The organism is Phascolarctobacterium succinatutens, from assembly GCF_958453765.1.
Classification (GTDB): Bacteria; Bacillota; Negativicutes; order Acidaminococcales; family Acidaminococcaceae; genus Phascolarctobacterium_A; species Phascolarctobacterium_A succinatutens_B.
This window is the reverse complement of record NZ_CAUDZA010000002.1, coordinates 1-57,671: the sequence shown is the minus strand read 5'-3', so window position 1 is coordinate 57,671 and position 57,671 is coordinate 1. Positions and strand designations below refer to the sequence as shown.

The following is a 57,671-nucleotide window of genomic DNA, read 5'->3' as shown; positions in this document are numbered from 1 at the left end:
ACGCTTAATATTTTCAATAATGGAGAGATACTCCGTTGTATTCATCAGCACACCTCTCGCCTCACTTTCATTTAACCATTATTTTTGTTTCACATAATATTATTATATCACAAAGCACTATAAAATTTAAAATTTAAGTATAAGCGCAAGCAAAAAAAGAAACCGCTTAACAAGAAAAACTCCCAACACTTAAATAAACAAAAAATCGACCTCCCAAAACCAACATTTCAGCTTTAGGAAGTCGATTTATTTTTTTTAATTATTTTACGCAGGAGCAGGCAACAAAATGCTGCGGCTCAACCTCGCGCAATACCGGATTGCCTTTATCGCAAACGCCGGCAACAGGGCAGTCGCAGCGCTTCATGAAACGGCAGGCATCCGGCAGGTTGATAGGAGCAGTAATTTCGCCCTTGATAACCTGACGCTTGGGCTTATCCTTGCCCACGATAGGCAGAGGAATTGCCGAAAGCAGTGCCTTGGTGTAAGGATGCAGCGGATTCTTGAACAGCAGATTAGCAGGTGCTTTTTCTACCATAGTGCCCATATACATAACCGCAATATCATCCGAGAAATATTTTACTACGGACAGGTCATGGGTAATGAAGATATAGGTCAGTCCCAAATCCTTTTGCAGCTGTTTGAGCAGGTTCAGAATCTGCGCCTGAATGGAAACGTCCAGCGCGGAAACAGGCTCGTCGCAAACAATAATTTTTGGGTTCATCGCCAAAGCGCGGGCAATGCCGATACGCTGACGACGGCCGCCGTCCAGCTCATGCGGATAGACATTGGCATAGCGCTCTGCCAAGCCAACGGTACGCATCAGCTCCAGAGTGCGTTCTTCAATCGCTTCCCTGCCTTTAATCAGCTTATGCTCGATAATCGGCTCGCTGATAAGCTGCATAACGGTTTCACGCGGGTCCAGAGAGGAAAACGGATCCTGGAACACCATCTGCATCTTTTGGCGCAGCGGGCGCATTTCCTTACGGCTCAGCTTGGTGATATCGTTGCCCTGGAAGATGATTTTGCCGCTAGTGGGCTCAATCAGCTTCAGAATACAGCGTCCGGTGGTGGATTTACCGCAGCCGGATTCGCCTACGATACCCAGAGTTTTGCCTTCCTCCAGAGTAAAGCTTACACCGTCGACAGCATGCAGCTGACCTGCAGCGGTATTAAAATATTTGGACAGATTGTCAATAACTAACAGCGGAGCATTACTCATTTTTGGTTCCTCCTTAAAGCAAATCCGGGTCTGGAATAAGCGTGGCAGGCTACAAAATGAGTTTTGCTGCCATCTACGGAATGCAGCTCAGGCACGGAGGCAGAGCATGCTTCGGTAGCATAGGGACAACGCGGAGCGAAGGTGCATCCGGGCGGCAAATCCGCCGGGTCGGGCATCAGGCCTTTGATAGGCTCCAGCATTTCGCCCTGCTCCTTCAGGTTCGGCAGGCTGTTGAACAGGCCCTCGGTGTAGGGATGGCGCATATTGTTGAATACATCGTCAACAGTGCCCTTCTCTACAATACGGCCGGCATACATAACTGCCATATCGTCGCAGACCTCGGCAACGATACCCAGGCTGTGGGTAATCATCAGCATGGACATATCGCGGTTGTTGATGAGGTCCTTCATCAGCTCCAGTACCTGCGCCTGAATGGTTACGTCCAGTGCAGTGGTAGGTTCATCGGCAATCAGCAGCTTCGGGCTGCAGGCCAGCGCGATAGCGATAACTACACGCTGCTTCATACCGCCGGAGAACTGATGCGGATAGTCGTTGGCTCTTGCTTCGGCAATACCAACGAGCTTCAGCATATCCTTGGCCTTTTCCAGAGATTGCTCCGGAGTAAGGTTCTGGTGCAGCTCCAGACTTTCGGCAATCTGCTCGCCTACGGTCATAACAGGGTTCAGCGCAGTCATCGGGTCCTGGAAAATCATTGCCACGTCGTTACCGCGCATTTCCTCCAGCTCACGCTCGCTCATTTCGAGTACGTTTTTGCCTTCAAGCTTAATCGTACCGCTTTTGATAACTCCCGGAGGATCCGGAACAAGGTTCATGATAGACAGTGCGGTAGTGGTTTTGCCCGCACCGGTTTCGCCTACCAAGCCCAGAGTACGTTTTTTGCCGATAGCGATATCAATGCCGTTTACTGCATGCACATCGCTGTCTTCTGTTTCATAATGGACCACAAGGTCCTTGATATCTAATACTAAATCCATAATGCAGCCCCCTTATTTCTTCAGCTTAGGATCCAGCGCATCGCGCAGGCCATCGCCCAACAGGTTCAAGGCTAATACGGTAAACATAATAGCTAAACCGGGAATAACACAAATGTAGCTGGCATCACGAATATGGCCTCTGCCGCCGGAAAGCAGCGCGCCCCATTCGGGAGCAGGCGCCGGTACGCCGATACCCAAGAAGCTCAGGGAGGAAGCGGAAATAATAGTAGTACCGATCAGCAGAGTAGTCTGTACGATAATCGGAGACAGGCAGTTCGGCAGAATATGTCTGAGAATAATCTTCCAGGTGGGCAGGCCCATCGCATAGGAGGATTCAACATATTCCAAATCACGCACCGTCATAACGGAAGCACGCACGATACGCGCATAGTTGGTTGCGCAGGAAATTGCCAGAGCAATAATCAGGTTGATGGTGCTGGTGCCCAGCAGAGATACGATTACTACTGCCTTCAGAATGTTAGGAATGGAGTAGAAAATATCAATACCGCGCATGATGATATCATCGGCCTTGCCGCCGTAGAAGCCGGCAATAGAGCCTAAAATGGTACCAACAATCAGACCGAAGCCTACGGAACCGATACCAATAGCCATGGAATAGCGTGCGCCGTACATAACACGTGCAAACAGGTCACGGCCGTATTCATCGGTGCCGAACCAGTGCTCCCCGCTGGGAGGCTGCAGCTTAATAGCCAGGTTCTGACCGATAACGTCGGTTTCATAGTTGAATACCAAGGGACTTACCAGAGCGATGACGCACAGCAGTGCCAGAAAGGCCATGCCGATTACAGCGCCCTTATTTTTCAGCAGACGATGCCAGGTTTCCTGGAACATGGTGCGTCTTTTAGTTCTTTTCTTTGCAGCCATCTTCCTCACCCCTTCTTGCTGTACTGCGCCTTGATACGCGGATCAAAGAATGCGTATACCAGATCGACAACCAGATTAATCAGGCACATCAAAATAGAACACAGAATAATAGAACCTGTTACCATCGGAATGTCACGTCTGGTAATAGATTCATATACCAGACGGCCGATGCCGGGCCAGCTGAATACGGTTTCAGCCAGTACGGAGCCAGTGATAACCAAAGACATTTGCAGACCGATAGCAGTGATAATAGGAATCAGTGCGTTTTTCAGACCATGCTTGTAGATTACACGATGCTCGCTGCAGCCTTTGGCACGCGCGGTGGTCATATAATCCTGACGCATAACGTCCAGCATGGAGGAACGGGTAATACGGGTAATCAAAGCTGCCAGACCGAAGCCTACGGTTACAGCAGGCAGAACCAGGCTCTTCCAGCCAAAGTTGCCGCCGGTCGGGAATAATCTCAGATGCAGAGCAAAGATAATAATCAGCATCAGGCCCAGCCAGAAGTTAGGCATGGAGGTACCGAACAGAGCGAAAATCATGCCTGCGGTATCCTTCCAGGTGTTCTGGTGGATAGCGGTGTAGATACCCAGAGGAATGGATACCAAAGTAGCAATAATAACAGCAGCACCGCCCAGATACAGGGTGTTCGGCAGATATTGGAAGAAGGTATGGAATACGTCCTTGTTGGTTACATAGGATTTGCCCATATCACCTATAAGCATACCTCTCATATAGTTAAAATATTGCAGCAGGAAAGGCTGGTCCAGACCAAGATCATGGCGGATCTGCTCAATCATTTCCTTCGAAGCGCCGTCGCCGGCAATCATCATTGCGGGGTCGCCCTCAGTAAGACTCATTGCCCAGTAAATCAGAAAAGAGGTTACTAAAATTACAGGAATCAAACTGAGGAGTCTGTTGACAACATATTTAAGCATTCAACAAAGCTCCTTTCCGTAGAACTCAAATAAAAGGTGCTATGATAAAACAAGAGAGGACTACGCCTCCCTTGTTTTACGCCTTTGTAAATTTTTCAGCAAAATTATTTAGCGATATAAGCATGACGCCAATCGTGGTTGCCGCCGCCGTAGAAATATTGACCTTTCAGGTCTTTATTGTAGGCAACTACCAGGTTAGCAATGTACAGAGGAACCTGCGGGCATTCGTCAACCAGGTATTTTTGCAGCTCAACGCCAGCTTCCATGCGTTTGTTCTGATCCTTCAGGGTTGCAACATCATCAATCAGCTTGTCAGCCTTCGGATCGGAGAAGTGATGATAGTTGGAACCGGAACCGGTGTAGAACAGGTCGCGATATACGAAGTCAACCTTGGAGTCTTCGTTCCAACGCCACAGGAACAGACTTTGTTTGCCGTCCTTGCAGGCAGCCTTCAGAGCAGCTTGCTCCATCGGAACCAGATCTACGGTAATACCGATTTGTGCCAGGTTAGCTTGGATAACAGTTGCAATCTGCTCGTAGGGAGCGCCGGTTGCATAGGTCAGAGTGGTTTTGATAGGACCGGTTACGCCGGATTCCTTCATCAGCTGTTTAGCACGCTCCAGATTGTAGTCATAGCCGGGCATTTCATCATAGAAGCCCCACAGACCACGGTTCAGAATGGTTTTTTGCAGAGTGCCTTTGCCATTCAGAGCAGCGTCCAGAACAGATTTCTTGTCGATTGCGCAAGCTACAGCCTGACGCAGTTTTTGGTTATCCCACGGTTTCTTTTCAACATTGAATGCAAAGTAGAACAGACGGGTACCGGGTTGTTCGTAAACAGTGATATTCTTGTCATCCTTCAAGAATTTCAGATCGCTGATAGGCGGATTTACGCATACATCGATTTCGCCGGCCTGCAGAGCCATTACGCGAGCAGAAGCCTCAATCATCGGACGGAATTCGATGATATCGGATATGCCGGGAGCAAAGTTTTCGGTTGCAGGCAGGTTGTTGCCCCAATAATCCTTAACCTTGGTCAGACGGCAGTATTCGCCTTGAACCCATTTGTCATATTTGTAAGGGCCGGTGCCGATAAGCCACGGCTCTTTTACACCATCATCATAAGCTTTTTTGGATTGGATGGACAGAGGAACGGAGGACAGAGATTGAATGAACTCGTTGTTATAGGAGCTGATTTCGATTTCAATCTGATATTTGTCTTTAACGGTAGATTTTACATAGCCTGCCAGAGCGGATTTGATAACGTTTTTCATTGCCATATCCAGGGTGAATTTAACGTCATCTGCAGTCATCGGAGTCTTTTTACCGTCGTTGAAGTATACGTCCTTACGCAGGTTCATGATGATATGGGTATCATCTACGAACTTCCAGTCGGTAGCCAGACCAGGGCCGAAACGCTCCTTGCCTTGAGAGCCGTTATTGAAGAATACCAGAGTCTGGTGAGTGTTCTTCAGAATAACGTTGTTGGCAGCGTCCTGTTGTTTTTGCAGGTTAAGGTTGTTGATATCGGCATCGGTACCAATAACCAGCTTCTCCTTGTGTGCAGTACTGCCGTTGTCAGCTTTTTTGTCATCGCCGCCGCAGCCTGCAACAGCCATAGCAAGAATCATCAAAGCTGCCATGATGAGCACTAATAATTTTTTCATAATGCACCTTCCTTTCAAAATTGCATTTTATGATTACTTCCATTGTACACTATGAAAGAACTTTATGCAAGACACAATTTTGTCAATAGTTCTACACTTTTAGTTCATCGTTTAAATTTCTCTGCCCTAAAATGCTTTTACAATAATAAATGCACAGCCAAACTGTGACTGCGCATTATAAAGCACTGTTCTTATATGAAGGACTGCTCTTACATCATCTTCAAAAACTTGTCATACATAGCCAAAAAGCCCTGCATAAAGCTCTTGGCCTTCGCCAAGTCCTCTGCATCCGGATGGCTGGCTGCAGCAGCCCAACGGGCTTCGCTCTCGGGACTGGGGCTGTGCGGGCTGCCTGCCGGCATCTTGCGCATCATGGCAATCAGTGCTGGGTCAATCGCACCGCGGATAGATAAAGTACCCAGTACCTTGCAGTCCTTGTTCATCAGTACACCTGCATTTACCAGGGAGCTTACAGCGTGGTCGCTCGCCGGGTCTGCGCCCAAGGTTTGGAACAGCACTACCTTTTTGCCGTGCAAATTCTCCAGATATTTTTTCATCTTCGCATTCGGTGCGCCCTTGTCAACCCAGTAGCCTGCTACAACAACAGCGAAGTCATCCGCAGCCGGAGCAGCGTCAACCTGCGCCAGCACGCAGCGTTCGCCTGCAGCCTCGGCCAAAGCCTTGGCAACCTTTTCCGTATTACCGGTTTTGCTGTCATAAACGATTAAAATGTCCTGCATAGTAGTACACTCCTTTTATTTCATATTCTTCATAATGCCCATCATCTTCTGGCCAGCCTGCTCCATCAGTCCCGGTTTGCCGTAAAGTGCGCACTCCGCAGCTGTCAGCAGCACTCTGTCCATCTGACGATAGTAATATTTTCCCTTCGCCGTAAAGAAATACTTGCCGTCCATAGCATAAAGCAGGTCCAAAAGCTCCCACTGCTCCAGCAGCGGCGCAAGCAGGCTTTCCCAATCCGCATCACTGTAGCGCTTCAGCAAAGCAAAATCAAACCTGCCGGAATCACACTGTCCGGACAGCTTTTCGAGGAGCAGATAGTTTTCGTTATGCTTGCCCATGCCCATGACAGCGTACTGTCCGGCAGTAGCCTTTTTTACATAGTCGCTTCGGTCCATAGTCTTCATGTAATTGTACATTCCCATGTGACCGCCGCAGGCCGCACCGCAGGTAATGATGTTCGCACCGCTCTTCACCAACGTATTGTAACCGCTGCGTTCATCCTCGCGCATTGCCCAATGGCAGCAGCTCAGCGCCTTGGCTCCCTGCTCCGCAAGCAGCGCATCAGCAGCAACGAACATTTCCGCCAGCATTCTGTCGTTATATTCGTATTTAATATTGCCCTTGGCAATCGCCTGACCTAAGGGAGATTTCGGCATAATCTGCAGCTTGTACAAATCCATACCGCTCACGCCGCAGGCCAGCGCCGTTCTGATATCGTCCAGCAGCATTGCCTGCGTTTGGCCGTTCAGGCCGTAAATCAGGTCGATAATAACCTTGACGCCTTTGGCTGCCACATCTTCGAGCTTGGCCGTTACCTCTTCCTTCGCATTAAGCCTGCCTAAGGAGCGGCGCAAATGCGTATCAAAGGCCTGCACGCCGAAGCTGAAGCGGTTCACGCCGCCGGCAATGCAGGCAGCGAGCTTATCCGCCGATAAATCATAGATACTGCTTTCAAAGGTTACCTCGCAGTCATCCGCCAGACTGGCAGCACTGTGAATTTTGTTCAGCAGCGCGCTTATCTGCGCCGGATTGAGCACGGACGGCGTGCCGCCGCCAAAGAAAACAGCTTCCGGTCTTTGCTTGGCAAAAACGCCCTGCTGCTGCAGAAAATCCAGCTCCGCCAAAAGCGCCTGTACATATTCCTCAACCTGCTCCGCCTCAAAGGGATTGCGGTAAAAGCTGCAGTAGGAGCAGCGCAGATTGCAGAACGGAATATGCAGATACAGCGCCGTCGGCTGCTGCGGCTGCAAAGCAAACTCCTGCAGCATCGTCCCGGCCATCATCCCCGGCAACGGTTTGGTCTTGCGCGGAACATAGGTCAGATCTTTGAAGCTTGCTTCAACAGCAGTTACCCCCGGCTGGCCTGCAAGAGCCTTATAATCATCGCGCTCATAAAACGCCTGAATATTTTTTGCGTAATCAATCATCAGCCTACTCCTTTACTGCATCAGGATACATTTTTGCTGCCATGCAGCGTACTGCCTTAGGATATTCCAACCCTGGATTGAGCAGGAACAAATCGTCCGGCAGGAAAAATACCTGCTTATTTTTTACCGCATCGATGGAATTCCACGCCGGGTTGCTCATAATCTCCAGCTTAGGATTTCCCTCACTATCTCTGGGCACACCCATAGAGGTGATAAAAATTACCTGCGGATTTTTCTCCAGCAAATCCTCTAAGCTGTAGGGAGCCTTGTCAGGCTGAGTTCCCATCGGTCCGCTGACAGGCTTGGTTTCGCCCTGTACTACGTTGCGTAATTTAAGCATTTTAGCACAGCAGCCGGCAATACTGGTTTCCCTTTCCATGGTGATGCCCATGCTGGTGGTGTGCAGAATCGCTACGCTGCGCTCGCTTTTAGGCAGCTTGCTTACTGTAGCATTGATATCCTTATCGAGATTTGCCACAACCTTCTGCGCCTTATCATCCTTACGCATTATTTTGCCAATGGTGAGCATGCTGTGCTTAACATCCTCATAGGATTTCAGATTCAGCACAACAACTGGAATATTGTTGGATTCCAATGTATGCAGATAACGCTCGTGCATGCCCTTGTACGCAATTACCAGATCAGGCTTCAGCTCAATAATTTTTTCTACATTAATATTAAAAATAAAGCCTACCTCGTCAGCATCCTTGGCAAAAGCTGGCACCTTGCCTACCTGTGTTTTGGCACGGCCGACAACCTTGCCGTCTACAGCCTGCACCAGCTCTAAAAATGACGGTGACAGAACAACGATTCTTTCGGGAACCTTTTTCAAGGTAACAATGCGCTGGTTATCATCAGTGATTTTTATTGCGGAGCCTGAACCGGAATTTCCGGTTAGCGGTGTGCAACCGCTTATACATAAGCATACCATAAGAACCGTTAAAATGAAACTGAAAATTTTTCGCATAATACTTCCTCGTTAGGCAAACAAAGCAGGCCATCGGGCCTGCTTTATTTGTTCTTTTACTTTACCGCTATGTTTAGAATTTATATTCCATACCAACTCTGTACAAGCGACCGAGATTGCCGTCAGAATACGGGCCAAAGTTCTGGTGATTGCTGATGTTGTCAATGCCCAGATAAATCTTGGTATCCTTGTTGAGATGTCTGGAAGCCATGATGTTAGCAATAGTGAAGTCCTTGGTTTCGTAAACAAAGTTGCCCATGGTGCTCTTATCGCCATTATTGAAGTAGTAGCCGATGTTAGATACAAGGTCAAAGCTCAGGTCCCAAGCATAAATATTTTCCGGCTGATAGGAAACGCCAAAGGTTACCTGATGCTTAGCTCTGTCTTTCAGACGAGTTCCTGCTGTTTTGTCTTTAGCATCCAAGAAGGTATAACCGGCGTTAAGATAAATATCCTTACCGATTCTATGAGAACCGTACAGCTCTACGCCCTGTAAAGTTGCTTCAGGGATATTTTCATAAGCCATAATCATGTCACCTGTAACGCCAGGATAAATATCAGGATGCTGCTCAGTATATTCTCCGGTCCAGCGGGTACTAATCAAATCTTTAACTTCATTTCTGAATAAGCCCAGATGGACGGTAGATCTGTCACCCCAATCCTTTTCAACAGATAATTCGTAGCTTAAGGATTTTTCAGGCTTCAAGTCAGGGTTACCAACATAGAATTGACCTTTGGAACCCCGATTTGCGGCATACATTTCCCAGAAAATGTACAAATCGTTTACAGTCGGAGTTTTATAGCCCTGACCAACTACAGCCTTAATACGTACATCATCGGCAGCATTATAGGTTGCAGCCAGGTTGCTGGTCAGCTTGTTGCTGAACTGATCACTGTGGTCAAAACGAACGGAAGGAATAATCAGCCATTTATCATTCGGTCTGAATTCGTCTTGAACATATGCTGCCATATAATTAATATCAGCCTTATCAAAAGCATCACGAGCACTAGAACCACTCAAAGATGTATTTGGTTTCTTTAAGCGTGTACCCTCACTCTCATCCTTACGATATTCAAAACCGGCAGTCAGCTTATTCTTATCACTAAGGTTAAATGTATCCTTGCCTTCAATAACGCTCAGAGTACGCTTAACCGTATCATGCTTAGGATCCTGCAGCTTCCAAGCTCCCGGTTTGCCCATCATCGTCATACGGGTATTATTCTGATTCGTGTAATGCTTATCAAATACTGATTTATAAGCTCGGAACATCCAGTCCTGCTTATCATCTGAACCCTGATAAGTAATAGCATAGTCAGTACGTTTATTATTATTCCAAATCGTCTGCACCTTATCCTGCCAAGTACTAGACGTCATAACAGTTCTGCTAGTAGTAGTTTTTTGATTCTCTTCCTTAATTTTGCTGAAATCTACGCTTAATTTATTGCCATTATCAAACTTATAGTCAACACTTAAAGAAATCGGCTGCTGCTTACCATAAAAATTCATGGAATCGCCGCTGCCCTTAGGATCCAAATACGGTCTGTTTTTATTCAGGCCAGCGTTGATTTTATAGGAATAGTTGCCTTCAGCGCCTTGCAGATACAGGTTTCCTTTATAGCCTGCGCCCTTGCCGTCCTCATACCAGCCATATTCATAATTAATGTCAGCAGTTGTCTTATCCGGAGTTTTGGTAATAACGTTAATTACACCACCCATAGCATCACTGCCATACATTGCACCCGCAGGTCCGCGGATGATTTCTACTCTTTCAACATCCTCCATACGAATACGGTCTACGTCCCAGGCATTGGCAGAGTTGTAAGCTGCCTCGCCGCCTAAACGCTTGCCGTCAACCATAATCAATACGTGACGGGATTCACTGCCGCGGATGCTGACATTGCTGCGTCCCTGGAAATCATTAAATACATTAACGCCCAAAGCGCCCTTTAAAGCATCATGCAAGGTTTTAGCCTGTGTCTGCTCCAGCTTTTTGCTGTCAACAATCTCTACGGTCGAAGGGGTTTCCTTAACTGTCATTGCCGTTCTGGTTGCGGTAACAACCATGGTGTCCAAGGAAAATTCCTGTAAATTCTCTTCAGCAGCGAATGCTGTCCCCCCCCATAGTACACCGCCAGTTAACAGGGTTGTCAGGACTAACTTAGATAGTTCTTTTTTCTGCATACTCATACCACTCCTTAAAATATATACCAATCACAGCTATAACAGATTAAATTTCGGCAAAGTCTGCCATAGCCAAAACCAGTCATTTACACATATGTCTATTCAGACATATGTGTTTTTTGTGCCTCTATCCGTTTTCGGAATCAATACTGTTTACAAGTATATCATTTAAAGATTGCGGTGTCAAGAAAAGTATGAAAACTGTTGCGATTTATTTTTACGTAAAAAATATTAAACCCAACAAAAATTTTTACATGATACGAACCAGAATATTTTATATTCCATTTATCCGTTGCAGATAACAAAAAAGACTCCCAATTTCTTGGAAGTCTTGAATTGCAGTTGGTGGCGGCGCACGGATTTGAACCGCGGACACTGCGGGTATGAACCGCATGCTCTAGCCAACTGAGCTACGCCGCCATTTGGAGCTGATGACCAGGATTGAACTGGTGACCTTATCCTTACCAAGGATACGCTCTGCCGACTGAGCTACATCAGCAATATTTAGTTGGTTGCGGGGGGCGGACTTGAACCACCGACCTTCGGGTTATGAGCCCGACGAGCTACCAACTGCTCCACCCCGCGATATTAAGTTGGTGGATGGGGTTGGATTCGAACCAACGAAGCGAAACGCGGCAGATTTACAGTCTGCTCCCTTTAACCACTCGGGAACCCATCCATAGGCAACATAGATATTATATTACAGCGAGATACTTTTGTCAAGCAAAAACTAAAAAATTATTTGAGCTTCTGACGCAGCGCCTCAAACATAACTATACCGGCAGCCATAGCCACGTTCAGCGATTCCGCACGTCCTTGCATAGGGATAAAGACGCGCTTGTCTGCTGCCGCCAGCAAAGCAGGACTCACGCCGTTGGCCTCGTTGCCCATAACAAAAGCCAAACGTCCCTGCAAATCAGCCTTGTACAAATTATCCGCGCCGTCCAGGCAGGTAACCAGCAGCTCATAGCCTGCCTTACGTGCTGCCTGCACCAACAGCTCCTCGCTCAAACCGCTCAGCACCGGCAGGTGGAACAGCGAGCCCATGGAAGCACGAACTGTTTTCGGCGCATAAATATCAGCGCAGCCCTGCAAAAGCAGCAAGCCACCTACACCGGCCGCATCCGCAGTACGCAGCATGGTGCCGATATTTCCCGGATCTGTTACACGGTCCAGAACAAGCAGCATTTTGCCGGATGCCAGAAAATCATCCAGACGCTTGCTGCGCATTTCACATACGGCAATAATTCCCTGCGGCGTTTCGGTATCGGCAATTTTTTTCAGCACCTTGTCGCTCACGCAGACGAGCTTAATCTGCTTGGCCGCAGCCTCTTCCAGCACGGCGCGGGTGCGGTCATCCTCAATCGCAGTATAAAAAATGCTCTGCACGGCGCCGTAACGCACTGCCTCTTCCACAGTACGCAGGCCTTCTGCCAAGAACAGGCCCTGCTGCTGACGATATTTCTTCTGCTTCAGCTCCGCTGCAGCCTTCACCATTGGGTTTTGCAATCCGGTAAGTTCCATCTTGTTTCTCCTCTATACGCAGCTAAATTACTTTTGCTACTATTATACTAATATATCTAAGCCAACGTCAATCAGCCGTTTATTATAATGAAAAAAGCTGTAAAAAGAACAACGCTGGTAATAATCGTCAATGAATTGAACAGGCTGGCCAGCTGTACATTTGCTCCCAACTTCTCTACAAAAATCGGGCCGATAATCGTGCAGGGTGCCATAAACGCCAGCGCAATCACATAATTTATCTCCTGCTTGAAAGGTGCCAGATAAATAAAAGCAGCGGCGCACAAGAGCGATATTGCATAACGCACGCTGAACAGCTCCTTGACATAGCCCATTGCCTTCTTATCCAGCTTGATTTCAAACATCATACCAATCATCAGCATACTTAAAAACGGGTTGCCTGTGCCCACAATCTCTGTAAACGTATACACGCTCTTAGGGAAGTTGAATCCTGCCAGCGACAGCAGCAGCATGCTGATATAAACAACAAACGGCACCGAATGCAGAAGCTTTTGCACAATATTCTTCATGCTGAATTTGTCCTTGCGTCCGTCCGCATAGCCGATGCAGGAGGCAGTCAACGCATAGGTCATACCAGTACACATAATGGAATTGCCCACGTCGAACATACACAGGCCGACTACGGCAAAGGGCGTTAAAAAGGCCTGCGCAAACGGCAGCGTAAAGCAGCCTATATTATAGCCGGCGAGGCTGAAGATATAGAAAATCTTGGTAGCCGGAGTATCACCGCGCGTCAGCATCAGAGATACAAAAAGCATCATTAGATTGCCGAATAAGCCTAAAAAGACGGCAGCGATTAGCGAATAATCCATCTCAAAATGTGCAAAGCTGTTGATTACGGCACAGGGCAGCGTAATATTCAAAACAATTTTGCTTACGACCTGATAATCGGTCGGTGAAAAAAAGCCGCGGCGTTTGCAGATATAGCCTATAAGTATGATGAGTACAAAGGCCAGGGCTTTACTTAAAACTACTAACATAAAACTAAACCCCTCACAAATTATAAAAAAGCCTGCTCCCATGCATGCACAGGAGCAGGCTCAGACCAGCGCCTACGCACCAGTCAGTATTTACTTTTTCTCTTACAGAGCAGCTTTTGCAGCTTCTACCAGCTTAGCGAAAGCAGCAGAGTCATAGATAGCCATGTCAGCCATAACTTTGCGGTTCATTTCGATGCCAGCTTTGGTCAGGCCGCAGATGAAACGGCTGTAGCTCAGGCCGTTAGCACGGGTAGCAGCGTTGATACGAGCAATCCACAGACGACGGAACTCGCGTTTTTTAGCGCGACGGTCACGACGAGCATAGGACAGAGCTTTCATTACCAGCTCGTTAGCTTTTTTGAATTGTTTGCTGCGGGAACCATAGTAACCTTTAGCCAGTTTCAGAATGTGTTTATGACGACGATGAGCGGTTACGCCCACTTTAACTCTTGCCATTGTTAGTATCCTCCTTTAAATCTCTTAATTATGCGTACGGGAGCATTTTTGCTACATGCTCTTTGTCAGTCTTGTGCACCAGAGCTGCTTTACGCAGGTTTCTCTTACGTGCAGGAGATTTATGTTCGAGAATGTGGCTCTTGAAGTTTTTAAAATGTTTGAATTCACCAGAAGCGGTTTTTTTGAAGCGCTTTGCAGCAGCTCTACGGGTTTTCATTTTCGGCATTGTGATTTCCTCCTCTATTATTTAGCAGGTTTTGGCGCAACAATCATAATCATGTTTTTGCCTTCTAATTTTGGAACTCTTTCTACGACGGCAATTTCTTTCAACTGCTGTGCCATACGATTCAGCAGCACCTCGCCAAGCTCAGGATGAGACAGTTCGCGGCCACGGAACATGATGGTAACTTTTACCTTATCGCCATCTTCCAGGAAACGTACTGCATTCTTATACTTAACATTGAAGTCGTGGTCCTCGATACCGGGACGCAGCTTAACTTCTTTAATGTCGAAGGTCTTTTGTTTCTTACGAGCTTCTTTTTCGCGTTTTTGCTGCTCGTAACGATACTTGCCATAATCCATAATCCGGCACACAGGCGGTTTTGCTGTCGGAGCAATTTCGACTAAGTCCAGATGATTTTCTAATGCAAGCTTCAGAGCGTCACGGCTGGACATAATGCCGAGCTGTTCGCCCCCATTGGCAATAACACGCACTTCACGCGCACGAATTTCTTCGTTAATACGCAAGCTTTCCTTACTTATAACAATTCACCTCCATGAACCTCAGATAAGCAATTACTGCTTATAAAATCTGTAACATATCAGATATAAGCAAAACAAAAAAGCGGGCAGAACAAATTCCACCCGCATGAATATCATATCCAACCCTGTCGAGCGTTTGCCGCAAGGTGAGAAGCGAGTGGCTTCTGCTTTGTTACTAGAATATGATAACACATAGCCTGATAAGTGTCAAGCTTTTTACAGTTTTTATTTAAAAAGATTTTTGATTTTATTGAAGAAGCTCTTTTCTTCGGGGCTGATATTATCCTTGCTGATTTCACCGAAGCTGCGTAGTGCATCCTTCTGCTTATCATTCAGCTTGGTCGGTACAACTACCTTAATGCGAACCAGCTGATCACCACGCTGACCGCCGCGCAGGCTGGGAATGCCCTTCCCCTTCAGGCGCAGCACCTTACCTGGCTGAGTGCCTTCGGGAACCTTAACGGTTACCTGACCATCCAGCGTAGGAACCTTGATCTCAGCGCCCAGGGTTGCCTGTACGATATTGACAGGTACCTCGCACAGAACAGTAGTGCCATCACGTTCAAAGAACTTGTGTGGCTTCACGTACAGATATACGTAAAGATCACCGCTCTGACCGCCCTTAGCACCGGCCTCGCCCTCGCCGCTTACGCGCAGACGGGAGCCGTTATCTACACCTGCAGGAATTTTTACCTTCAGGCGTTTATTCTTCTTCACAGTACCCTTGCCGCGGCATTCCTTGCAGGGGTTGGAAATAATCTTGCCTTCGCCGTGGCACTTGGAGCACGGACGCTCATTTACCATCTGACCGAACATGGTGTTCTGGGTGAAGCGTACATAGCCGGAGCCGTGACATTCAGGACAGGTTTCAACCTTGGAGCCGGGTTCTGCACCATCACCGTGGCAATGGTCGCAGGTTTCGTCGCGATACAGATTGATTTCCTTCTCTACGCCGAAAGCTGCTTCTTCAAAGGTAATTTCCATATCAAAGCGCAAATCCGCACCGCGCTGCGGGCCCGCTTCACGGCCGCCGCGACTGCGTCCCTGGCCGCCGAAGAACATATCGAAAATATCATCCATGCCTCCGCCGCCAAAGCCACCGAAGCCGCCGCCGAACGGATTACCGCCGGCGCCGCCGGCAGTCTGCGCCTGTTCGAAGGCATCAGGGCCAAGCTGGTCATACTGCTGGCGCTTCTGCTCATCGGAAAGGACGCTGTAAGCCTCGTTGGCTTCCTTGAATTTGTTCATGGCTTCTTCGTTGCCCTTATTGCGGTCAGGATGATATTTCAGGGCCAGTTTACGGAATGCTTTTTTTATTTCGTCCTGGGAAGCAGTTTTGCTTACTCCCAGTACCTCATAATAATCTCTCTTAGCCAAAACAGGCGCCTCCTAAAACTTTTCTAACGAATATTATTTAAGCATATAATGCCCAGATGCATAATGGCGGTTGCCACAGCAGCTGGGCACTAATATTATATTACTTTTTTACGTCTGCAGCAACAGCACAGATGATGCCTTTCACCTAACCTGAAGGCTGGTGAGAAGGTATCAGATGCTAGGCGAAACGACGACGGCGTACTTTTAGTACGTCGAGGCGTTTCAACGACGCAGATGGTGCCTTATCGACAGCCTTATTTCTTGTCGTCGTCAACAACTTCCGCATCTACAACATCGTCATCGGCTTTTTTAGCACCTTGAGCACCCTGAGCACCTGCAGCGCCTTGTGCGCCTGCAGCACCCTCTTGTGCCTGGGTTTCTTTGTAAAGCTCAGCGCTCAGCTCGTACAGCGGTTTGGTCAGAGCTTCGGTATCAGCTTTAATCTTGTCAAGGTCGTCGCCCTTCATGGTTTCCTTCAGGGTGTCAACAGCAGCTTTAACCTTAGCGATTAATTCGTCCTTGCCTTTGCCTTCCATGTCTTTCATGGTCTTTTCAGCCTGATAGCACATGTTGTCAGCCTGGTTACGAACTTCTACGCCCTCTTTACGTTTCTTATCAGCTTCAGCGTTAGCTTCTGCTTCTTTAACCATTCTGTCTACTTCGTCCTTATCAAGGGTGCCGGAGGAGGTAATGGTAATCTTTTGTTCTTTGCCGGTGCCAAGGTCTTTAGCGCTTACGTTAACGATACCGTTAGCATCGATGTCGAAGGAAACTTCGATTTTAGGAATTCCACGCGGTGCAGCCGGGATGCCGGACAGCTCGAAGCGGCCCAGAGTTTTGTTGTCTGCAGCCATTTCACGTTCGCCTTGCAGAACATGGATATCAACGGAAGGCTGGTTATCTGCAGCGGTAGAGAATACCTGTTTCTTAGAGGTCGGGATGGTGGTGTTACGGTCGATAATCTTGGTGAATACACCGCCGAGGGTTTCAATACCCAGGGACAACGGAGTTACATCCAGCAGCAATACGTTGCCGGTACCTTCTTCACCGGAGAGAACGCCGGCCTGGATAGCCGCACCTACTGCAACGCATTCATCCGGGTTAACTCCTTTGTAAGGCTCTTTGCCCATGAATGCTTTGATAGCAGCCTGTACAGCCGGGATACGGGAAGAACCGCCGACCAGGATTACTTTGCTGATATCGCTTGCGGAAAGACCTGCATCGCTCATAGCCTGACGAACAGGGCCCATGGTACGTTCAACCAGATCAGCAGTCATTGCTTCGAATTTAGCACGAGTCAGGTCCATATCCAAATGTTTCGGGCCGTCAGCACCTGCAGTGATGAACGGCAGGTTGATGTTAGTGCTCATAACGCCGGACAATTCGATTTTAGCTTTTTCAGCAGCCTCACGCAAACGCTGCATAGCCATACGGTCGGTAGAAAGGTCAATGCCTTCAGCTTTCTTGAATTCGTCAACCATCCAGTCCATGATTTTCTTATCGAAGTCATCGCCGCCCAGATGAGTATCACCGTTGGTTGCTTTTACTTCGAATACGCCGTCGCCGACATCCAGAATGGATACATCGAAGGTGCCGCCGCCGAGGTCGTATACCATGATGGTATGGTCGTCGGTTTTATCAATGCCGTATGCCAGAGAAGCAGCGGTAGGCTCGTTGACGATACGCAGAACATCAAGGCCTGCAATCTTGCCTGCGTCTTTAGTAGCCTGACGTTGGCTGTCATTGAAGTATGCCGGAACAGTGATAACTGCCTGGGATACAGTTTCGCCCAAATAAGCCTCTGCATCAGCTTTCAGTTTTTGCAGAATCATTGCGGAAATTTCTTCCGGGGAATATTTTTTGTCGTCGATAGTTACTCTGTAAGAGCCTTCGCCCATGTGACGTTTGATGGAGCTGATGGTTCTGTCAGGGTTGGAAACTGCCTGACGTTTTGCCAGCTGACCAACCAGACGCTCGCCGTTTTTAGCAAAGCCTACAACAGACGGGGTTAAGCGGCTGCCTTCCTGATTAGTGATGACGGTAGGTTCGCCGCCTTCCATAACTGCAACAACACTATTAGTAGTACCTAAGTCAATACCAATTACTTTAGCCATGATTTTTATCCTCCTGATTACTATCCTTCGGTGATGCGGCAGCTGCCGCATTTTTACCGAATCGATGTGATATATTTTTTAAATTTATTGTAAAGAGCACGCCAGCTTTATTCGTTGGTGTTTACTCTTACCTTACTGTGACGGATAACCTTGTCACCCAGCTTATAGCCTTTTTCGAAAACCATATCTACGATTTCATCATCCAGCTCCGGATTATGACCGCGCATTACGGCTTCGTGGATGTTCGGGTCAAACTTGGCATTTTGAGCTTCGATTTCTTCTATCTTCAGATCCTTGAAGGCATCTTCAAACTGACGGCGAATTTTTTTCATACCGTCGACAACTGCATCCACATTATCGCCCTTTTCGACGCTTGCTTCAGCACGCTCAAAATTATCTAAAACCTTTAAGAACTTGCCAACCACATTTGCTGTTACAAAGGTGGAAAGCTGTTCCTTTTCTATATTGGTGCGACGGCGGAAGTTTTCAAAATCGGCCTGCAATCTCAATAAACGATTTTGCAGCTCTTCGATTTTGGCATCCTTCGGGTCAACCTCAGGCTCAGCGGCTTCCTCCGCATTTTTTGCATCTTCAGCTTTTTCAGCTTCTGCAGCTTCCGCAGTTTCCTGTTCGGCAGCCTTCGCTTCCGCAGCCTCCTGCTCAGCCTGTTTTTCTTTCATTTCATTATCCTGCAAGGCTCTTCCTCCTTAGTTTTATTTATTGTCTGGCTTCTGCTCGAACATCGTTTTCAAATACTTATGCAGGTAATCCATTACGGTAATTACCTTGCCGTATTCCATACGCGTCGGGCCAAGAACTGCCATCGTACCGACTATCTGACCGTTAAGACGGTAGGTTGCCTGTACCATGCTGCAATCCTGAATGCCGGTGAATTTGTTTTCACTGCCAATCGTGATCTTCAGTCCGCTGTCCTCGCCTGCCTTCAGCAAATCGCGTACTACGCGCTCCTCCTCCAGAATACCCAGAAGATTCTTCACACGCTCCACGTCGCGGAATTCCGGCTGGTTAAGCAGCTGCTTGGTGCCGCCCAGGAAAACCTTTTGCTGCTGGTATTTTTGACGCATCTGGCGGATGGACTGTACCAGCGATGTGAACAGCAGCTTATCATCTGCTATATTGGTATGCACCGCCTGCAGCAGGTCCTCGGTAATGTTCGCCAGCGCTCTGCCTTCCAGCAGTCTGCTGACGCGTCCTGCCATGTAGTCCAGCTCCTCCGGCCGCATTCCCAAAGGAATTTCTACCACGCAGTTGGCCACATTGCCGTCATCTGTTACTATGCACAGGATGGCATGGTGCTCATCCAGAGGTAAAAACTTCATATAACGGAAGCACGCACCGGCATCACGGTTAGCCAGCACCATTGAAACATTCTTCGTCATCCGGGAAAGGATTTTCGCCGTTGACTGGAAGATTTCATCAATGCTTCTGCGTCTTTCGCTGAACCAGCCGTTAATCAGTGCTCTGTCATTATCTGTCAGAGTGCCGGGCTCAACGAGTGAGTCGACATAAAGACGATAAGCCTGAGCCGACGGTACACGTCCGGCCGAGGTGTGCGGCTGCTCCAGATAACCCAGGAGCTCCAGGTCGCTCATCTCGTTACGGATGGTCGCAGGACTGAGGCCCAAATCATATTTGCGGGCAATCGTCCTTGAACCTACAGGCTCAGCGGTTGAAATATAATCCTCAATTATGAGCTGGAGAATTTTTTTCTTTCTTTCGTTTAACATATTCCCACCTCATTTTGATTGTTAGCACTCTATCATTAGGAGTGCTAACATCTTGATACTAGAATAGCACTAGCCTACTTTATTGTCAACACCTTTTTGATTTATTTTTAAGTTATCACAAAAACTTCAAATATTTGATTGCCGACCTCCATACCACGCTCTGTCAGGCGCAGTCTTTGCGTGCTTGCATCATACGCAATAAGCTTTTGTTCAAGCAGCGGCGCCAGCTCGGAGGCAAAGCGCTGCAGCACATCCACGTCAAAGCGCTCGCGTGCCTCCGCCAGGCTCGCGCCTTCGCTGCGGCGCAGTCCCATAAACATAAATTCCTCCAAAAGCTCTGCGCAAGATAATTCTTCTACATTATATAATGCACTGTCGCGCAAATCGTCACCGCTGAAGCTTCGCAGCTGCCCGGTGTATTCCTTAACCGTACTCAGAGCGGTACGCCGCCTTTGCCCGTCAAAGCCGCAGGCGGCAGCGCCGAAGGCCATGTAGGGATGATACTGCCAATAAACCGTATTGTGCCGCGAATACTGTCCTTTTTTGGCATAGTTGGAAATTTCGTAGCGCTCAAAGCCACGCTCGCGCAAAAAGCTCTGCACCAGCTCATACATATCTGCCGCCGTATCCTCGTCAGGCAAAGTTATTCTGCCCTTGTCCACAAGGCTTGCGAGCGGCGTGCCCTCCTCCACAATCAGGCCGTAAACAGAAATATGCTCTATGCCCGTATCGGCCAGACGCTCCAGCGTATCCTGCAGGCTGGCCATAGTCTGCGACGGCAGGCCGTAAATCAAATCCGCACTGATGCGTGCGAAGCCTGCTTTGCGTGCCAATGCCAACGCCTCCAGTGCCTGCTGTGCGTTGTGAATGCGTCCTATTGCCCGCAGCTCGTCATCCTGCAGCGACTGTACGCCGAAGCTGATGCGGTCAAAGCCAAGGCTGCGCAATGTCTGCAGCTTGGCTAAATTCGCCGTGCCGGGGTTCACCTCAATCGTTGCCTCGCAGGGCTGCTGCCAAAAGCCGTACTGCTTCAATGCATTCACCAGCTTAGCAATACATTCCGTAGGCAGCACGCTCGGCGTACCGCCGCCAAAGTAAATGCTGGCGTTCGCCGCCATATTTGCCGCCTCATCCGCACGCATGGCGATTTCTTTGCACACAGCGTCGGTATAGTCACGCTTCGCCTGCTCGCCAAAGCCTGCATAAGAAGCAAAATCGCAATACAGACATTTCTGTACGCAAAACGGTATATGCAGATAAAGTGCCTGATATTGCTGCCAAAGACGCACATTTTTATTTTCCATCATCATTTATCTTCTCCATATCTTGAAAAAACGCCGCCACAGAAATTACTGCAGCGACGCACTAAAGCAAATTTTATTTTCCCTTTTTATAGAACCATTTTTTATACGCAAAAAAGACAGCGCCCACAACCAAGATCAAAATCGTTAATCTTTGGCTGTGCTCCTGAAAATTAACTACATCATGACCGATGACAACCTCCAAGGCCGTAGAAGGAAATTTGCCGATAAGGTTGGCAATAATGTAATCACGCGCACTCATGCTGCTCACAGCACCCACCGCCGTCAAAATACCTGACGGAAAATACGGCAGCGCCCTGGCAAAGGCCATCCACTCCAGGCCGTGCTTGCTGCTTGCTTCATCAATGGATTTCAGCGAGTTGCTTTTTTCAATCAGCTTCTGCGCCGTATCACGGAAGAAAAAGCGCATCAGGTAAAAGCTGATGACAACACCGGTTGTTTCCGCCAGCCAGGAAATAGTAATACCAAGCGGCAGACCGAAAATCAGACCGTTGGCTGTAGAAAGAAAAATCGACGGGAAAACACTGCCGGCATTAATCAGCACATCCAGCACAAAACTGATTAAAATCGCCCAATGGCCAAAGGAGCGCAGATATTCCACCAAGCCGTTGACATTGCCGCTGATTGCCAGCGTAAAGGTTTTGTTGAAGAAATCATCGGCAAAAAAGTGAATACCCAAAAACAAGGCCACCAGCAAAACTGCCGCCGTCACCTTAGCACAAACATCAGGATTTTTTAACCAGTCTTTTTTCATGTATTTATAACCTCTTTAAGTATTGAAAATCATATTAAAGCGTTCGCCAAACTGCATTTCCACCAGACGACGGATTTCCGCCCAGTCCTCCGGCGTACGCAGCTGCGCCTGCGCCAGTTGGCGAACCTGCGCAATTACGTCAACATCTCGCATTATATCAGCAATTCGCAAATCTGGCAAGCCATGCTGCTTTAAGCCGAAGAGCTGGCCTGCACCGCGCTGCTCCATATCCTTTTCCGCAAGATAAAAGCCGTCCTCGCTCTCATGCAGTACGTTCAGTCGCGCCAATGCCTCCGGCAAATCGGCGGCCGTCAGCAGCACGCAGTAGGATTGCTCGCTGCCGCGTCCTACACGTCCGCGCAGCTGATGCAGCTGTGCCAAGCCGAAGCGCTCCGCATTTTCAATCACCATCAGCGTAGCATTGGGCACGTTCACGCCAACCTCAATAACCGTAGTGCTCACCAGCACCTTCAGCTCGCCTGCCGCAAAGCTGCTCATAATCGCATCCTTCTCCGCACCCTTCAGCCGGCCATGCAGCAGAGCGCAGGGAATATCCTGCAGAAAATCACGCTTCAGCTCCTCGTATACTCTTTCTGCGCTATGCACAGCCAGAACATCGGATTCCTCAATCAGCGGGCAGACAACATAAGCCTGTCTTCCTGCCTGCACCTGACGCACCAGGCCGGCGTACACCTCACGGCGGCGCTCATCCGTATAACACAGCGTCCGCACCGGCTTGCGCTGCGGCGGACGTCCCTTCATTACGGAAATATCCAGATCGCCGTAAACAGTAAGCGCCAAGGTACGCGGAATCGGCGTTGCCGTCATTACCAGTACATCGGGAGCATTGGCCGACTTGTTGGACAGGCGTGCACGCTGCTCTACGCCGAAGCGGTGCTGCTCGTCTGTCACCGTCAGCGACAGATTGGCAAAGCGCACATCCTCCTCCAGCAGAGCATGCGTACCCACAACTACATCAACAAGGCCAAGCTCCAGATTCAGCAGCAGCTCACGCCTTGCCTTAGCACGCATACCGCCAGTCAGTAAAGCAATACGCACACCGTAAGGCTGCAGATATTGCTCCAGCGTTTCAAAATGCTGCGCAGCCAAAATCTCCGTAGGCACCATAATGCAGCCCTGATAACCGTTTTCCACCGCCTTAGCCAACGCCAGCGCGCTGATAACCGTCTTGCCGCTGCCTACATCGCCTTGCAGAATGCGGTGCATAGGCTTCTTATCCTGCATATCCAGCGAAATCTCACGCCACGCCTGCTGCTGTGCCGCCGTCAGCTCAAAGGGCAGTCCCTGTATTACGTCTTTAACAAGCGCACCGTCGACAGCATGCTTGATGCCTTCTCTGTTATCATGGCTCTGTTGGCGGTAGTAAAGCAAACCGCACTGCAGCAAAAACAGCTCCTCAAAAACAAAGCGCTGCTTGGCACGTCGCAATGCTTCCCAGCTTTCCGGAAAGTGAATATTTTTCAGCGCCGTATAGCGGTCGGGCAAATTGCATTGGCTCACAACCTTCGCCGGCAGGCTTTCCGGTAAATCCTTTGCTGCCAGGCGCAGCGCCTCGCTTACCCAAGTACGCAGGTTCTTCTGCGTCAGGTTACCGCTCAAAGCATATACCGGTACAATACCCGGCGTTTTGCCCTCGTCCTGCTCCAAGGTCTGCACATCAACCTCACTGACGGACTTTGTAGTGCGCCCCTGCCTTACGCGGCCCGTAATCTGCAGCACGGTATCCGGCTTCAGCTTCTGCGCCTTATAGCGCTGCCCGCCGAAAAAGTACAGCGTGGCATAACCTGTTTCGTCACGCACCGTCACGGACGTATAGCTGCGGCGGCTGCCACCGTAGCCGTTTTTCACCTGATAAACGGTCGCTTTGAAAATCTGCTTACTGTTGTCTACATCAAGCTCCTTAATCGTTTTGAGCTTGGCATAATCAAGATAAGCACCCTGACGCGGGTAAAATTCCAGCAAATCACCCACGCTGAAAATATTAAGAGCAGCCAGCTCAGCTGCCTTTTTTACACCTACACCTTTTAGTGTTGTTACAGGTTCTTTCCACCACATTTATAAAAATACCCTCTTTATCTTAAAATTCCCTTGATTTTCTGCGCTCTTTATGGTATGATACTCATGTTAAATTTGAATGTGCCTTATGTCTTATCACGTTTAAGGAGGTGGGAAACAATGGCATCTATCTGCGAAATCTGCGGTAAAGGAAAACTCGCTGGCAACAACGTCAGCCACTCCAATAGACACACCAAACGTGCTTGGAACCCGAATATTCAACAAGTAAGAGCAGTTGTTGAAGGTTCTGTTAAACGCTTGAACGTTTGCACCCGTTGCCTGCGTTCCGGTAAAGTTAACCGCGCAATCTAATCCGTTCGGATTTAAAAAGAAGCCAAATACCAATCGGTATTTGGTTTCTTTTTTTGTGCTATTTACATCTAACAGCAACTTTCTTCAAGTACACTTGGTTTAAAGATGCGACATAGCGCAACAATAACAGAGAGAAGCAGTTCTTTTCGTGCGAACCCCTCTCAGTCAGCTTCGCTGACAGCTCCCCCCAAGGGGAGCCTTTTTTCTATAACATATTATTTTACTTTGCAGCCGCACTCGGGGCAGAATTTAACCAAAGAGCTGATTTTTGCGGAGCAGTTCGGGCACAAAATAAAGGCACGGTATTCTGTGAGCTTCTTTTCGAACAGCTCATAGAACTGGTTAACCTCTTTGTCCTCGCGCTTCCAGTTATAAATCTGCAGACGCTCCTTAGTGGAGTCCATGATAACCTGTACGGTTTCTTCATCCAAAGACTGCATAGCCAGCTGCATAATTTTTTTCTTGTTATGGAAGTGCAGCTGATGTGCAGCATCATCCTGCTCATCAATAGTTACACCCATCTCATTGACGCATAGCAAGGCAATATTCCAAGCTACATCAATATCAACTTCATAAAGACGGTTATCAAAGCAACCGCCGGCACCATCTATTCTCATAGCTACCTCCTGCCAGATGTTTTTTCTTAATTATAGCACAAGCGCATATTTGCTGTAAAACAAATCGCTCGTGCTGCGGCATTATTTGTTCAGCGCCGCCGCCATTTCACGCACAGTTTTATGCAACAGCGGATGTACCAGCTCCGGTGCAATATCCAGTAACGGCAGCAGCACAAAATCCCTGTTCTGCATATCGGGATGCGGCAGCGTAAGCTCCGGTGTCTGCATCACAACATTTTCGTAAAGCAGCAAATCCAGATCAATATTGCGCTCGCCCCAATGACGCAGGCGCACACGCCCCATCGCCAGCTCCGTTGCCAAAAGTGTACGCAAAAGCGCCACAGGCTCCAGATTAGTGCGCACCCTGCACACAGCATTCAAAAACTGCGGCTGGTCCGTCACACCGTAAGGCTCCGTAGCAAAATAGCCCGAAACCTGCAGTACCTCCACGCCCTGCTGCATCAGCAGCATCAGCGCGCTCTGTAAATTCTTTTTCTTATCGCCAAGGTTACTGCCCAAGGCAACATATGCAATAGCCATATCCGACTCCTGTTCTTTTGATGTGATGATGGTAGACGCAGCAATTATCTATCGCGTTACAGCGAAAAATTTCTTAACGGCAATTTCGTGCGGAACAAAGACGAAATTGCAATAAACTCGCGCTATGCGTAGTATTTTTCTACACAAGTCAGCTTAGCGCTCAAACAGTATTGCAATTTCTTTTGTTCCAAGCACTTATTGCCTAAAATTTTTATGCTTCCACCGCGATAAATAATTGCTTATGTCACTATTCCGTCGCAGCGCGACAGATAATTGCTAAGTAATCACTTTAACGAAATTACTCCGCACTGCCGCGCAAAATAGCTTCCATTGTGCGAATCGCCCGCACATTCTCCTCAACATCATGCACGCGCACCATCTGTGCCCCCGCGTAAATCGCCTGCAGGCTCGTCGCAATCGTCCCCTCCAAGCGCTGCTCCGCCGGCACACCGCCCAGCACAGCACCAAGCGTACTCTTACGCGAAGCCGCCAGCAGCACAGGATAGCCATAGCTCGTCAAAGCCTTCAAATCACGCATCAACAGCAAATTCTGCTCCACATTCTTGGCAAAGCCGATACCGGGATCCAGAATAATCTTATCAGCACTCACACCGCGCTCACGCAAAAGCTGCGCCCTCTGCGCCAGATAAACGGCAACCTCCTGCACAACATCCTTGTACTCGCAGTTCTGCTGCATATTCTTCGGCGTACCGCGCATATGCATAAGGATAATCGGCGCTTTAGTAGCCACAACCACATCCGCCATGCGCGGGTCAGCCTCCATCGCGCTGATATCGTTGATAATATCAGCACCGGCAGCAATAGCTGCCTCCGCCGTATCCGCACGATATGTATCAATAGAAATAACAGCATCGGGATAAGCCTTGCGCAAAGCAGCAATCGCAGGAACTACGCGGCGGCGCTCCTCCTCCCCATCAACGCTGTCGCTGCCCGGACGGGTAGACTCACCGCCGATATCCAGCACACCGGCACCCGCAGCAAGCATTCTGCCGGCACGTGCCACCAGCTCCTCCATAGCGGGCACACGGCTGCCCTCGTAAAAGGAATCGGGCGTAACGTTCAAAATGCCCATCACGCACATCTTCTCATAGGTCAGCACGCGGCCGTCAGCCAGCGCAGTGCACAGCTTTTGCGGCGTCAGCGCCATTTCCAGATCGGCAGCAGCCTGAGGGATACCAAAATAAGGCATCTGCGCCATCTTCTTCAGCAGTACCTTATAATGCTTCAGCGTACCCAAAAGCAGGATATCAACATACTTTGCAGCGCAGGTAACAGCGCCGACGGGCGTTACAGCGTCGCCGCCCACTGCCAGCATCTCCTGCTTGATAATATTCGCCGCCGGAGTACGCACACCCAGCAGCTTGAACGGAATAATCTCCGCCTTATGCGCAAAAATAGGCAGACTGTCGGCATGAGCGCCGATGCTTGCCAGCGCTGCCTCCAAGCCTTCACGGTTAACCTTTAATAACATTCATTCTCACCTTTTTCCACAACAGCAAAGGCGTTATGATTATGGATGCTTTCCATGCTCTCCACCTCTGCACGATACCAGGTAATGCGCTTATCCGCCTCCAGACGTAAAGCAACCTCACGCACGGCATCCTCTACAAAACGCGGATTCTCATAAGCATGCTCCGTAACGTATTTTTCGTCAGGGCGCTTCAAAAGGCCATAAAGCGGCGTACTTGCGGAAGCCTCGGCATATTCCACCAGCTCCTCCAGCCATACCATTTCCTGCGCCTCAACCTCCAGCTTCGCCCAGGCACGTTGGTTATGCGCACCGTATTCGCTGATTTCCTTAGAGCAGGGGCACAGCGTCTGCACCGGCACAACAGCTGTAATACGCCAACGCAGCTTCTCGCCCTTCTCGGCCTTATACACGCAATCAATATCCAACGGCGCTTCCATGCCGCTCACAGGAGCCTTCTTCGTCACAAAATACGGGAACTTCAGCTCGATAAAAGCTCTTTCCGCCTGCAGATGCTGCTTCAGCTGGTCCAAAATAGCCTCCACATCAGCGAGGCCTACAGGGCCGAGAGTACGCAAACATTCCACAAAACGGCTCATGTGCGTACCGCGCATATCATGCGGCAAATCAACCGCCAGAGTTACCTCCGCTACGCTGTGCTGCGTACCGCGTGCTTTATCACGCAGCTCAATCGGCCAGCGCAGTCCCTTTATTCCCACATGCTTCAAAGGAATATTGCGTAAATCCTTTTCGCTTTGTACATCCTTCACGTCATTCACCTCTGTAAACGCAGCCACTGGTGCGAGTTTCCCAAACTTCTACTTCATATAAATGATAATGGTCGCTCTTCAGCAGCTCAACCAGCTTATTCCAAACCCAGACGCTAATATTTTCTGCGGAAGGCACCGGCAGAATATCATTCAGGCAGGCGTGGTCCAAATGTGCCAGCACCTCGTCCTTCACCAGATTCTTCAGCTTGATGAAATCAATAACCATACCCTCGTGGTCGGGAGTGCCCTCCACCTTTACCACCAGCTTATAGGTATGACCGTGCAAATGCTCGCACTTGCCGTTATACGCAGGCAGATAATGCGCAGCGTCAAAATCAAATTCCTTGATAATTATCATTTATATTCTCCTCCATAAAGGGTTAAATCAGCAAAGCCGTTCTGGCGCAGAGCCTCATAAGCCACAATCGCCACGGAATTGGACAGATTCAAAGAGCGAGCATCCTCAATCATCGGAATACGGATGCAGCTTTCGGGATATTCGTGCAGCAAGGTTTCCGGCAGGCCGGCAGTTTCCTTGCCGAAAATCAGCAGGCTGTCCTGAGCATACTGCACATCGGCATAAGAGCTGTGTGCCTTTGTCGTCAGGAAATACTTGGGGTTATCCTTATATTTTTCCAGCACCTCATAAACGCTGTCATAATAATGGATATCAACAAGATGCCAATAATCCAGACCTGCACGCTTCAAATATTTATCCTCCACGGAAAAACCAAGCGGACGGACCAAATGCAGGTGGCAGCCGGTTGCTGCGCACAGACGTGCAATATTACCGGTATTGCTGGGAATTTCCGGTTCAACTAAAACTATATGCATTTTACTGAATGCCTCCTCAGCTGACTGCTGCGCAGTCGTTAATTTATTTTTTCTCCTGCAGTATTTCGGAAACTCTCTGCTTCATACTGCGTTTCTTTTTATTCTTTTCCTTAACCGGTTCAGCCGGTGCAGGCTTAATCTCCGGCTCAACAGGCTGCTGTGCCAAGATTTTCTGATATGTAGCCATAATCTTTTCGCAATACAGCGAGCCCATCGCCCAAGTACCGTTCAACCCGTACCAGGTGTTGACAACACCGCGCTCCAGGCGGATATTATGCGCCAGATCATAGCGCGGATCGACAATATCGGTTGAAGGGCGCTTCGTCTGCGTATAAGCCAGCAGATGCTGGATATGCGCACGCACTCCCATTTGCGGCGTAGCAAAGGACGCACCGCGCACACCGCCGCCGATAGTACCGAGACCGCAGAAATTGTTCTGATGATGCAGCACATCACCGCCATAGCGGTAAGCACCTGTTTCCACCAACGATTGCGCCAGTGCAAGGTCGGGACGCACGTTTTCACGCTTGGCCTCCTGCCAGTACAGCTCCACCAGCTCCTCTACCGGGCAGGCCAGCTTCACAGCCGGGTTAGCCGCCAAAATATAGGCAATAGCCTGCGCCTTGCTGGCAATCGCCTCACCGTAAATAGCGATATTGCGGTAATCGTCCGGCAGCTGTGTCCCGGAAAAATAAAACTTGCCGTCCTTCTCCTGCAGCAGTGACGGACGCTGAGCGGCAGGAACATTTATCGTACCGGCAGGCGGTTTAGCCACCGGTTTGGTAGATACAACGATTTTATCCTTTTCCTGAGTTATTTGGACAGCGCGCTGCTTTTTGTTCAGCAGCTTCTTATCCTTTTTATCAGCGATAATTGTCTGCCTGGAGGCCGGTGTTTCATCAGCCATCTCGCGCACGGTTGCCGCACACACACCGGCATACAGCGACAGGCCCAACAGAACACATGCAAAAGTAATTTTTTTATAGTTCATAGCGCATTACTCCTATATATATCACGCTATCAATTTTACCGCACATAAGGCAAAATTGTAAAGTTTTTCCCACCCCTGCAGTGAGGAATTCACAAAAAAGTAGATTTAAGCTATAATATTTATAAGATTACAGCTAAGCGCTGCTAATAATTTTTACAGTAAACAGCTATATGCCTGACAAATTAAGGAGGGAAAATTATGACCGCAAAATTCCATTTCATCAACCACGCCTGCTTTATGCTGGAAAAAAACAATTCCGCTATCATCTTCGACCCGTATCTGGACGATAATCCGGAAGGACTCACCGCCAAAGACATCAAGGTTGATTATATTTTCGTCAGCCACGGTCACTTCGACCATTTGGGCAGTGCCTTTGAAATCGCCAAAAATTGTGACGCTACCATCATCTCCACTGCCGAAATCTGCGGTCTGGCGCAGGATGCCGGTTGCAAAGCACACGCTATGCATCTTGGTGGTACCTTTAAGTTTCCCTTCGGCAAGGTACGCCTGACACTGGCCTTCCACGGCAGCGGCGTTCCCGGCGGTCACGCCTGCGGCATCGTTATTGATTTTTACGGCACTAAGCTGTACTTCGCCGGTGACACCGCACTCTTCGGCGATATGCAGCTGCTGCCCAAGCTCGATGCTTTTGAATACGCAGTTCTTCCTATCGGCGGCAACTTCACTATGGACCCCAATGATGCACTTATCGCATGCAAGCTGCTGCAGGCAAAATACGTTATCCCCGTACATTACAACACCTGGCCGCCCATCGCTCAGGACGTGGAAGCCTTCAAAGCTGCCGTTGAGGACGAAACCGACAGCAAGGTGCTTGTTGTAAAACCGGGCAATACTATTGATATCGATTAAAAATTAAAACTTCAAAAACTTACGCCACGAAGCGTTCTTATTCACGTCGCAGTTGCCGCAATTGTTGCACTGCGACGTTGTTTTTTCTCCGAAATATTCCAGCAGTACCTTGCGCAGACACATGGACGTATTGCAGTAGTTGGTCATTTTGCCGAGCAGCTGCAGTTCATGCTCCTTCCAAGTCAGATCCGGCTGGTCGTGACCGATAAGATAGGTATTGACCGCAATATCCGCCTTATCATAAAGCAGCAGACACTCCGCAGGCAGGCCGTCACGCCCTGCGCGTCCTGCCTCCTGATAATAGCTTTCGATATCCTTGGGCATATTATAATGCACCACAAAGCGTACATCCGGCTTATCAATGCCCATACCGAAGGCATTGGTTGCCACAATCAGCGGCACGCTGCCGCCGACGAAGGCATTCTGATTCTCACGCCGCTCCTCCGGCGTAAGACCCGCATGATAGCGCAAGGCACTGAAGCCCTGGCGCCGCAAAAGCTGCGTCACGCTTTCCACCTTGTTGCGCGTAGCACAGTAAACTACGCCGCAATCCTTTTTATGCTTGCACATAAACTCCAGCAGCGAGCGCTCCTTATCCTGCGTGCGCTGCACAGCAAAATGCAGATTGGGCCTGTCAAAGCCCGTCACCACAATTTTGGCCTCCGGAATGCCCAGGCGTTTGATAATATCACGGCGCACATCCGGCGTAGCCGTAGCAGTAAAGGCTGCCACCAGCGGCTTTGCGGGCAAGGCCTGAATAAAATCGGGGATATTATAATACTCCTTGCGGAAGCTGTGTCCCCATTGCGATACGCAGTGCGCCTCATCTACCGCCACCATTGTGATATAAGCCTGGCGGGCAAAATCAATAAACTGCTGGTTGACCAATCGCTCCGGCGCAACATACAAAAATTTGCACTGCTTGTTGAGGGCTGCATGCAGCACCCTGCCGTACTCATTGCTGCTCATGCTGCTGTCAAGATAAGCTGCCGGAATACCGCGTGCCGTCAGCGCCTCCGCCTGATCCTTCATCAGCGATATCAGCGGCGAGATTACCAGCGTCACACCCTTCAGCAGCAGTGAAGGCAGCTGAAAGCAGATGCTCTTGCCTGCACCCGTAGGCAGTACTGCCAGAACCGGCTGTCCGTGTAATATTTCACTTATAATTTCTTCCTGCCCTGTGCGGAAGCTGCTGTAGCCATAAAAATGCTGCAGCGCGCGGTGCAGAAAGTCACTGTCTATAATACGTGCCATAAAGCTCCCTTGCTTCGAAAAGTTTATTTGTAAAAAGTATAGCACATAAGCACTTTTATGTAAAATAACTTTCGTTTTTTCTATGATCAGCTAATAAAAAACAGGTACAGCCTAAGCTGTACCTGAATTTGTTACTTCAAGCGTCTAATTAGTGTTTACGTGCGTTGAAGCATTCGCGGCAGTAAACCGGACGATCGCTGGGTTTGAACGGTACCATGGTCTCTTTACCGCATTCAGCGCAAACTGCGGGGAACATTTCGCGTTGCGGACGGTCGTTTTGTACGCCCATGCGTTGTTTGCGTGCTTGACGGCAAGCCGGGCAACGGCGCGGTTCGTTAGTGAAGCCTTTTTCTTCGTAGAACTCTTGCTCGGAAGCGGTGAATACGAATTCGTTGCCGCACTCGCAGCAGGTTAAAGTCTTGTCTTCTTTCATTGTTTAATCACTCCTAATCATAGATAGAACATACCCCAAAGAACGCATTAAGATGTTTACCTTGGCTTCCCCATGTCATCTATGATAGAAGAAGTTAGGAACTTAAACGGACCACTGAGATACACCACTTACAGTATATAGTAAGCGCCTGCAAAAGTCAATCTTAGTTTATCAAAAATGCGTAAATTCTTTAATAAGAAACTTTTCATTTCTCAACATATCCCAAAATCCGCTTATTAACAGTGCTCACGGGAAAAGCTTGCGGGTAAAATTAATGGTGCAGCACCGGTAAGTTTACAGCAAAAACTATGACCGTCTTTTTTTCTCCGCTTTATAGAAAAACCGCGACAGCTTTTCAGGTCTGCGCGGTTTTCAAGCTTTAATTTTTATTTATGCAGCCAGTTTACAGATTTTCCCTGCTCTCTGGCAAAGTGAGCATCATTAATGGTTTCGGCAATGATATTGCCCTGCCAGTCATTCAGCGTGCTGACAGAAACATTATGCACACTCAGCTTCCACAGATTGTTCAGCGGTATACCTAAAAGCAGGCACAGCTGCACGCGGATAATACCGCCATGCGATACAATCGCGATATTTTTCTCGTGGCCTTCACGCTCGAAGATATAGTCAAAAGCCGCCTGACAGCGACGCGCTACATCATGAAAGCTTTCGCCCTGCGGCGGAATCCATTCGCCCGGACGCGTCAGGAAATCATCCATCTCCTTAGGCCAGCGGCGGCTGATTTCCGCATACTCCAGGCCCTCCCAGGCACCGAAGCTTACCTCCTGCAGCAAATCCAGCGGCTGATAGGACATATTTTTGCTCATAGCCAGCGGTGCTGCCGTCATGCAGGCACGTAGCATAGAGCTGCAGTAAATTTTATCAACCGGCAGATGCTGCATATAGGCAGCCAGCTTCTCGGACTGCTCCAGACCTTTGGCGTTCAGCGGCATATTTATGCGTCCCTGAAAGCGGTGTCCCTTATTGCTGTCCGTTTCACCGTGACGAATTAAATAAATTTTACCCATTAAGCCTTCGCCCCTTTTTTAGATTGCTCTGCCAGGGAAAATTCCTTCATCTCCGCATGTACGCCTGCTTCCTCAAAGGTTTCCATCTCCTTGTAGGCCTTGATGCCGGCATTGAACAGCGTAAAGCAGACAGCAGCGCCCTCACCGGCACCATCAGGAATGTTCAGGCGCAGCGGTGCCGTAAGCCCCAGCTCCTGCAGGCATTCTTCTGCACCCGGCTCTGTGGAAACATGACCGGCAAAGCAGTAATCTAAAACTGCCGGTGCCATATCCGCTGCCTTTTTGGCAGCCCTGCAGACAGCAACGCCGTCGAGCATTACCGGCACCTTCATAGCTGCAGCCTGCAGCAGAGCGCCGGCCATAGCGGTGCGCACCATCTCATTATCAGGATTGGAAAGGCAGCCGAAGCCCAACAGCTCCAGTCCTTTCTCGTGCACCAGCTCCTGCACCAGGGCAGCGCCCTCCTCCAGAGCGTCAGCCTCCTCCTCCGAGGTTACGAGCAGAGCCACAGCCTTCGCACCGGTTTCTGCAGCAAGCACATTCACCGGCCATTTGGCGTGCATAATTTTTTCGGCCTGAGCAGCCTCTTCGATACCGCACCACACCAGTAAATCGCGTTTAGGATAATCTAAATCCTCTTTTTCATAAATGCCCTTGATACCGCAATAGCGCGAGGTCATTTCTTCCAGCTTGGCCAGACTGCCGACAGGCTTGATCAGATTATCAAAGCGTGTCTGCGCCAGCTTCATACAGCCTCTGTCCGCAGGCACAATCTTTTGGATTATTTCTTCTATATGCATAGCATTTTTCCTTTCTGTCTCTTTATAATTAGGCAAAATATTGCCGGGGAAATATATCAGATTATATAGGTTGCGAGCATCAGGTAAACCACCACGCCGCATTCCGTCAAAAAGCCGTAGGTATCACCTGTAAGGCCGCCCAGCTGACCGCTGAGAAAATGCGCAATGCCCTGGCAGATAACGAAGGCCGCTATTGCCGTATACAGATACGGCAAACCACAGGCTGCCACCAGCGCCAGACATAGTGCAAAGGCAATATAGGTGTACATAGGCTTGGCATAAGCCTTAAACATATGACCGATGCCGGTTTTGCGTGCATACTTATAGTTGACGATGTAGGTAACCATAAAGGTACGCGTTGCTACAAAAACCGCAACCAGAGCAAACGACAGCTTTACCGGCGGCAGCGTAGTATAGGCAGCCACCTTCAGCAGCACGAGGCAGACAAGCGCAATAACGGCGTTGGAGCCTACGTGGCTGTCCTTCATGATTTCCAGCATACGCTCGCGGTCGCGGGCGCTGAAAACGCCGTCGGAGGTATCCATAAAGCCGTCATACATCAGTGCGCCAATAATAATCAGCTCCGCCAGCACCAGCATCACCGCGCGCATTAAATCAGGTGTGTGCAGATAATACAGGCCGTAATTTACCGCACCCATAAAAACACCCATTACCAGACCGACCAAAGGGAAGTACGGCACGCTGCGGCTGAAATCGTCATCATGCCAGTCCGTGCGGTTGGAAAAGCGTATTCTGGTCAAAAATTCCAGACAAGTTACAAAATCACGCATCACATCACCTGCTTAAATGATTATATACATCCATCGCTGCCTGCAGCACAACAATAGCCAGAGAAGCACCGGTGCCCTCGCCCAGGCGCATACCGGCGTCCACAATCGGATAAAGCTCCAGCAGCTCCAGCATTTTCTTGTGGGAAATATCGCTGCTCAGATGCGAGCAAAGCATATAATCGCGGCACTGCGGATAGAGGCCGTAGGCCAGCAATGCTGCAGCCGTGGCATTGACACCGTCAACCATTGTCGGTACACGGCGGCGGGCTGCGCCGATAATAACACCGGCCAGACCTGCGTGGTCATAGCCGCCTACCTTGCAGAGAATGTCCATCGCATCACCCTGATTCGGCATATTTTTAGCCAGGCCGTCGATAACAACCTGACGCTTAATCTTCATGCGTTCGTCATTAATACCGCTGCCGCGGCCGACCGTCAGCTGCGGGTCCAGTCCCAGAAAGGCGCTGGCAATAGCTGAGGTAGAGGTTGTATTGCCGATACCCATTTCACCGGTATAAAGCATATTATAGCCTTGGTCGATACAAATATCAGCCATTTCGATGCCAACGGCAATAGCCTTTTCGGCCTGCTCGCGAGTCATAGCGGGACCTTGGGTGAAGTCATTTGTTCCCCAGGCTACCTTTTTTTGATATACCTTTGGCAAATCGCTCAAATCAAAGGCAGTGCCTACATCGCAGACGAAAACATCAGCGTGCGCATGACGTGCCAGCACGGTGGCTCCGGCAGTACCGCGCATATAGCCGTTAATCATCTGGCGCGTAACCTCCTGTGGATAAGCGCTGACACCGTATTTGGCAATACCGTGATCACCGCACATCAGAACCATCGCCGTCTTTAATTTATCCGGTAAATCCTTGCCGAGCATACCTGCAAGGCCTACAACCATATCCTCCAGCTTGCCCAAGTTGGCTGCCGGCTTGTCTAGCTTAGCAAAGCCTGCCCGCACTTCCTGCATACGTTCTTCATCCAGGGCAGGTATCATGATTTTTTCCATATCAGTCGTTATTCTCCTTCATCCTCAAATTTAAAAGCCATTTTTTTTACGTCAACGGCCTGACCAGCTACACAATAATAAACGTGGTCAGCCTCCTTTGCCACACGCTGGTTAACCCAGCCGGCAAGGTCACGGTATTCACGCGCCATCACATTATCCGGCACAATACCGCTGCCCACCTCATTCGTAACAAAGACAACGATTTTGCCGCAATTACGTGCTGCTGCCAGCACCTTGTCAATTTCATCAAATACTACCTGACAGCGCTCAAGGAATTCACCCTCCGGCGCATCCTTGCCATAAAGCAGGTTACACATATAAACAGTCAGGCAGTCAAACAGAACCGCTCCTGTTTCCGCTGACAGTGCTTCAAGCGTGCGCTCGGCATGATAAGGCGCTTCGTGATTAATCCAACGCGCATCACGACGCTCACGGTGCAGACGCACGCGCTCCGCCATTTCCTCATCTAAGATTTCTGCCGTAGCAACGTAATCGCATTTGGGAGAATAATGCAATACATAGCGTTCGGCAAATTCGCTTTTGCCACTGCGTGCTCCACCGGTAACCATAATGATTTTACCAGGCATATTTTAACCTCCCTTCGTTTTTATAGGCCGCAAGCTCTTCAAATTATGTCTAAATGAAAAAAGCTCCCTTGCGGGAGATTCATCACATGCAAATTGCAGCCAAATTCTATATTTACGCATACCAAAGCCAGCCTATCTCCCGTAGGCTCCGAGCTTCGTAACAGGCAGGTCTCCTGGCTTAGCTTCATCGCCCTCAGCGCCTTCCCAACTTGCGTCAGTGACATAATTGCCTGGGCTCCGCTTACAGTAGCGGGACTGCTCCGGATTCTCACCGGCATTCCCTTTTCAGCACCGACCGCAGCCGGTGCACCTGTCAAAAAAATTCCAAGTATATATATTCGACAGCAATCACTATAATCCTGCTAAGGCACAAAAAAAGAGCTGCAAAAGCAGCTCTTTTATGAATTTCGTTATTTTGCGTAATCAACAGCACGGGTTTCGCGGATAATAACAACCTTGATCTGACCGGGATATTCCATTTCAGCTTCAATCTTCTTGGAGATATCGCGTGCCAGAAGCACAGCGGAAGCATCATCGATAACATCCGGCTTAACCATAATGCGGATTTCGCGGCCAGCCTGTACGGCATAGCATTTTTCAACGCCCTCAAAGGACTCAGAAATTTCTTCCAATCGAGTTAAGCGCTTCAGGTAGCTTTCCAGAGTTTCGCGTCTTGCACCCGGGCGGGCAGCAGATACTGCGTCAGCGGCAGATACCAGAACAGCTTCAACACTCTTAGGCTCGCAGTCACCGTGATGCGCCAAAATAGCATTGACAATCAGGTCGGACTCACGGAACTTCTTGGCAATTTCGCCGCCGATTTCAACGTGAGAGCCTTCCATTTCATGGTCAATAGCCTTGCCGATATCGTGCAGCAGGCCGGCACGTTTAGCCAGAACAACGTCAACACCGAGCTCAGAAGCCATTACACCTGCCAGGTTAGCAACCTCAACAGAATGGTTCAGGACATTCTGACCATAGCTGGTACGATATTTCAGGCGGCCCAGCAGCTTAATCAGTTCGGGGTGCAGGCCATGCACACCGACAGCAAAGGTAGCCTGTTCGCCGGCTTCCTTAATTTTCTGCTCAACCTCTTTTTGTGCCTTTTCAACCATTTCCTCAATGCGGGACGGATGAATACGGCCGTCATTAATCAATTTTTCCAGAGCGATACGGGCAACCTCGCGGCGTACCGGATCGAAGCCGGAAATAATAACAGCCTCCGGAGTATCATCGATAATCAGATCGATGCCGGTAAGGGTTTCCAGAGTGCGGATGTTACGGCCTTCACGACCGATGATGCGGCCCTTCATTTCATCGTTAGGCAGGCCTACTACGGAAACGGTGGTTTCCGCTACATGGTCTGCTGCACAACGCTGAATTGCCAGGGAGATAATTTCTCTTGCCTTGCGGTCAGCCTCATCCTTAGCCTGTTGCTCCAGATCCTTAACCATCATAGCAGATTCATGCTTAACCTCTTCCTCGAGGGACTGCAGCAGCTCCTGCTTTGCTTCGTCACTAGTCAGTCCGGAAATACGCTCCAGTTCAACCTGACGTTTTTCCAGCATTGCCTCAGCCTTCTCCTGAGCAGCGTTCAGGCGCTGTTCCTTGGAAGCCAGCTTTTCTTCCTTGCGTTCGAAGGATTCGATTTTACGGTCCAGATTTTCTTCTTTTTGCAGCAGACGACGCTCCTGACGCTGCAGGTCGTTACGTCTGTCTTTATTTTCACGCTCCATTTCGGAACGCAAACGATGGATTTCTTCTTTAGCCTCCATCATGATTTCTTTGCGTTTTGCTTCGCCGGTCTGCTCCGCATCCTGTACAATACGGATAGCCTGCTCTTCTGCAGTAGCAATTTTACCTTCAGCAACATTTTTGCGAACCAGATAACCTACCGCACCGCCGGCCAGACCAACTACAACAGCTGTACCGATAATTTCTAAAATCGTCCTCACCTCCTAAATTTAGATTTTTCCAAGATTTTTTTGCATAGTAACAGCAGGCGCCTGTTTGCGTCTGCTATAAATGTCCTTATTCCGTTGAATCTATAATAAATCACTGTATTATCTATTCTGAAATAGGGCAAAAAATAAGGCAACCGCTTTACGCGTCGCCTCGTGAAAATCGTAGATATTAACACGATTGGATAACTACATTATAGTGTATATTTAACAAAATTGTCAAGTTTAACCGCTATATATTGTCTGAAAAATGCAATTTACCCAATATAATGTGCACATATCTTGATGAAAAGCCACGAGCCGCCATAAAGCGTCCCGCAGCCGCATATATTTTCTTGTTGTCAGTTTCTGCTGTTAGCTTGCGCTGATTGCGCTGCACGAAAAGCTGCGCCGCATTCTCCGCCTGCTGCTCTTCAATGTCAGGCGTAAAGCGTTCCATGATTTCCGCAGCCACGTCCGGGCGTATGCCGCGCTTGGTCAGCTCCAGCTGCAGATGCTGTCTGCCGTAATAGCGTTTGGCCAGCCAGACCTCGTACACCCTTTGAGCGTAACGCTCCTCGTTCAGCAGGCCGTAATCCTCTAGCTTAGCCACAGCCTCCAGCGCCTGCGCCTTAGTTGCACCCTTGCGCTGCAAGCGCTCCAGCATATTCTTATGGCTATAATCACGGTAGGACAATAAATCCAGCGCGCAGTCATAAACCTGCTGCGCGCCGGTAAAGCCTTCTTCCTTTTTCTTATTCCTTAAAGATCGACTCCACATCCTGCAACGGCTCCTCAGCTGCTTCCTTATTATCGCTCTTGGCAATCGTCACTGCGCGGATTTTAGCTTCGATTTCTTGGGCAATTTCCGGATTTTCACGCAAAAAGTCTTTAACCTTTTCTTTACCCTGACCTAAACGGATATCACCGTAGGAATACCAGGCACCGCTCTTGTTGATAATATCAAGGTCTGCGCCCAGATCAACAAGGCAGCCCTCATGAGAAATGCCTTTGCCATACATAATATCGAACTCAGCCTGTCTGAACGGAGGTGCTACCTTGTTCTTGACAACCTTAACGCGGGTACGGCTGCCGATAACATCGTTGCCGTTTTTCAGCGTGTCGATACGACGTACATCCATACGGACGGTAGAGTAGAATTTCAGTGCGCGGCCACCGGTAGTGGTTTCCGGATTACCGAACATAACGCCAACCTTTTCACGGATCTGGTTGATGAAAATAGTAGCACATTTGGATTTGGAAATCAGACCTGTCAGCTTACGCAGAGCCTGGCTCATCAGACGTGCCTGCAGGCCTACGTGGGAATCACCCATTTCGCCTTCGATTTCGGCACGCGGAACCAAAGCTGCAACGGAGTCGATAACGATAATATCAATAGCGCCGCTGCGTACCAGTGCGTCAGCAATTTCCAAAGCCTGTTCGCCGTTATCCGGCTGAGAAATCAGCAGATCGTCAATATCTACACCCAGATGACGGGCATATTCCGGATCCAGTGCATGCTCCGCATCGATAAATGCCGCATAGCCGCCCATCTTCTGAGCTTCAGCAATCATATGCAAAGCAACGGTAGTTTTACCGGAAGATTCGGGACCGTAAATCTCAATAACACGTCCGCGCGGAATACCGCCGACACCAAGAGCAATATCCAGGGATAAAGCGCCTGTAGGGATAACCTCTATATTCATTTTGGCACTTGCTTCGCCCAGCATCATAATGCTGCCCTTGCCAAAATCCTTTTCAATCTGGTGCATCGCCATGTCTAAGGCTTTCTTTTTATCTGCGTCCATCTGCCTGCCTCCTAATATATAAATTTAAATTTAATCGATTCACTGCCTTTATTATACAAACAAAAGTTTCTTTTGTCAAGAAAAGTTTTGTTATTTGATATTCTGTTTAGCAGCCTCCAACTGTGCCTGCTTTTCCTTTTCTTCCAGCAGGTGCTTGATTTCATCCTGAGTATATTCATAGGTGCTGTTGCAGAATTCGCAGTGTGCTTCCGTAGTTTTGTCCTGCGCCAGCTCCTCCAGAGATTTTACATCAAGGCTGCCCAGAGCCGCCAGAATGCGCTCACGGCTGCAGCGGCATTTGAAACTCAGGGGAATGGTTTCTTTAATATCAACGTCCAGACCGCGGCCGAGAATTTCTATCATCTTTTGCGGAGTATAACCGATTTCCAGCAGCTGGGTTACATACGGAGTCAGGTTAACGTTGTTTTCCAGCTTTTCCAGAACCTCGTCGGCGCAGCCCGGCATAGCCTGAATAAAGAAGCCGCCGGATGCGGTTACGTTGCCGTCCTTGTCAACCAGTACGCCCAGAGCAACGCTTGTCGGTGTCTGTTCGGATACATAGAGGTATTTGGTCAGGTCGCTAGCGATTTCGCCGTCCTGCAGCTCGCAGTAGCCTGTGAAGGGCTCTGCATTCTGCAGATAACGCGTTACGATAATATTGCCCGCGCCGATGCCGCCGCCGACATCCAGCTTGCCATTTTTCAGGGGCAAAAATGCATCGGGGTTTTCTACATAACCGCGCACTGTGCTGCCTTCGGCATCTGCTACTACCTCGCCCAAAGGGCCGTCGCCCTTCAGACGCAGGCTGATGCGCTCGTTATCCTTCATTGTTGCGGCCAGCAGCAGCGCGCCGTTCATCGCACGTCCCAAAGCAGCGCTTGCCAGATGGGAGCAGCCGTGCTTTTTAGCTGCTTCCTGTACCAGATTAGTGGTGCATAATGCATAAATACGTACACCGTCGGCCGTAGCCTTTGTCAAAACATCTTCCATAATATCTGCCTCACAATCCTGCCTTACGGCAAAAATTTTAATTGCTTAATAAAACAAGCCCACTAAACTACTGCTAGCGGGCTTGCAAATTTCATGCACCGGGAACAGCCTGTTATCAGCTCTTCCACATTGTCAATTATAAATCATAATAGTCAAAAAGGCAAGCGGTGAAAATGTTACATTTCTTTGAAGAGATTTACCATTTCCATTGCGGTCATTGCGCAGTCTACGCCCTTGTTGCCGGCCTTGGTGCCAGCACGTTCTACAGCCTGCTGAATGTTTTCGGTGGTGAGTACGCCGAAGGCTACTGGTACGCCGGTTTGCATGCTTACCTGAGCGATGCCTTTGGAGGCTTCGGCGCATACATAGTCAAAGTGCGGGGTTGCGCCGCGGATTACTGCACCTAAGCAGATTACTGCGTCGTATTTGCCGCTTTCTGCGAGTTTTTTTGCTGCCATGGGGATTTCGAAGGCGCCCGGTACCCAGGCTACGGTGAGGTCTTCGTCAGCTGCTTCGTGGCGGATCAGGCAGTCGATGCAGCCGCTGAGGAGTTTGCTGGTGATGAATTCGTTGAAGCGGGCTACGACGATAGCGATTTTCATGTTTTTGGCGGTGAGTTTTCCTTCTAAGGTTTTCATGGTTTGTTCCTCCTAATGGTTTGTTCTTCTATTTTTTATTATGCTTGCTGTTATGATACTTTTTGCCCAGGGCGGCAAAAAGTATCCAAAAAACGCCCTTTACGGCTGCTCCGCCGGATTCCGGCGACTAGATTCGCAGAATTTTTCACGTCGCTGATTTTTGTGTGACGTGCTTCCTATTAGTTACGTCAACACTCCAGCGAAAAATTCCTGTGCCTGTCCGTTGCTTGCGATGTTCGCAGAACATCGATGTGCTTGCGGGCCCGTCGTCCGTTCCGGTCTGCGCAGCGCCGAGTATGACGTGCTTATTGTTCAGCCGAAGCTTACGTTTCGGATTGCGCAGCGCCTAGGGTGGCGTGCTTATTGTTTATAAGCAGGTTATAAGTGCGTAATTAATATATCGTGAAGCGAATAAAAATTTTAGCATATTTTTCCTGTGCGTAATGATATGTTAATTACAACGCTTACACTCCCATATATTTCTTAGTGCTTGCCGCAGCCACAGCCTTCGTGGAGCTTGTGGCCCATTTTCTCTTCTTTAACGTCGAGATAGTGTTCGTTGTATTCGTTAGGCTCCATGATGATGGGCACGCGGTCGGTGATGGTGATGCCATAACCGGAGAGGCCGATGCGTTTTGCGGGGTTATTGGTAATCAGGCGGATGCTGGTAAGTCCGAGGTCAGCCAGAATTTGTGCACCCATGCCGTAATCACGCAGGTCGGGAGCAAAGCCCAGGCGCACGTTAGCCTCTACAGTATCCAAGCCCTGATCCTGCAGTGCGTAAGCACGGATTTTGTTAGCCAGACCGATGCCACGTCCCTCCTGACGCATATAAACAACAGCGCCGCAGCCTTCCTTTTCAATCATCCTCAGCGCAGTTGCCAGCTGGTCGCCGCAGTCGCAGCGCAGGCTGCCGAAGGCATCACCGGTCAGGCACTCGCTGTGTACGCGCACGAGCACGTCCTTTTTACCGGCAACATCGCCCTTGACAATAGCAACATGACAAAGGTTGTCCAAATCATTTTCATATGCAATGATGCGGAAATTGCCGTATTTAGTCGGCAACGCAGCCTCAGCGGCACGATGCACCATTTTTTCGTGTGCCTTGCGATAGGCAACAAGCTCGGCAACGGTGATGAAAACGAGCTTATGCTTTTTGGCGAACTCGATTAAATCCGGAGTGCGTGCCATATGGCCGTCATCGTTCATAATCTCGCAGCAGATGCCTACGGGCTGCAGGCCTGCCAGCTTGCACAAATCAACAGTGGTTTCGGTGTGACCGGTACGCACCAGTACACCGCCCTTGCGTGCACGCAGCGGGAAAACGTGACCGGGACGGCGGAAGTCGCTCGGCTGTGCACCGGGCTCAGCGCATTTTTTCATGGTATATGCGCGCTCGTAAGCAGAAATACCGGTGGTAGTGTCAACATGGTCAATAGAAACAGAGAAGGCTGTTTCGTGATTGTCGGTGTTGTGCGTTACCATAGCACCGAACTGCAGCTTATCCATAACCTCGCTGTCTGCCGGCATGCAAATAAGTCCGCGTGCTTCCTTAGCCATAAAGTTAATAGCCTCGGGAGTGCACAGCTCGGCTGCCATAATCAGGTCGCCTTCGTTTTCGCGGTCCTCGTCATCGGTTACCAGTACCATCTGACCTGCTTTAATCGCAGCGATGGCTTCATCAATTGTATTATACTTAAACTTTTCCATTTTCTACCTCTTTATCGCTGCTCAGATAAACCCATTCTCCAGCAGCATATTTTTATTTAAAGCAGGCTCCTGAGTCTGCTTGGGGTTAAATTTTAACATTTGCTCTACATATTTGCCGATAATATCCGTTTCCAGATTTACGCTGTCGCCCACATCCTTAAAGCCAAGCGTCGTTCCCTTGGCGGTATGCGGAATCAGCGATACGGAAAAGCTGCTTTCCGTAACCTGCTTCACCGTCAGGCTGATACCATCAATCGCAATGCTGCCCTTTTTGATGATATATTTCAAAAGCTCCGGCTGGGTGTTGATTGTCACCACCATCGCAATGCCCTCAGGTTTGCGACTTGCAATTACGCCCAGTCCTTCCACATGTCCGCTGACGATGTGACCGTCAAGACCGTCGCACAGGCGCAGCGTGCGCTCCAGATTCACTCTGTCGCCGGCATGCAGGCTGCCGATATTGGTCAGGCGCACGGTTTCCGGCATCACGTCGGCGGTAAAGGCGGTGTCATCCATGCTTACTACCGTCAGGCAGGCGCCGTTAACGGCAACGCTGTCACCGATTTTCAAATTCTGCAGTACCTTCACCGCAGCAACTGTCAGGTGATATGATTCACCCTGCTGCGCCAGCTTCTGCACCGTGCCCAGCTCGGCTACCAATCCTGTAAACATTATTCAGCCTCCTTCGGCAGCTCCTGCTTGTCCAGCTCCGGCACCAGACCTGTTATCAGCACATCACTGCCCAATTTTTCGATTTCGACCTCTGTAAGCTGCCAGCACGTTTCTACCAGACTGCTGCCTGCACCGCCCACCGGGGGCAGAGCTGCAGCGCCGCCAATCAGCTTGGGCGCTACAAAGGCGCACACTCTGTCAGCAAGGCCTGCATCAAAGAAGGCACCGTGAATCGCACTGCCTCCTTCTACCAGCAGGCTGGTAATACCGCGCTCAGTCAAGGCCTGTACAACCTGTGCCACAGGCAGCACGCCGTCAGCCAACGGCAGACGTACCACCTCTACGTTAGGCAGAGCAGCCAGCGCTTCCGCCTTAACGATATCGGCATCAAGACCGGTAAAGATAATTGTATCCGCCAGCGGATTCAAAACCGCTGCCATCAAAGAAATTCTCAGGCTGCTGTCAAGCACTACGCGCACCGGATTCTTGCCGCGCACCAGACGGGTTGTCAGCTCCGGGTCGTCCTCCAGCACCGTGCCGATGCCGACAAGCACAGCGTCATGCTGCTTACGCAGGCGATGCGCAAAGGTACGTGCCTCCTCACCGGTAATCCACTTGCTGTCGCCGGTTGCCGTGGCAATCTTGCCATCCAGAGTCATAGCGTATTTTAAAGTAATAAACGGACGCTTTTTGGTAATCCAGGTAAAGAAGCGCTCGTTCAAGCGCTGCGCCTCTTTTTCGCATACGCCGGTAACAACCTCGATACCCTGCAAGCGCAAATATTCCAGGCCCTGTCCCGCAACCTTGGGGTTAGGATCAAGGCAGGCCACCACAACCTTGCTGATGCCCGCACGTGCCAAGGCTACGCAGCATGGACCGGTACGTCCGTAATGTGCGCAGGGCTCCAGCGTTACATAGGCCGTTGCCCCCTGAGCCATCTGCTTAGCCTCCGCCAAGGCATTGACCTCGGCATGCGGTTCGCCGGCCTTATGATGATAGCCCTCACCCACAATATTGCCGTCATCGTCAACAATCACACAGCCAACCATCGGATTGGGACTGGTGTTGCCCTCTGCCTGCAGCGCCAGCTCCAAAGCCCGCTGCATATATGCTTCATCTGTCATTCTTGCCAAAATATCACCTTCCAGTAATATAAAAAACCGCATAAAGACCTAAGGAGCCCTTATGCGGTAAAATACAGTTTTGCCACCTTTTCTCATCCAGACTATACTGTCGGTACCGGAATCACACCGGTTCGTGCGCTGCTGCGCTAGCGGACTTTACCGCCGATCGGGAATTGCACCCTGCCCCAAAGGTTACGTTATGAAGTTGCTTTTATTATAACGTCAATTTTTCTTCCAGTCAAGAAAACTATACGTGAACACTATGATTTACTTCGCTGCCTCTTTAATAATTTCGTAGGTCCAGCGCGCAGTGTTGTACAGATCCTCTTCCTTCAGATATTCCGCGGTAGTATGCACATTGCTCATGCCGGTTGCCAAAAGGCCGCAGGGCAGGCCGTAGCCGCAAAGATAGTTGCCGTCGCTGCAGCCGCCGGTTGTTTTCAGCTCTACCGGGAAGCCCAGGGTTTCCGCAGCGCGTGCTGCCAGCTTAATGCATTCGTGGTCCTTGTTCAGCTCCACAGCAGGACAGCCTTCCACTACGTCGAATTCAACCTGACCGCCGCCGGCTTCAACAGCTTCTTTAATCAAAGCGATGGTAGAATCCTTCAACGCTTCCAGACGCGGTACGTTCAGAGAGCGCATATCAATGACAAATTTAGCCTCCGGGCAGACAATGTTGGTGCCTACACCTGCGTTGAACATGCCGATGTTAAAGGTAGTTTCGCTGTCCAGACGACCATAAGCAGGCAGCTTGGACAGAGCGTCCGCCGCCAGCATAATCGCATTGACGCCTTCTTCCGGAGCAATGCCTGCATGGGCAGCCTTGCCCTTGACGGTTACATAAATATCGTACAGCTTCGGTGCAGCGTAGGTAATTTCGCCCGGTGCGCCGCCGATATCCATGCAATAGCCGTAATCAGCCTTAATCCAGCTTTGGTCCATGTTTACTACGCCCAGGCAGCCGATTTCCTCGCTGACGGTAAAGCACAACTGCACGTCGCCGTGAGCTACTCCATCCTCCTTCAGTGCGCGTACCGCCTCCAGCATGGCAGCAACGCCAACCTTGTCGTCACCGCCCAGAGTTGTGGTACCGTCGCTGTACAGCACGCCGTCCTTGCGGACAACCTTGGTGCCTGTTGTCGGTGCTACGGAATCCATGTGCGCTTCGAACAGCAGCTTCGGAGCATTCGGCACGGTGCCCTTTACATAGGCCCACACATTACCGCAGGTACCGCCGGTTTTTTCGTGCGCCTTATCCATCTCCGGCTCCAGGCCAAGCTCGCGCAGCTTCGCCATAATCAGCTCAGCTTCCTGCTTTTCGTCCTTGCTGGGGCAGGGAACGCTTACCAGCTCTATAAATTCATCAATCAATCTTGTTTTGTTTATCATTACAGTCACCTCGTAGTAGTTTAAGATATAAGCATATTATATACCTTAATGAAAGCCGCGCGCAAGTTTAACTGCCGGCAATATTACAGCTGCAGATAGCGGCAGGCCAGATACAAAGCGCCCGCAACCAAACCACCGCAGGCACGGATGCGCAGCTTTTTCGCATCCACACGCTCCGGGTCGCTCTTCTGCAGACGGCCGATACCGCCTAGCAGCAGCCACGCGGAAAACAGCAGCATAGCCGCCGCCAGATAATCCCAGCTTTCCAATTTAGCAAAAATCTCCATTATATCACCTATTCTTTATTCTTTTGCGGACACAGATATGCATAGTGACAGTAAGCACAGCTTTCGTTACAGATGCAGGCGAAATCGTCCTCCTCGCCCTTACCGCTGATTTCCTCGCACAGCTCTATTGCTTCCTGCAGATATGATTTATCCAAAGGCAGCTGCCAGACGCTCATGTTCTGCAGAAAGTGCAGCTCGGCGCGCACAACTCTTTTGCCGGGGTACAGCTTTTCCGCAGCATCCTTATACAGCGCCAGCTGATAAGCATAGCCCAGCTTCACCTCGTCAGGCTCCGGCGGCGTACCTGTTTTATAGTCCACTATAATCATATTATCATCTTCGTCAAAGGCCAGCAAATCGATTACGCCCTCAGCCGCCAGCTCCTGCTGCAGAGGCTGTACAAATTCTAATTCACGCTTCTGCTTTTTGGGCAATGCTTTATACAAATCGCTGACAATATAAGCATCAAACATACTCTTGGCCTGTGTTGCCGCAGCGCCGGGAGCAAATTCCTCCAACGCAATGGCAAAAACAGCCTCCGCATTATAGCCATTATACAGCTCCAGCGCTTTGTGTACAATACTGCCGGTTACACTTGCCGGCAGCTCGTGCGCCTGCTCGCCGGCAACTGTCTGCTCCAGCTCAGGCACTGCCAAAACCTGCTGGTAGTAATATTGACGCTGACAATGCAGGTACGTCTGCAGCGCACTTGCGGTAAAGCAGGTACGGCCGCAGGCTGCGTAGGCAGGCAGCGGTGCCAATGCCAACGGTTCCAGCGCCAGCTGCTGCTGCTCGCCCTGCTGCGCAACAGCCGGGCTTAAAGCAGCGGCACACAAAAGACGTACCCAAGGACAGCTGCTTTCCTGCTTGTCCCAATCCACCTCGTATACTGCCTGCAGCTACTGCCACCAGCCCTTGGCGGCAGGCAGGCCGATAATAGCCTCCGGCAGCTTTTCTTCCGCCACCGTACCGACCATTAAAAGCTGCTTTTGAGCACGCGTCATAGCAACATAAAGCAGACGTCTGCTTTCTTCTTCTTCCAGCTCACTGTCGCGCGTTTTCGCCTGCTCGTAAACACCGCTGTTTTGCAGCTGCATTTCCTTATCAGGCACCTTGATGCCCAAAAGTCCCTGTTCGCCTTCCTTGCCGGGCAAATACTTGATAGAAGCTGTATCGCCCTTCACTGATTTATCTAACTGCGGTAAAATAACAAGATCGAATTCCAGTCCCTTGGAATTATGTATCGTCATAATCTGCAGTGCATCATCGGCCTGTACGGTAGCAGCAGGCTCCTTGCTGCTGCTTGCGCGCAAATCCTTAACGTTTTGCAGCCATTCCGCCAGCGAAGCCTGCTTCGTCTGGCAATACTGCTGTGCCAGGCGGCGCAGCTTTTTGACATTGGCCAGCTTGCTCGGGCCGTTTTCCTGCTGCGACAGAACGAATTCCGGCTTCAGCTCGTCCCAAAGCTGTGCAAACAGCTCCGGCAGTGCCATCAGCGCTGCTGCCTGACGCAGGCTATGTAAGCGTTCGGCAGCATGCATAGCCAGCGCCTGTTGCTCCGGCTGCAGGTTCAGCTGCAGCTCACCGCTGCCGACAGCTTGCAGTACATCCCACAGCGGTTTGTCATTTTCGGTCTGCCAAAAGAGCTGCGTCAGCGTTGCATCATCCAAACCGAAATAGTTGGAGCGCAAAGCACCTGCCAGCTCCAGGCTTGCGTAACGGTTGTGCAGCGCAGCCAGCAGATTCAGAATATCCAGAACCTCCTGCTGCTCATAAAAGCCCTTTCCCTTAACTACTACGCAATTTATGCCGTAGCCTTGCAGCGTCTGCCGCAAAATTTCGCAATGCGTCATTGCTCGCAGCAAAATAGCCTTGCTTGCCCCCGGCTTAAGCTGCGGCTCAACCTTGGGCAGCTCCTGCTGCAGATAGGCGGCGATTGCCTCTGCCTCCTTCTGCCATTTATCCTCTTTAGCGCCCAAGTCATCATCCTTGGATTTATACGGCACCTGCAGCAGGCAAACCTTAGCGCCGCCGGTGTTAGCACCCTCGTGATGCTCCAGGCAGATTTCCTCCTTCGGCAAATCCATCAGCTGACAAAAGGCGGTATTGCAGCTTTCGACAATGCTTTGCGTGCTGCGGAAGTTGGTTTTCATGCCAAGGTTTTTGCCCGCATTCTGCGCAATATCCTCTTTTACCCTATTAAAGACGCTGACATCCGCATGACGGAAACGATAAATAGACTGCTTCACATCACCGACGATAAACAAGTTATTCGTATTATCCAGCTTATTGCCGCAGAGCAGATAAATCAGCTGACGCTGGCGTTCGTTGGTGTCCTGGAACTCGTCTACCATAATATATTTATAGCGCTCCTGATACTTTTGCCGCAGCGCCTCATTCTTCTGCAAATGCTCGATGGCCAGCAAATCCAGATCATCATTAAACAGGACATTATTTTCCTGCTTGCGTGCGCTCAGGCAGGCATAAAACTCCTGCAGCACGGCGAGCCAATCCTGCACTAAATCGCAGCCCTTGGCGTTCAAAATTACATGGTTCAGCTCCTGACGCAGATTTTTTAAATTAGTCAGCTCCGCTGCCAACGCCTTGCCGCTAACCTTAACAACGCCCGACGCATCCAACAGGGAGCAATCCGGCTCCGGTGCCAGCAGCTGCTTTTGCATTTCGTCCAGCAGTCCTGCTGCCTCCGTCAAGGTCTGGCGTCCCTTGGTCTTTGCCCCCAAAGCCTCGCGCGCTTCGATTACCTCGCGCAGAGCAGCAAACAGCTTCTGCTGCAGGGCCGGCAGTTCTTCCTTCGCCTTAAGATAAGGCTCTGCCAGATTATCTTCACGCACCAGCTCCGACAGCTTGTCCCCCAGCGCAGTAACCTGATTAACAAAGCTGTTGACGCCGTAGGTCTGCACCAGCCTGCGCAGGGCAGCGTTTTCCTTGATATTTTTGCGTAAATATTGCTGCAGTGTTTCTTTAAAAAAGTCCTGCGCTTCAAAATCCTCTAAAATCGTAAATTCCGGATCAAGCTGTGTTTCTACCGGGTTATCTCTTAAAATACGGCTGCACAGGCTATGAATCGTGCTTATCGGCGCACTCTCCACCTTCTGCAGATGCTCCTGCCAGCGCAGTCTTTCCAAATCATTCTGCGCCTGCTCCACGCATTCGCTGACAGCCTGACGCACACGCCCCTTGATTTCGTCGGCAGCCTTGCGCGTAAAGGTTATCGCCACAATATTCGTGGGATTAACGCTCAAATCCGAGCGCAGAATTTGCACAAAGCGCTTCATCAGTACATAGGTTTTGCCGCTGCCGGCACCGGCGAGCAGCGAAACATTGCTTTTAATCGTATTTATCGCCAAAGCCTGCTCCGGTGTAGGATTCTTACTCATCGCTCTCGCCTCCCTGTCCGCCGTCGCCGCTCACCAGCTGCACACGGCAAATATCGTGTAACGGGCAATATACATCGCAGCGCCTGCAGCCTGCCAATGCAAAATCGCCTGCATAAATTCTTTCTATATAATCCTTCAGCAGCTGCTCCTTTTCCTGCTTAAAGCTATCCCAGGTCAGCTCTGCGGCGTTCTTCGGCTTTTTATACGGCAAGTCGCTGTTGCCCACGCTTTCCAGCAAAAAGGCACTTTTGCGCTTGCCCTCCTTCAGCGAATAATAGCAGCCGCCGCTGACTGCAAGCTGCTCCTTGGAAAGCGCCGCCACCGCCAGCAGATACACCGGCAGCTGCAGGTCGAGCCCCTGCTCCATAGCACTGCCTGTGGGAGGAGTGCCGCTTTTATAGTCCGTAATAAAGGCATGCTCGCCGTCACTGTCGATTCTGTCAACTCTGCCGATGAGCGATACATCACTGCCGTCACTGAGCGTCAGGTACAAGGGCTTGCCGTTTTTGGAGCTGAAATCCCATTCCACGGCCTGCGGCGTAAAGCCGCCCCAACGCTGCTGGTCCGCATATTCAAAGCGCAGCCAGCGCACCAGCATACGCCAGAGGCGCTGCTTTTCCACCTGCCAGATATCCTCGTTTACGGAAGCAACGGTGCTGCTGCAATCATTACGCGCAGCGGTGCAGACATCCTCAAAGACTGCCTCCAGCTCCTCTGTCAGGTCTTCCATAGATTCGCCGATAATTTTGCTGCCAAGATAAGGCTCAACAAAATTCTTCAGCGTTTGGTGCAGAATATCACCGGCATCCCGCGGCTGCAGCAAATCATCCGCTTCCTCCTCCGCCTGTGCCAGCCACACCTTCTCCGCCAGAAAGCGGAAGGGGCAGGCAGCATAAGCCTCCAGCCTGCTCGCACTGAAACGGCTGCCGATTTGCTTACGCAGCAGCTTCGTCGGCAGGGAATTTTGCAAATCGCCGTTATATTCCGGCTGCTGTGCCTTACGCAGAATATCCGCTTTGGCAGCCAGCCGCAGCTCCGCAGAGGGAGCCTTTTGCCCGCTGAGCTCTGCTATTTTCGGCAAATCCGCAGCAGCAAAGCGCTTGTCGCTGTACGCCTCCTCCGCCGAAGCAACACCGAAATCAGGCAGCGTCTGCGCCTTCACATAGTCCTTGTCCAGACGCTTGTCCTCACTTCCCGGCTGCAAAAACAGCTTCCAGATTTCCTCCAGATAGCTGCTGGCCAGGCTTTCGCCCACATCCTCATGCCAGGTGAGGATAAGCTCCTTTTGCGCCGCACACACAGCCTGAGCAAAGAAATAGGCATCTTCATCAAAGGAGGAGCCAACCGTGGGCAAATCATAACCTGCATCCGCCAGCTGCTTGCGCTCCGTATCGTTATAAATCCAGTTTTCGTTTTTAGCCTGCGGGAATTCGCCCTCGCGCAGGCCCATAATATACACGATGTCGAAGCTCAGGCCCTGTACGTTGCCAACCTCCGTAAAGAGTACGCCGTCCCTGCGGCCGAAGCGCAGAGTAAGCTGCACCTGTCCCAAGGCCTCCTGCAGCAGGCTGTTCCATTGGCTCAGCGTCAGCTTGTAATCACTGTTTTTCGCCACCTCGTAATCACGCACAAGCTGCTGCACAGCCTTCAGTACAGCATCCTTGCTGCGCAGGCAGGCCAGCATAAAGTCAATAGCTACTCCCTGCTTATGCAGGCTTCCCAAGCGTTCCTCCAATGGCAGCGATTGCACAAGCTGCGTCAGCTGCTCGGCATATTCGCTGATGGCAGCCTCCGCCTTAGTGCTTTCTATAAAAGCATCCAGCTGCTGCCACAGCTCCGTTGCATCACCCAGCAGCTCGTGTGCCCTTTGCATAGCCTCCTGACGTGTTTTGAAATACGTTTGCGTGCGCAGGCTGCTTGCCGTTTCCACATCCACATCAAAGAACAGACGCAAAAGCTCGCAGTTCAGCAGCTCCAGATAGGCCGCTGCCGCCTCACGTCCCCTGCCTGCAGCAGTAAGCAGCAGGCGCAGCATAACAGCCAACGGCTGCGACACCAGCGCAGATGTCTGCGGCAGGCTCACCGGCACACCGTATTCATCCGCCAGCTGGCGTAAGCCGCTGTATAAGGAAAAGTCGCGCACGGCAACAACAATGCGATTGGCAGCACACTTTTCATGTGCCAGCTGCTGTTTGATACGCTTCAGCACCCAACGCATCTCCTGCTCATCGGAGGCAAAGCAGTAGCTTTCCACTCCCTCCGCAGGCACCGGCGCAGGTGCATGCCCCAAGTGACGCAGCTGCCACATAGCAACGCCTGCCGGAGCTTGTCCCAATTCCTCTGCCGCAAGGCTTGCAACAGTCGCACCAAGAATTTTCAGCGCGTTGACGGTGTTCGTGCTCGCGCGCATAAACTTGGTAATTGATTCATACTTGGCTTTTTCGTCGGAGCTTACCCTGCGTCCCTCATAGCTCATGCTGATTACCAAATCATCCACATGCTTCGCCAAAGCCTGCAGAAAGTTTATCTGCACCTGATCAAGGCTGAAGAAATCGCAGATATAGATATGCTTCCAGGGGATTTTGCAATCCTTCTTCTGCAGCATTTCCATAGCCAGACGATACTTACCCTCCAGATCGTACCATTTATTGTTTTCCAGATATTGACGATAAAGCAGATAAAAATTGCAGACGCCCAAATCCTTGCCCTTCAGCTCATCCTCCTCAAAGGATTTTTGGATTTGGCCGTAGATATCGTCCTTAGTGGCACCGCAGCGCGAAAGCTGGCTTACGAGTGAGGTCATGGCCTTCACAAAGCCTGTTTTATGCGCCAGCGAGCCGAAATATTCCAGCTGCTTGTGCGTAGTCATACCGGTAAGCTGCTTGTTCTCCATCATATAGTCGATGATATCCTGCACAATCAGCTCCTGACTGCGACGGCTCAATTCCTTGTAATCGGTACCGCCGTTGAGGTTCATCAGCTTACCGGCCAGAGTATCCATACCCATTGTTTCTACATTGGCGTAGGTGCGGCGCACATCGTCCGTCAGCAGGCGGTTCGGCAGCACCAGCACGCCTTCGCCCAACGGCTGCTGCGAAAGCTTCTCTGCCAGCTGCGAGCGCAGGCTGCAGCCGAGAGGTACATAAATCAACTTTGCCATAACAATCTCCTTCTGTTTATCCTTCAACGTAATGTTGGTCAAATCTTTATAATGCTTATTATACCATAAGCGACTGTCAAAGATTGTCTATTTTAAAAACAAACTTTTAGGCATAAAAAGAGGCTGCCACTTAATTGTGACAGCCTCGGGAAATACTATATTATATTATGCTTCGTATTCAGCTAACTTTGCAGCAGCTTTCGGACAGCCTTTTGCGGCAGCCAGCTCGAAGTAGGTCTTGGAGCAGATTTTGTGGCCCATTGCCAGATATTGCTCGCCCAGCTTGTACATATCTTCTGCATATTCAATGTCCTTCAGCTTTGCGGCAGCCTTCGGGCAGCCTTTGGCAGCAGCCAGTTCGAAGTAGGTTTTGCCGCAGATGCAGTGGCCCATGCCCAGATAATGCTCGCCCAGCTTGTACATATCTTCTGCATATTCAATGTCCTTCAGCTTAGCAGCAGCTTTCGGGCAGCCTTTGGCAGCAGCCAGCTCAAAGTAGGTCTTGGAGCAGATGCAATGGCCCATTGCCAGATAATGCTCGCCCAGGTCATACATATCTTGTGCATATTCCATGTCTTTCAGCTGTGCGATTGCTTCCTCGGAGCCTTTAGCGGCAGCCAGCTCCAGATAGGTTTTACCGCTGATGCAGTGGCCCATACCCAGATATTGTTTAGCAAGCATCAGGCAGCCTGCAACATATTCTTTTTCTTTAGCTTCGGCAGCAGCGATTTCCTCATCGGTAACGCCTGCTTTTTCTTTGAACCATGCCATGATAGCGTCCATGTCTTCAGCCTTGTGCAGCACGCTTCTGAATTTATAGTCAATTACCTTGGTAGTATACAGGTACTCAACACCCAGGTCCAAGTCAAAATAATCCAATCCGAAAAATGTCAGAATACCATCAATAACAACCTCAGCATTAGCAGGATCCTTCGCCAGCTTAGCAATTTGTAAATACTTTTCAGCAACAGTCGTCATTTAAAAAACCTCTCTTTTTCATTCTTTTGTAAGAATAATCAATTATTAGTTCCTTAGGAACCAATATAATCATATCACGATTGAAATTAATTATCAACTATTATATGGGAAATGGTAGGAAAATGGGAGATAAGACACTCAAAACATCAAAACTCCCTCGGGATCATATGAGGTTTTAGTTCCAAAATGTTCAATTTTCGTATTATATTTAGCACCCAAATTATAGAAGCGCAGGCTATCCTTCGTCAGATCAGCAATCTTAAGCAACTCGTTTTGTAAAAAAGTATAGTCATGTGGTTCTACCAAGCATTCAAACACAGAATTCTGTACCCGCTGCCCATACTTCAAACACATTTTAGCAATCTTGTTAAGTCTTCTCCTGCCAGCGGCATCCTGAGTATTAACATCATATGTTACCAATATCAGCATAGTATTTTCTCCTCACTTCCACAAATAGCTCGGATATTCATCTATATCTCCACGTATATATCTGGCTAAAAGCTGCGCCTGAACAAAAGGCACTAATCCCCATGGTATTTTTTCTTGCAAAAACGGATGCATAATTACGTCTTGCTTGCGTTTTTGCCAAGCTTCAAAAAATGTCTTTCGTCCATCGTCATTTAATAATACACTGCCATTTTCCTGATTATTAAATGATTTTTCATTAATCACACGATTATTAATCAATGTAAGCACAAATCTATCTGCTATAATGCTGCGAAACTCTTCCATCAAATCAAGAGCTAAAGACAAGCGTCCCGGTCTATCCCGATGCATGAAACCAATATACGGATCCAATCCGGCTCCTTCAAGTGCTGCAGCACAATCATTAGCCAAAATAGTATACGCAAAGGATAATAGAGCATTTACAGGATCGGTCGGAGGCCTTTTATTTCTATTAGTAAATCTAAAATAAGCCTTATTTTGCAATACAAGCTCATTAAACTGCGCAAAATACAAGCTTGCAGCATCGCCCTCCAACCCTCTAAGTATAGCCAAATCTGTACATTTTCTGGACAGCCTTGTTAAACGCATAATTTCACGGCTGGCTTGTTCAATATTAGCTACATCAACAGTTAAAGCATGGTCACGTTTGGCACGCTCCAAAACGCTACGAGAATTATACAGTTTACCAACAATAAAATTACGCGCTATTTTACAGCTAAGCTCCTCTGAATCCGAAATTCTGTACTGTTCTTTGCGTAACAATACATTGCTGTTATTATGTCCCATAACTCTCGCCAGAAATCTTCCGCTTGGTTTATAAAAACACACGGCTATCCCATGCTCAGCACATTTTCCCAATAACGCCGGACTCGCTCCCATATAGCCAAAATATAAAATCTGCTCAAACATACGCAACGGTAATTTTTTTATTGCAGTACCATTCCTGTTTATTACCACGTTTTCATTGTCCAGCGATAAATAAATATCTTCACTTGTCACAAATAAAGTATTCAGTAAATGTCTCATAATGCATCCTCATTTAAAAATTTTGCATAATAATCCGCCACAACTGTCTTCCTGCATATAACCGGCAAGCAAATATCCTTTAAAGAACATAAGCTACAGCCTTTTTTAGGCTTAACATTCGGTGTATAGCCCTGTCTATAATAGTTATGCATTTCACGCAACATAGATTCTACATTTTCACGCATAGAAGCAGTAAAAGCAATCTCTTCCCGACGATGTGTTTCATTATAATATAAAGCACCTTTAGGTATATCAACATGCAGCATTTCTTCCAAACACATAGCCTGACAGCATAATTGTAATCTGTCAGCATCAATCAGCTTACTCTTTCCGCGCTTATACTCTATGGGATAAGGTAGCCACAATCCTTCTCGTCCATATAAAGTGCATCCGTTTTCAGTCTTATTGAATTCTACAACATCACATTGTCCGGAAACGCCTAATCTTCTTGAAAAGATACTCAAAGAACGTGTAATTAACAGATTACCGCGTTTTTCTATAAAGCCATCATCATGACACCGTTCATGGACTATGTTACCCTCAATGGTTCTTACATTTTCCTGCCATTGATTTTCTATATGAATCAACGCCCATTGTCGACGGCAAAAGCAAAAATGCTGAATACCTGATAATTGTAAGAATTCATCTTCACAATATTCCATAAGAATTCTCCTTTCCCTTCAGGATAATCAAAATACGTTATTTGCATTAACAAAACCGAAAATCCAACCATGTTCCGTATTTCAATCCACGCTCCCTCGCGGGAGCGACTGTGTTGCCCAAAGGTCATAGGACTGATTTCAATCCACGCTCCCTTGCGGGAGCGACCCACTTCATGACAAGGACGTTTGGACTGACGCTGATATTTCAATCCACGCTCCCTTGCGGGAGCGACACCAAAGCAACTACTACATTCGCTACTACTGCTACTATTTCAATCCACGCTCCCTTGCGGGAGCGACACCAAAGCAACTACTACATTCGCTACTACTGCTACTATTTCAATCCACGCTCCCTCACGGGAGCGACGTATTGCCTTCTTTGCGATACCGCACGGCAACTTTATTTCAATCCACGCTCCCTTGCGGGAGCGACCCTTGCGCTACCTTCGCGGTTATACTTACCAGTGCATTTCAATCCACGCTCCCTTGCGGGAGCGACCATATCGCATTCCTCGGCAAATGTTTGGTCAGCAAGCATTTCAATCCACGCTCCCTTGCGGGAGCGACCTTTTTGGCTAGCTTTATGCAAAAATTAGCAGTGGGATTTCAATCCACGCTCCCTTGCGGGAGCGACGATGCTTTAGAGCATCCTAACTTTTTAGCACAGATTTCAATCCACGCTCCCTCGCGGGAGCGACCTGGTTACAATCTTTTCCGTTCTCCGATACTTGAATTTCAATCCACGCTCCCTCGCGGGAGCGACGACCTGACGAGCAGGCCGAAACGTACACTTATCAAATTTCAATCCACGCTCCCTCGCGGGAGCGACATTGTAACTGCCACTCGTGACCCCTTCTTCTAGATTTCAATCCACGCTCCCTCACGGGAGCGACTTATCATCGGATTAGGTAAAAAGTATCATTATTATTTCAATCCACGCTCCCTCACGGGAGCGA

Annotated in this window: 55 protein-coding genes, 4 tRNA genes, 1 CRISPR repeat array, 2 riboswitches and 1 other annotated feature (1 of these 63 running past the window's edge); of the genes, 2 read left to right on the top strand and 57 right to left on the bottom strand. The window is 49.5% G+C overall.

The genetic code is table 11. The features are described 5' to 3' along the window. From Q7Q81_RS01755 to recG, 26 genes are all read right to left on the bottom strand, one after another. Window positions 1-45, bottom strand: partial view of a PDDEXK nuclease domain-containing protein gene (locus tag Q7Q81_RS01755; protein ID WP_304273211.1) — the beginning only. The gene continues 954 nt to the left of window position 1, outside the view; 45 of the gene's 999 nt are visible here — the first part of the coding sequence; its start codon is at window positions 43-45; its stop codon lies beyond the left edge, outside the window. A 214-nt stretch (window positions 46-259) separates the two neighbouring features. Further along, the gene (locus Q7Q81_RS01750; protein WP_009145788.1) at window positions 260-1,219 is read right to left on the bottom strand and encodes an ABC transporter ATP-binding protein; all 960 of its coding nucleotides are present in this window, start codon (window positions 1,217-1,219) and stop codon (window positions 260-262) included. Then, a complete protein-coding gene (locus Q7Q81_RS01745; RefSeq protein ID WP_210684715.1) occupies window positions 1,216-2,214 on the bottom strand; it encodes an ABC transporter ATP-binding protein in 999 nt (332 codons plus the stop codon). The genes Q7Q81_RS01750 and Q7Q81_RS01745 overlap by 4 nt, the downstream gene beginning before the upstream one ends. Window positions 2,215-2,226: 12 nt before the next feature. Then, the gene (locus Q7Q81_RS01740; RefSeq protein WP_021720555.1) at window positions 2,227-3,099 is read right to left on the bottom strand and encodes an ABC transporter permease; all 873 of its coding nucleotides are present in this window, start codon (window positions 3,097-3,099) and stop codon (window positions 2,227-2,229) included. Between the two features lie 5 nt (window positions 3,100-3,104). Next, window positions 3,105-4,040: an ABC transporter permease gene (locus tag Q7Q81_RS01735; protein WP_304273208.1), complete on the bottom strand. Its 936-nt coding sequence runs from the start codon at window positions 4,038-4,040 to the stop codon at window positions 3,105-3,107. A gap of 104 nt (window positions 4,041-4,144) precedes the next feature. Then, on the bottom strand, window positions 4,145-5,707 hold the full coding sequence (locus Q7Q81_RS01730; protein WP_304078114.1) for an ABC transporter substrate-binding protein: 1,563 nt from the start codon (window positions 5,705-5,707) through the stop codon (window positions 4,145-4,147). A gap of 209 nt (window positions 5,708-5,916) precedes the next feature. Beyond that, window positions 5,917-6,447 carry a flavodoxin family protein gene (locus tag Q7Q81_RS01725; RefSeq protein WP_293691970.1) on the bottom strand — a complete coding sequence of 177 codons (531 nt, stop codon included), beginning with the start codon at window positions 6,445-6,447 and terminating at the stop codon, window positions 5,917-5,919. Window positions 6,448-6,462: 15 nt separating this feature from the next. Continuing rightward, window positions 6,463-7,875: a radical SAM protein gene (locus Q7Q81_RS01720; RefSeq protein WP_304273205.1), complete on the bottom strand. Its 1,413-nt coding sequence runs from the start codon at window positions 7,873-7,875 to the stop codon at window positions 6,463-6,465. Between the two features lie 4 nt (window positions 7,876-7,879). After that, window positions 7,880-8,842: an ABC transporter substrate-binding protein gene (locus tag Q7Q81_RS01715; protein WP_304273202.1), complete on the bottom strand. Its 963-nt coding sequence runs from the start codon at window positions 8,840-8,842 to the stop codon at window positions 7,880-7,882. Between the two features lie 73 nt (window positions 8,843-8,915). Then, entirely contained in the window at window positions 8,916-11,024 is a 2,109-nt protein-coding gene (locus Q7Q81_RS01710; RefSeq protein ID WP_304273199.1) for a TonB-dependent receptor plug domain-containing protein, read from the bottom strand. 343 nt (window positions 11,025-11,367) lie between these two features. Then, window positions 11,368-11,444: transfer RNA gene (locus Q7Q81_RS01705), tRNA-Met, on the bottom strand. A 3-nt stretch (window positions 11,445-11,447) separates the two neighbouring features. Next, window positions 11,448-11,523 (bottom strand) — tRNA-Thr (locus Q7Q81_RS01700). Between the two features lie 10 nt (window positions 11,524-11,533). After that, window positions 11,534-11,609 (bottom strand) — tRNA-Met (locus tag Q7Q81_RS01695). A 9-nt stretch (window positions 11,610-11,618) separates the two neighbouring features. Then, a tRNA-Tyr gene (locus Q7Q81_RS01690) sits at window positions 11,619-11,703 on the bottom strand. Between the two features lie 59 nt (window positions 11,704-11,762). Beyond that, entirely contained in the window at window positions 11,763-12,548 is a 786-nt protein-coding gene (locus tag Q7Q81_RS01685; protein ID WP_293721786.1) for a TrmH family RNA methyltransferase, read from the bottom strand. A 71-nt stretch (window positions 12,549-12,619) separates the two neighbouring features. Next, window positions 12,620-13,546, bottom strand: coding sequence for an AEC family transporter (locus Q7Q81_RS01680; protein WP_304273196.1), 927 nt, complete (start codon window positions 13,544-13,546; stop codon window positions 12,620-12,622). Window positions 13,547-13,648: 102 nt separating this feature from the next. Then, window positions 13,649-14,002 carry a 50S ribosomal protein L20 gene (rplT, locus tag Q7Q81_RS01675; protein ID WP_210684724.1) on the bottom strand — a complete coding sequence of 118 codons (354 nt, stop codon included), beginning with the start codon at window positions 14,000-14,002 and terminating at the stop codon, window positions 13,649-13,651. A 28-nt stretch (window positions 14,003-14,030) separates the two neighbouring features. Then, entirely contained in the window at window positions 14,031-14,228 is a 198-nt protein-coding gene (rpmI, locus tag Q7Q81_RS01670; RefSeq protein ID WP_009145115.1) for a 50S ribosomal protein L35, read from the bottom strand. A gap of 17 nt (window positions 14,229-14,245) precedes the next feature. Next, window positions 14,246-14,749 (bottom strand): translation initiation factor IF-3, encoded by a 504-nt coding sequence (infC, locus tag Q7Q81_RS01665; protein ID WP_009145116.1) that lies wholly within the window; start codon window positions 14,747-14,749, stop codon window positions 14,246-14,248. An 83-nt stretch (window positions 14,750-14,832) separates the two neighbouring features. Beyond that, window positions 14,833-14,940, bottom strand: a sequence feature (ribosomal protein L20 leader region). A 49-nt stretch (window positions 14,941-14,989) separates the two neighbouring features. Then, window positions 14,990-16,141, bottom strand: a complete 1,152-nt coding sequence (dnaJ, locus tag Q7Q81_RS01660; protein WP_304273194.1) for a molecular chaperone DnaJ — start codon at window positions 16,139-16,141, stop codon at window positions 14,990-14,992. A gap of 254 nt (window positions 16,142-16,395) precedes the next feature. Continuing rightward, window positions 16,396-18,255, bottom strand: coding sequence for a molecular chaperone DnaK (gene dnaK, locus Q7Q81_RS01655; RefSeq protein WP_304273191.1), 1,860 nt, complete (start codon window positions 18,253-18,255; stop codon window positions 16,396-16,398). Window positions 18,256-18,362: 107 nt separating this feature from the next. After that, the gene (gene grpE / locus Q7Q81_RS01650; RefSeq protein ID WP_304273188.1) at window positions 18,363-18,950 is read right to left on the bottom strand and encodes a nucleotide exchange factor GrpE; all 588 of its coding nucleotides are present in this window, start codon (window positions 18,948-18,950) and stop codon (window positions 18,363-18,365) included. Window positions 18,951-18,968: 18 nt separating this feature from the next. Further along, on the bottom strand, window positions 18,969-20,003 hold the full coding sequence (hrcA, locus tag Q7Q81_RS01645) for a heat-inducible transcriptional repressor HrcA (protein ID WP_021719315.1): 1,035 nt from the start codon (window positions 20,001-20,003) through the stop codon (window positions 18,969-18,971). Between the two features lie 107 nt (window positions 20,004-20,110). Beyond that, the gene (hemW, locus tag Q7Q81_RS01640; protein ID WP_304273185.1) at window positions 20,111-21,313 is read right to left on the bottom strand and encodes a radical SAM family heme chaperone HemW; all 1,203 of its coding nucleotides are present in this window, start codon (window positions 21,311-21,313) and stop codon (window positions 20,111-20,113) included. 67 nt (window positions 21,314-21,380) lie between these two features. After that, window positions 21,381-22,079, bottom strand: a complete 699-nt coding sequence (locus tag Q7Q81_RS01635; protein WP_304273182.1) for a TVP38/TMEM64 family protein — start codon at window positions 22,077-22,079, stop codon at window positions 21,381-21,383. 15 nt (window positions 22,080-22,094) lie between these two features. Beyond that, window positions 22,095-24,155: an ATP-dependent DNA helicase RecG gene (recG, locus tag Q7Q81_RS01630; RefSeq protein ID WP_304273181.1), complete on the bottom strand. Its 2,061-nt coding sequence runs from the start codon at window positions 24,153-24,155 to the stop codon at window positions 22,095-22,097. Window positions 24,156-24,275: 120 nt separating this feature from the next. Between recG and rpmB the strand changes: the two genes are divergently transcribed. Beyond that, complete coding sequence (gene rpmB, locus Q7Q81_RS01625) at window positions 24,276-24,467, top strand: 50S ribosomal protein L28 (RefSeq protein ID WP_021719311.1); 192 nt, start codon at window positions 24,276-24,278, stop codon at window positions 24,465-24,467. Window positions 24,468-24,682: 215 nt separating this feature from the next. On the opposite strand, the gene Q7Q81_RS01620 is transcribed toward rpmB, so the two are convergent. The 7 genes from Q7Q81_RS01620 to Q7Q81_RS01590 all read right to left on the bottom strand — a co-directional run bounded on the left by Q7Q81_RS01620 (window position 24,683) and on the right by Q7Q81_RS01590 (window position 29,708). Beyond that, on the bottom strand, window positions 24,683-25,084 hold the full coding sequence (locus tag Q7Q81_RS01620; protein ID WP_009145124.1) for a zinc ribbon domain-containing protein: 402 nt from the start codon (window positions 25,082-25,084) through the stop codon (window positions 24,683-24,685). Between the two features lie 81 nt (window positions 25,085-25,165). Continuing rightward, entirely contained in the window at window positions 25,166-25,624 is a 459-nt protein-coding gene (folK, locus tag Q7Q81_RS01615; protein ID WP_304273178.1) for a 2-amino-4-hydroxy-6-hydroxymethyldihydropteridine diphosphokinase, read from the bottom strand. A 298-nt stretch (window positions 25,625-25,922) separates the two neighbouring features. Next, the gene (gene folP / locus Q7Q81_RS01610; protein ID WP_304273175.1) at window positions 25,923-27,116 is read right to left on the bottom strand and encodes a dihydropteroate synthase; all 1,194 of its coding nucleotides are present in this window, start codon (window positions 27,114-27,116) and stop codon (window positions 25,923-25,925) included. Further along, window positions 27,107-27,883, bottom strand: a complete 777-nt coding sequence (gene folE2, locus Q7Q81_RS01605) for a GTP cyclohydrolase FolE2 (RefSeq protein WP_293721824.1) — start codon at window positions 27,881-27,883, stop codon at window positions 27,107-27,109. Before folE2 ends, folP begins: the two co-directional genes overlap by 10 nt. Before the next feature lies 1 nt (window position 27,884). Continuing rightward, window positions 27,885-28,241 (bottom strand): 6-carboxytetrahydropterin synthase QueD, encoded by a 357-nt coding sequence (gene queD, locus Q7Q81_RS01600; RefSeq protein WP_293388690.1) that lies wholly within the window; start codon window positions 28,239-28,241, stop codon window positions 27,885-27,887. Next, on the bottom strand, window positions 28,238-28,717 hold the full coding sequence (gene trmL, locus Q7Q81_RS01595) for a tRNA (uridine(34)/cytosine(34)/5-carboxymethylaminomethyluridine(34)-2'-O)-methyltransferase TrmL (protein WP_304273173.1): 480 nt from the start codon (window positions 28,715-28,717) through the stop codon (window positions 28,238-28,240). The genes queD and trmL overlap by 4 nt, the downstream gene beginning before the upstream one ends. A gap of 43 nt (window positions 28,718-28,760) precedes the next feature. Then, window positions 28,761-29,708, bottom strand: coding sequence for a glucosaminidase domain-containing protein (locus Q7Q81_RS01590; protein ID WP_304273171.1), 948 nt, complete (start codon window positions 29,706-29,708; stop codon window positions 28,761-28,763). A gap of 198 nt (window positions 29,709-29,906) precedes the next feature. On the opposite strand from Q7Q81_RS01590, the gene Q7Q81_RS01585 reads away from it, so the two are divergent. After that, window positions 29,907-30,578, top strand: a complete 672-nt coding sequence (locus tag Q7Q81_RS01585; protein WP_304273168.1) for a metal-dependent hydrolase — start codon at window positions 29,907-29,909, stop codon at window positions 30,576-30,578. Window positions 30,579-30,581: 3 nt separating this feature from the next. Here the strand turns inward: Q7Q81_RS01585 and Q7Q81_RS01580 are convergent, their stop codons facing one another. The 24 genes from Q7Q81_RS01580 to cas4 form a co-directional block, all read right to left on the bottom strand. Further along, complete coding sequence (locus tag Q7Q81_RS01580) at window positions 30,582-31,832, bottom strand: RecQ family ATP-dependent DNA helicase (protein WP_304273165.1); 1,251 nt, start codon at window positions 31,830-31,832, stop codon at window positions 30,582-30,584. A 148-nt stretch (window positions 31,833-31,980) separates the two neighbouring features. Continuing rightward, window positions 31,981-32,265 carry a zinc-ribbon domain containing protein gene (locus Q7Q81_RS01575; RefSeq protein WP_021719303.1) on the bottom strand — a complete coding sequence of 95 codons (285 nt, stop codon included), beginning with the start codon at window positions 32,263-32,265 and terminating at the stop codon, window positions 31,981-31,983. A gap of 386 nt (window positions 32,266-32,651) precedes the next feature. Next, window positions 32,652-33,293, bottom strand: coding sequence for a histidine phosphatase family protein (locus tag Q7Q81_RS01570; protein WP_293852214.1), 642 nt, complete (start codon window positions 33,291-33,293; stop codon window positions 32,652-32,654). After that, window positions 33,293-34,093: a nicotinate-nucleotide--dimethylbenzimidazole phosphoribosyltransferase gene (locus Q7Q81_RS01565; protein WP_304273162.1), complete on the bottom strand. Its 801-nt coding sequence runs from the start codon at window positions 34,091-34,093 to the stop codon at window positions 33,293-33,295. The genes Q7Q81_RS01570 and Q7Q81_RS01565 overlap by 1 nt, the downstream gene beginning before the upstream one ends. A gap of 56 nt (window positions 34,094-34,149) precedes the next feature. Continuing rightward, on the bottom strand, window positions 34,150-34,884 hold the full coding sequence (gene cobS, locus Q7Q81_RS01560; protein WP_210684737.1) for an adenosylcobinamide-GDP ribazoletransferase: 735 nt from the start codon (window positions 34,882-34,884) through the stop codon (window positions 34,150-34,152). Between the two features lie 4 nt (window positions 34,885-34,888). Continuing rightward, entirely contained in the window at window positions 34,889-35,899 is a 1,011-nt protein-coding gene (cobT, locus tag Q7Q81_RS01555; protein WP_304273160.1) for a nicotinate-nucleotide--dimethylbenzimidazole phosphoribosyltransferase, read from the bottom strand. An 8-nt stretch (window positions 35,900-35,907) separates the two neighbouring features. Then, window positions 35,908-36,486, bottom strand: coding sequence for a bifunctional adenosylcobinamide kinase/adenosylcobinamide-phosphate guanylyltransferase (gene cobU / locus Q7Q81_RS01550; protein ID WP_304273157.1), 579 nt, complete (start codon window positions 36,484-36,486; stop codon window positions 35,908-35,910). A gap of 146 nt (window positions 36,487-36,632) precedes the next feature. Next, a riboswitch (cobalamin riboswitch) is annotated at window positions 36,633-36,815 on the bottom strand. A gap of 81 nt (window positions 36,816-36,896) precedes the next feature. Then, window positions 36,897-38,441 carry a ribonuclease Y gene (gene rny, locus Q7Q81_RS01545; protein WP_303711278.1) on the bottom strand — a complete coding sequence of 515 codons (1,545 nt, stop codon included), beginning with the start codon at window positions 38,439-38,441 and terminating at the stop codon, window positions 36,897-36,899. A gap of 238 nt (window positions 38,442-38,679) precedes the next feature. Continuing rightward, on the bottom strand, window positions 38,680-39,207 hold the full coding sequence (locus Q7Q81_RS01540; RefSeq protein ID WP_304273154.1) for a regulatory protein RecX: 528 nt from the start codon (window positions 39,205-39,207) through the stop codon (window positions 38,680-38,682). Further along, window positions 39,182-40,234 carry a recombinase RecA gene (gene recA / locus Q7Q81_RS01535; RefSeq protein WP_009145142.1) on the bottom strand — a complete coding sequence of 351 codons (1,053 nt, stop codon included), beginning with the start codon at window positions 40,232-40,234 and terminating at the stop codon, window positions 39,182-39,184. The genes Q7Q81_RS01540 and recA overlap by 26 nt, the downstream gene beginning before the upstream one ends. A 90-nt stretch (window positions 40,235-40,324) precedes the next feature. Beyond that, window positions 40,325-41,224 (bottom strand): Hsp33 family molecular chaperone HslO, encoded by a 900-nt coding sequence (hslO, locus tag Q7Q81_RS01530; RefSeq protein ID WP_304273152.1) that lies wholly within the window; start codon window positions 41,222-41,224, stop codon window positions 40,325-40,327. 176 nt (window positions 41,225-41,400) lie between these two features. Further along, window positions 41,401-41,862, bottom strand: coding sequence for a 6,7-dimethyl-8-ribityllumazine synthase (gene ribH / locus Q7Q81_RS01525; protein ID WP_009145144.1), 462 nt, complete (start codon window positions 41,860-41,862; stop codon window positions 41,401-41,403). A gap of 483 nt (window positions 41,863-42,345) precedes the next feature. After that, complete coding sequence (locus tag Q7Q81_RS01520) at window positions 42,346-43,572, bottom strand: bifunctional 3,4-dihydroxy-2-butanone-4-phosphate synthase/GTP cyclohydrolase II (protein WP_304273149.1); 1,227 nt, start codon at window positions 43,570-43,572, stop codon at window positions 42,346-42,348. Window positions 43,573-43,593: 21 nt separating this feature from the next. Continuing rightward, window positions 43,594-44,244 (bottom strand): riboflavin synthase, encoded by a 651-nt coding sequence (locus tag Q7Q81_RS01515; protein WP_304273145.1) that lies wholly within the window; start codon window positions 44,242-44,244, stop codon window positions 43,594-43,596. Further along, entirely contained in the window at window positions 44,244-45,368 is a 1,125-nt protein-coding gene (gene ribD, locus Q7Q81_RS01510; protein ID WP_304273345.1) for a bifunctional diaminohydroxyphosphoribosylaminopyrimidine deaminase/5-amino-6-(5-phosphoribosylamino)uracil reductase RibD, read from the bottom strand. Before ribD ends, Q7Q81_RS01515 begins: the two co-directional genes overlap by 1 nt. Before the next feature lie 80 nt (window positions 45,369-45,448). After that, window positions 45,449-45,565: riboswitch (FMN riboswitch) on the bottom strand. A gap of 70 nt (window positions 45,566-45,635) precedes the next feature. Next, window positions 45,636-46,757, bottom strand: a complete 1,122-nt coding sequence (locus Q7Q81_RS01505) for a M20/M25/M40 family metallo-hydrolase (RefSeq protein WP_293692119.1) — start codon at window positions 46,755-46,757, stop codon at window positions 45,636-45,638. Window positions 46,758-46,840: 83 nt separating this feature from the next. Next, window positions 46,841-47,044 carry a hypothetical protein gene (locus tag Q7Q81_RS01500; RefSeq protein WP_009145937.1) on the bottom strand — a complete coding sequence of 68 codons (204 nt, stop codon included), beginning with the start codon at window positions 47,042-47,044 and terminating at the stop codon, window positions 46,841-46,843. Between the two features lie 8 nt (window positions 47,045-47,052). After that, the gene (locus tag Q7Q81_RS01495; RefSeq protein WP_304273142.1) at window positions 47,053-47,925 is read right to left on the bottom strand and encodes a RecB family exonuclease; all 873 of its coding nucleotides are present in this window, start codon (window positions 47,923-47,925) and stop codon (window positions 47,053-47,055) included. An 18-nt stretch (window positions 47,926-47,943) separates the two neighbouring features. After that, complete coding sequence (locus Q7Q81_RS01490) at window positions 47,944-50,442, bottom strand: UvrD-helicase domain-containing protein (RefSeq protein WP_304273139.1); 2,499 nt, start codon at window positions 50,440-50,442, stop codon at window positions 47,944-47,946. Continuing rightward, window positions 50,435-53,602, bottom strand: a complete 3,168-nt coding sequence (locus tag Q7Q81_RS01485; RefSeq protein ID WP_304273136.1) for a PD-(D/E)XK nuclease family protein — start codon at window positions 53,600-53,602, stop codon at window positions 50,435-50,437. The genes Q7Q81_RS01490 and Q7Q81_RS01485 overlap by 8 nt, the downstream gene beginning before the upstream one ends. Before the next feature lie 165 nt (window positions 53,603-53,767). After that, complete coding sequence (locus tag Q7Q81_RS01480) at window positions 53,768-54,580, bottom strand: hypothetical protein (protein ID WP_210684750.1); 813 nt, start codon at window positions 54,578-54,580, stop codon at window positions 53,768-53,770. Between the two features lie 138 nt (window positions 54,581-54,718). Further along, window positions 54,719-55,009, bottom strand: a complete 291-nt coding sequence (cas2, locus tag Q7Q81_RS01475) for a CRISPR-associated endonuclease Cas2 (RefSeq protein WP_293809903.1) — start codon at window positions 55,007-55,009, stop codon at window positions 54,719-54,721. A 12-nt stretch (window positions 55,010-55,021) separates the two neighbouring features. Beyond that, on the bottom strand, window positions 55,022-56,053 hold the full coding sequence (gene cas1c, locus Q7Q81_RS01470; RefSeq protein ID WP_303680467.1) for a type I-C CRISPR-associated endonuclease Cas1c: 1,032 nt from the start codon (window positions 56,051-56,053) through the stop codon (window positions 55,022-55,024). Next, on the bottom strand, window positions 56,050-56,715 hold the full coding sequence (cas4, locus tag Q7Q81_RS01465; protein ID WP_304273133.1) for a CRISPR-associated protein Cas4: 666 nt from the start codon (window positions 56,713-56,715) through the stop codon (window positions 56,050-56,052). The genes cas1c and cas4 overlap by 4 nt, the downstream gene beginning before the upstream one ends. A 78-nt stretch (window positions 56,716-56,793) precedes the next feature. Further along, window positions 56,794-57,608: a CRISPR direct-repeat array (repeat unit 31 nt; unit sequence ATTTCAATCCACGCTCCCTTGCGGGAGCGAC). Between the last annotated feature and the right edge of the window lie 63 nt (window positions 57,609-57,671).

Coding starts and splice junctions, on each gene's coding strand:
- Q7Q81_RS01500 (WP_009145937.1), bottom strand. CDS start 47,044: ATGGAGATTTTTGCTAAATTGGAAAGCTGGGATTATCTGGCGGCGGCT.
- hslO (WP_304273152.1), bottom strand. CDS start 41,224: ATGGAAGATGTTTTGACAAAGGCTACGGCCGACGGTGTACGTATTTAT.
- Q7Q81_RS01585 (WP_304273168.1), top strand. CDS start 29,907: ATGACCGCAAAATTCCATTTCATCAACCACGCCTGCTTTATGCTGGAA.
- Q7Q81_RS01720 (WP_304273205.1), bottom strand. CDS start 7,875: ATGATTGATTACGCAAAAAATATTCAGGCGTTTTATGAGCGCGATGAT.
- hemW (WP_304273185.1), bottom strand. CDS start 21,313: ATGATGATGGAAAATAAAAATGTGCGTCTTTGGCAGCAATATCAGGCA.
- Q7Q81_RS01515 (WP_304273145.1), bottom strand. CDS start 44,244: ATGTTTACAGGATTGGTAGCCGAGCTGGGCACGGTGCAGAAGCTGGCG.
- cas4 (WP_304273133.1), bottom strand. CDS start 56,715: ATGGAATATTGTGAAGATGAATTCTTACAATTATCAGGTATTCAGCAT.
- ribD (WP_304273345.1), bottom strand. CDS start 45,368: ATGACAGATGAAGCATATATGCAGCGGGCTTTGGAGCTGGCGCTGCAG.
- Q7Q81_RS01485 (WP_304273136.1), bottom strand. CDS start 53,602: ATGGCAAAGTTGATTTATGTACCTCTCGGCTGCAGCCTGCGCTCGCAG.
- Q7Q81_RS01620 (WP_009145124.1), bottom strand. CDS start 25,084: ATGAGAATAGATGGTGCCGGCGGTTGCTTTGATAACCGTCTTTATGAA.
- Q7Q81_RS01490 (WP_304273139.1), bottom strand. CDS start 50,442: ATGAGTAAGAATCCTACACCGGAGCAGGCTTTGGCGATAAATACGATT.
- Q7Q81_RS01565 (WP_304273162.1), bottom strand. CDS start 34,093: ATGCATATAGAAGAAATAATCCAAAAGATTGTGCCTGCGGACAGAGGC.
- hrcA (WP_021719315.1), bottom strand. CDS start 20,003: ATGTTAAACGAAAGAAAGAAAAAAATTCTCCAGCTCATAATTGAGGAT.
- rpmI (WP_009145115.1), bottom strand. CDS start 14,228: ATGCCGAAAATGAAAACCCGTAGAGCTGCTGCAAAGCGCTTCAAAAAA.
- Q7Q81_RS01505 (WP_293692119.1), bottom strand. CDS start 46,757: ATGATAAACAAAACAAGATTGATTGATGAATTTATAGAGCTGGTAAGC.
- Q7Q81_RS01575 (WP_021719303.1), bottom strand. CDS start 32,265: ATGAAAGAAGACAAGACTTTAACCTGCTGCGAGTGCGGCAACGAATTC.
- folP (WP_304273175.1), bottom strand. CDS start 27,116: ATGTTATTAAAGGTTAACCGTGAAGGCTTGGAGGCAGCGCTGGCAAGC.
- Q7Q81_RS01750 (WP_009145788.1), bottom strand. CDS start 1,219: ATGAGTAATGCTCCGCTGTTAGTTATTGACAATCTGTCCAAATATTTT.
- rpmB (WP_021719311.1), top strand. CDS start 24,276: ATGGCATCTATCTGCGAAATCTGCGGTAAAGGAAAACTCGCTGGCAAC.
- Q7Q81_RS01520 (WP_304273149.1), bottom strand. CDS start 43,572: ATGGAAAAGTTTAAGTATAATACAATTGATGAAGCCATCGCTGCGATT.
- Q7Q81_RS01635 (WP_304273182.1), bottom strand. CDS start 22,079: ATGAAAAAAGACTGGTTAAAAAATCCTGATGTTTGTGCTAAGGTGACG.
- Q7Q81_RS01480 (WP_210684750.1), bottom strand. CDS start 54,580: ATGACGACTGTTGCTGAAAAGTATTTACAAATTGCTAAGCTGGCGAAG.
- cobT (WP_304273160.1), bottom strand. CDS start 35,899: ATGGAAAAAATCATGATACCTGCCCTGGATGAAGAACGTATGCAGGAA.
- Q7Q81_RS01680 (WP_304273196.1), bottom strand. CDS start 13,546: ATGTTAGTAGTTTTAAGTAAAGCCCTGGCCTTTGTACTCATCATACTT.
- Q7Q81_RS01745 (WP_210684715.1), bottom strand. CDS start 2,214: ATGGATTTAGTATTAGATATCAAGGACCTTGTGGTCCATTATGAAACA.
- Q7Q81_RS01685 (WP_293721786.1), bottom strand. CDS start 12,548: ATGGAACTTACCGGATTGCAAAACCCAATGGTGAAGGCTGCAGCGGAG.
- rplT (WP_210684724.1), bottom strand. CDS start 14,002: ATGGCAAGAGTTAAAGTGGGCGTAACCGCTCATCGTCGTCATAAACAC.
- Q7Q81_RS01590 (WP_304273171.1), bottom strand. CDS start 29,708: ATGAACTATAAAAAAATTACTTTTGCATGTGTTCTGTTGGGCCTGTCG.
- Q7Q81_RS01740 (WP_021720555.1), bottom strand. CDS start 3,099: ATGGCTGCAAAGAAAAGAACTAAAAGACGCACCATGTTCCAGGAAACC.
- recG (WP_304273181.1), bottom strand. CDS start 24,155: ATGTGGTGGAAAGAACCTGTAACAACACTAAAAGGTGTAGGTGTAAAA.
- Q7Q81_RS01580 (WP_304273165.1), bottom strand. CDS start 31,832: ATGGCACGTATTATAGACAGTGACTTTCTGCACCGCGCGCTGCAGCAT.
- Q7Q81_RS01735 (WP_304273208.1), bottom strand. CDS start 4,040: ATGCTTAAATATGTTGTCAACAGACTCCTCAGTTTGATTCCTGTAATT.
- Q7Q81_RS01540 (WP_304273154.1), bottom strand. CDS start 39,207: ATGTGGAGTCGATCTTTAAGGAATAAGAAAAAGGAAGAAGGCTTTACC.
- Q7Q81_RS01715 (WP_304273202.1), bottom strand. CDS start 8,842: ATGCGAAAAATTTTCAGTTTCATTTTAACGGTTCTTATGGTATGCTTA.
- Q7Q81_RS01570 (WP_293852214.1), bottom strand. CDS start 33,293: ATGGGTAAAATTTATTTAATTCGTCACGGTGAAACGGACAGCAATAAG.
- trmL (WP_304273173.1), bottom strand. CDS start 28,717: ATGCATATAGTTTTAGTTGAACCGGAAATTCCCAGCAATACCGGTAAT.
- recA (WP_009145142.1), bottom strand. CDS start 40,234: ATGGACGCAGATAAAAAGAAAGCCTTAGACATGGCGATGCACCAGATT.
- Q7Q81_RS01730 (WP_304078114.1), bottom strand. CDS start 5,707: ATGAAAAAATTATTAGTGCTCATCATGGCAGCTTTGATGATTCTTGCT.
- queD (WP_293388690.1), bottom strand. CDS start 28,241: ATGATAATTATCAAGGAATTTGATTTTGACGCTGCGCATTATCTGCCT.
- cas2 (WP_293809903.1), bottom strand. CDS start 55,009: ATGCTGATATTGGTAACATATGATGTTAATACTCAGGATGCCGCTGGC.
- cobS (WP_210684737.1), bottom strand. CDS start 34,884: ATGCGTGATTTTGTAACTTGTCTGGAATTTTTGACCAGAATACGCTTT.
- cas1c (WP_303680467.1), bottom strand. CDS start 56,053: ATGAGACATTTACTGAATACTTTATTTGTGACAAGTGAAGATATTTAT.
- dnaK (WP_304273191.1), bottom strand. CDS start 18,255: ATGGCTAAAGTAATTGGTATTGACTTAGGTACTACTAATAGTGTTGTT.
- folK (WP_304273178.1), bottom strand. CDS start 25,624: ATGGCTATTGCATATGTTGCCTTGGGCAGTAACCTTGGCGATAAGAAA.
- cobU (WP_304273157.1), bottom strand. CDS start 36,486: ATGCCTGGTAAAATCATTATGGTTACCGGTGGAGCACGCAGTGGCAAA.
- Q7Q81_RS01710 (WP_304273199.1), bottom strand. CDS start 11,024: ATGCAGAAAAAAGAACTATCTAAGTTAGTCCTGACAACCCTGTTAACT.
- Q7Q81_RS01725 (WP_293691970.1), bottom strand. CDS start 6,447: ATGCAGGACATTTTAATCGTTTATGACAGCAAAACCGGTAATACGGAA.
- ribH (WP_009145144.1), bottom strand. CDS start 41,862: ATGAAAACCTTAGAAGGAAAACTCACCGCCAAAAACATGAAAATCGCT.